Annotated in this window: 41 protein-coding genes (1 of these 41 running past the window's edge); 11 read left to right on the forward strand and 30 right to left on the reverse strand. The window is 52.6% G+C overall.

Features of this window, described 5'->3' with window-relative positions:
* Positions 1-126: 126 nt before the first annotated feature.
* The 12 genes from DQG23_RS19005 to DQG23_RS19060 all read right to left on the reverse strand — a co-directional run bounded on the left by DQG23_RS19005 (position 127) and on the right by DQG23_RS19060 (position 19,805).
* Positions 127-2,556, reverse strand: a complete 2,430-nt coding sequence (locus DQG23_RS19005; RefSeq protein WP_113032461.1) for a LamG domain-containing protein — start codon at positions 2,554-2,556, stop codon at positions 127-129.
* A gap of 183 nt (positions 2,557-2,739) precedes the next feature.
* On the reverse strand, positions 2,740-3,438 hold the full coding sequence (locus DQG23_RS19010; protein WP_113032462.1) for a TlpA disulfide reductase family protein: 699 nt from the start codon (positions 3,436-3,438) through the stop codon (positions 2,740-2,742).
* Positions 3,439-3,454: 16 nt separating this feature from the next.
* Positions 3,455-4,153: a cytochrome c biogenesis CcdA family protein gene (locus DQG23_RS19015; RefSeq protein WP_113032463.1), complete on the reverse strand. Its 699-nt coding sequence runs from the start codon at positions 4,151-4,153 to the stop codon at positions 3,455-3,457.
* Positions 4,154-4,917: 764 nt separating this feature from the next.
* On the reverse strand, positions 4,918-5,793 hold the full coding sequence (locus tag DQG23_RS19020) for a hypothetical protein (protein WP_146762335.1): 876 nt from the start codon (positions 5,791-5,793) through the stop codon (positions 4,918-4,920).
* A gap of 144 nt (positions 5,794-5,937) precedes the next feature.
* Positions 5,938-9,795, reverse strand: a complete 3,858-nt coding sequence (locus DQG23_RS19025) for an S-layer homology domain-containing protein (RefSeq protein ID WP_113032465.1) — start codon at positions 9,793-9,795, stop codon at positions 5,938-5,940.
* A gap of 430 nt (positions 9,796-10,225) precedes the next feature.
* Positions 10,226-11,008 (reverse strand): hypothetical protein, encoded by a 783-nt coding sequence (locus DQG23_RS19030; protein WP_113032466.1) that lies wholly within the window; start codon positions 11,006-11,008, stop codon positions 10,226-10,228.
* Positions 11,009-11,268: 260 nt separating this feature from the next.
* Positions 11,269-11,574, reverse strand: coding sequence for a hypothetical protein (locus DQG23_RS19035; RefSeq protein WP_146762336.1), 306 nt, complete (start codon positions 11,572-11,574; stop codon positions 11,269-11,271).
* Positions 11,489-15,544 carry a DUF2341 domain-containing protein gene (locus tag DQG23_RS19040; RefSeq protein ID WP_158560585.1) on the reverse strand — a complete coding sequence of 1,352 codons (4,056 nt, stop codon included), beginning with the start codon at positions 15,542-15,544 and terminating at the stop codon, positions 11,489-11,491. The genes DQG23_RS19035 and DQG23_RS19040 overlap by 86 nt, the downstream gene beginning before the upstream one ends.
* Before the next feature lie 154 nt (positions 15,545-15,698).
* The gene (locus DQG23_RS19045) at positions 15,699-17,045 is read right to left on the reverse strand and encodes an ABC transporter substrate-binding protein (RefSeq protein ID WP_113032469.1); all 1,347 of its coding nucleotides are present in this window, start codon (positions 17,043-17,045) and stop codon (positions 15,699-15,701) included.
* A gap of 78 nt (positions 17,046-17,123) precedes the next feature.
* Positions 17,124-18,041 carry a dihydrodipicolinate synthase family protein gene (locus DQG23_RS19050; RefSeq protein WP_113032470.1) on the reverse strand — a complete coding sequence of 306 codons (918 nt, stop codon included), beginning with the start codon at positions 18,039-18,041 and terminating at the stop codon, positions 17,124-17,126.
* 21 nt (positions 18,042-18,062) lie between these two features.
* Positions 18,063-18,893, reverse strand: coding sequence for a carbohydrate ABC transporter permease (locus DQG23_RS19055; protein WP_113032471.1), 831 nt, complete (start codon positions 18,891-18,893; stop codon positions 18,063-18,065).
* A 21-nt stretch (positions 18,894-18,914) separates the two neighbouring features.
* On the reverse strand, positions 18,915-19,805 hold the full coding sequence (locus DQG23_RS19060) for a carbohydrate ABC transporter permease (RefSeq protein ID WP_158560586.1): 891 nt from the start codon (positions 19,803-19,805) through the stop codon (positions 18,915-18,917).
* Between the two features lie 259 nt (positions 19,806-20,064).
* On the opposite strand from DQG23_RS19060, the gene DQG23_RS42190 reads away from it, so the two are divergent.
* Entirely contained in the window at positions 20,065-20,241 is a 177-nt protein-coding gene (locus DQG23_RS42190) for a hypothetical protein (RefSeq protein ID WP_158560587.1), read from the forward strand.
* A gap of 108 nt (positions 20,242-20,349) precedes the next feature.
* Entirely contained in the window at positions 20,350-21,585 is a 1,236-nt protein-coding gene (locus tag DQG23_RS19065) for an MFS transporter (protein ID WP_113032473.1), read from the forward strand.
* 1,061 nt (positions 21,586-22,646) lie between these two features.
* On the opposite strand, the gene DQG23_RS19070 is transcribed toward DQG23_RS19065, so the two are convergent.
* The 8 genes from DQG23_RS19070 to DQG23_RS19105 form a co-directional block, all read right to left on the reverse strand.
* The gene (locus DQG23_RS19070; RefSeq protein ID WP_113032474.1) at positions 22,647-24,257 is read right to left on the reverse strand and encodes a response regulator; all 1,611 of its coding nucleotides are present in this window, start codon (positions 24,255-24,257) and stop codon (positions 22,647-22,649) included.
* Positions 24,232-26,034, reverse strand: a complete 1,803-nt coding sequence (locus DQG23_RS19075) for a sensor histidine kinase (protein WP_113032640.1) — start codon at positions 26,032-26,034, stop codon at positions 24,232-24,234. The genes DQG23_RS19070 and DQG23_RS19075 overlap by 26 nt, the downstream gene beginning before the upstream one ends.
* Before the next feature lie 195 nt (positions 26,035-26,229).
* Positions 26,230-27,090: a carbohydrate ABC transporter permease gene (locus tag DQG23_RS19080; protein WP_113032475.1), complete on the reverse strand. Its 861-nt coding sequence runs from the start codon at positions 27,088-27,090 to the stop codon at positions 26,230-26,232.
* Positions 27,091-27,130: 40 nt separating this feature from the next.
* Positions 27,131-28,027, reverse strand: a complete 897-nt coding sequence (locus DQG23_RS19085; RefSeq protein WP_113032476.1) for an ABC transporter permease — start codon at positions 28,025-28,027, stop codon at positions 27,131-27,133.
* A gap of 124 nt (positions 28,028-28,151) precedes the next feature.
* Positions 28,152-29,840, reverse strand: a complete 1,689-nt coding sequence (locus tag DQG23_RS19090; protein ID WP_113032477.1) for an extracellular solute-binding protein — start codon at positions 29,838-29,840, stop codon at positions 28,152-28,154.
* Between the two features lie 59 nt (positions 29,841-29,899).
* The gene (locus DQG23_RS19095; protein ID WP_158560588.1) at positions 29,900-31,396 is read right to left on the reverse strand and encodes a glycoside hydrolase family 28 protein; all 1,497 of its coding nucleotides are present in this window, start codon (positions 31,394-31,396) and stop codon (positions 29,900-29,902) included.
* Between the two features lie 181 nt (positions 31,397-31,577).
* Complete coding sequence (locus DQG23_RS19100) at positions 31,578-33,266, reverse strand: response regulator (RefSeq protein WP_113032479.1); 1,689 nt, start codon at positions 33,264-33,266, stop codon at positions 31,578-31,580.
* A 153-nt stretch (positions 33,267-33,419) separates the two neighbouring features.
* Positions 33,420-35,168 carry a sensor histidine kinase gene (locus DQG23_RS19105; RefSeq protein WP_113032480.1) on the reverse strand — a complete coding sequence of 583 codons (1,749 nt, stop codon included), beginning with the start codon at positions 35,166-35,168 and terminating at the stop codon, positions 33,420-33,422.
* 168 nt (positions 35,169-35,336) lie between these two features.
* Between DQG23_RS19105 and DQG23_RS19110 the strand changes: the two genes are divergently transcribed.
* The 7 genes from DQG23_RS19110 to DQG23_RS19140 all read left to right on the forward strand — a co-directional run bounded on the left by DQG23_RS19110 (position 35,337) and on the right by DQG23_RS19140 (position 42,515).
* Positions 35,337-36,530 carry a hypothetical protein gene (locus tag DQG23_RS19110; RefSeq protein WP_113032481.1) on the forward strand — a complete coding sequence of 398 codons (1,194 nt, stop codon included), beginning with the start codon at positions 35,337-35,339 and terminating at the stop codon, positions 36,528-36,530.
* A gap of 340 nt (positions 36,531-36,870) precedes the next feature.
* A complete protein-coding gene (locus tag DQG23_RS19115; protein ID WP_113032482.1) occupies positions 36,871-37,287 on the forward strand; it encodes a transposase in 417 nt (138 codons plus the stop codon).
* 259 nt (positions 37,288-37,546) lie between these two features.
* Entirely contained in the window at positions 37,547-38,992 is a 1,446-nt protein-coding gene (locus DQG23_RS19120) for a DHA2 family efflux MFS transporter permease subunit (protein ID WP_420330245.1), read from the forward strand.
* A 202-nt stretch (positions 38,993-39,194) separates the two neighbouring features.
* A complete protein-coding gene (locus DQG23_RS19125) occupies positions 39,195-39,833 on the forward strand; it encodes a pentapeptide repeat-containing protein (RefSeq protein ID WP_113032484.1) in 639 nt (212 codons plus the stop codon).
* Between the two features lie 27 nt (positions 39,834-39,860).
* Positions 39,861-40,466: a pentapeptide repeat-containing protein gene (locus DQG23_RS19130; protein WP_113032485.1), complete on the forward strand. Its 606-nt coding sequence runs from the start codon at positions 39,861-39,863 to the stop codon at positions 40,464-40,466.
* Between the two features lie 287 nt (positions 40,467-40,753).
* On the forward strand, positions 40,754-41,443 hold the full coding sequence (locus tag DQG23_RS19135; protein ID WP_113032486.1) for a response regulator transcription factor: 690 nt from the start codon (positions 40,754-40,756) through the stop codon (positions 41,441-41,443).
* Positions 41,349-42,515 carry a sensor histidine kinase gene (locus tag DQG23_RS19140; RefSeq protein ID WP_113032487.1) on the forward strand — a complete coding sequence of 389 codons (1,167 nt, stop codon included), beginning with the start codon at positions 41,349-41,351 and terminating at the stop codon, positions 42,513-42,515. Before DQG23_RS19135 ends, DQG23_RS19140 begins: the two co-directional genes overlap by 95 nt.
* Positions 42,516-42,641: 126 nt before the next feature.
* Here the strand turns inward: DQG23_RS19140 and DQG23_RS19145 are convergent, their stop codons facing one another.
* Complete coding sequence (locus tag DQG23_RS19145) at positions 42,642-44,087, reverse strand: alpha/beta hydrolase family protein (protein ID WP_113032488.1); 1,446 nt, start codon at positions 44,085-44,087, stop codon at positions 42,642-42,644.
* Between the two features lie 299 nt (positions 44,088-44,386).
* Complete coding sequence (locus DQG23_RS19150; RefSeq protein ID WP_113032489.1) at positions 44,387-44,629, reverse strand: hypothetical protein; 243 nt, start codon at positions 44,627-44,629, stop codon at positions 44,387-44,389.
* A gap of 247 nt (positions 44,630-44,876) precedes the next feature.
* Between DQG23_RS19150 and DQG23_RS42585 the strand changes: the two genes are divergently transcribed.
* Positions 44,877-45,041 (forward strand): hypothetical protein, encoded by a 165-nt coding sequence (locus DQG23_RS42585; RefSeq protein WP_192894609.1) that lies wholly within the window; start codon positions 44,877-44,879, stop codon positions 45,039-45,041.
* A 24-nt stretch (positions 45,042-45,065) separates the two neighbouring features.
* On the forward strand, positions 45,066-45,221 hold the full coding sequence (locus tag DQG23_RS42590; protein ID WP_192894610.1) for a hypothetical protein: 156 nt from the start codon (positions 45,066-45,068) through the stop codon (positions 45,219-45,221).
* Positions 45,222-45,455: 234 nt separating this feature from the next.
* On the opposite strand, the gene DQG23_RS19155 is transcribed toward DQG23_RS42590, so the two are convergent.
* The 8 genes from DQG23_RS19155 to DQG23_RS19190 all read right to left on the reverse strand — a co-directional run.
* Positions 45,456-46,013: an NUDIX hydrolase gene (locus DQG23_RS19155; RefSeq protein WP_113032490.1), complete on the reverse strand. Its 558-nt coding sequence runs from the start codon at positions 46,011-46,013 to the stop codon at positions 45,456-45,458.
* A 681-nt stretch (positions 46,014-46,694) separates the two neighbouring features.
* Positions 46,695-48,293 carry a glycoside hydrolase family protein gene (locus tag DQG23_RS19160; protein ID WP_113032491.1) on the reverse strand — a complete coding sequence of 533 codons (1,599 nt, stop codon included), beginning with the start codon at positions 48,291-48,293 and terminating at the stop codon, positions 46,695-46,697.
* A gap of 737 nt (positions 48,294-49,030) precedes the next feature.
* Entirely contained in the window at positions 49,031-50,665 is a 1,635-nt protein-coding gene (locus tag DQG23_RS19165; protein ID WP_113032492.1) for a type 2 periplasmic-binding domain-containing protein, read from the reverse strand.
* Positions 50,666-50,728: 63 nt separating this feature from the next.
* Positions 50,729-51,610 carry a carbohydrate ABC transporter permease gene (locus DQG23_RS19170; RefSeq protein ID WP_113032493.1) on the reverse strand — a complete coding sequence of 294 codons (882 nt, stop codon included), beginning with the start codon at positions 51,608-51,610 and terminating at the stop codon, positions 50,729-50,731.
* Positions 51,611-51,619: 9 nt separating this feature from the next.
* Entirely contained in the window at positions 51,620-52,534 is a 915-nt protein-coding gene (locus DQG23_RS19175; RefSeq protein ID WP_113032494.1) for an ABC transporter permease, read from the reverse strand.
* 104 nt (positions 52,535-52,638) lie between these two features.
* Positions 52,639-54,069 (reverse strand): ABC transporter substrate-binding protein, encoded by a 1,431-nt coding sequence (locus tag DQG23_RS19180; protein ID WP_113032495.1) that lies wholly within the window; start codon positions 54,067-54,069, stop codon positions 52,639-52,641.
* A 28-nt stretch (positions 54,070-54,097) separates the two neighbouring features.
* Positions 54,098-56,827 (reverse strand): sensor histidine kinase, encoded by a 2,730-nt coding sequence (locus DQG23_RS19185; protein ID WP_113032496.1) that lies wholly within the window; start codon positions 56,825-56,827, stop codon positions 54,098-54,100.
* A protein-coding gene (locus DQG23_RS19190; protein WP_113032497.1) for a response regulator crosses the window boundary here: on the reverse strand, positions 56,824-57,671 show its 3' portion. 724 nt of this gene lie beyond the right edge of the window; the window shows 848 of its 1,572 coding nt (coding positions 725-1,572); its start codon lies beyond the right edge, outside the window; the stop codon is at positions 56,824-56,826. Before DQG23_RS19190 ends, DQG23_RS19185 begins: the two co-directional genes overlap by 4 nt.

The raw sequence follows: 57,671 nt of genomic DNA on the forward strand, positions 1-57,671 counted from the left end.
TGCTCCCTCAATAGAATTGAGCTACAGTACCTCTTTAGATAACGGGACTTTTTCAGTGGCCTCCTTTCGCAGTGGTTTTGGAAGCTTTGTTTATATTTTGGAACCGTCCTGCTTACAGTCGCGCGTTTACTGTAAAGCCGAAATATCGGCGGGACTTAACGCATATCGGTATATCCGTACATCGTCGATTAGCCCGTTCATCGTATTCGCTCCGTTTACCCCGATCGTCAGCGGCAGCGAGCTGGTTATGCTTCCTTGAAGAAGGCTCATATCTTGGCCGGCTAGCGCGCCGTCAACGTACAACCGAAGACCCGCGCTTCTGTCGACCACCGCGGCCACATGATGCCACGCCCCATCCGTAAAAGCAGCCGTCGATTGAACGGAGTCGTATGTGCTGCCGTAATCCAGCAGGAATTTGAGCGTGTTATCGCTCTCGAACCGCAGCCAAAACCCGGCGTTCGTATCCCCTTTTTGCATTAAGAACTTGGTCGTGCCGGTCACCGCCGTTTTGACCCACATGGAAATCGTGAAGTTTTCCTTCGTTCCGAATGCGGCATCATGATAAAAAGGATTCGGCAGGGCGACGTAATCGCCGTTCCCATCGAAGCTGAGCGCATTCCCGTCCTTTCCTCCCCCGCTCCAAGCCGCATTTTCCACCGTTCCGTTGTGCGCGTATGCCGTGGCATCGGTAACCGCGGTCCCGGCACCTTCGTTTAACTTCCAATGTCCGTACAGGCCGAACATCCGTGCAACTTCTTTATCATCGAGCGGATAATTGTAGAGGCTTACCTGATCGATCAGGCCGTTCATCGTAAGGCTGGAAGCGTGGCCGATCGTGAGAGGCAGCGCGCTCGAAATCGTACCGCCGATCAGCGAATTATCCTGGCCGACCAAAACCCCGTCGACATACAGCCGAAGACCCACATCACGATCGGCTACGCCCACGACATGATGCCATTTGCCATCGGCGTATGCGGCCGTCGACTGGGCGGCGTCGTAGGTGCTGCCGTAGTCTAGCAGAAACCGGATCGTATTGTCCGCCTCGAAGCGAAGCCAATAAGCGGCATTCGTATCACCCTTACCGGCGATATACTGGATCTTCCCGGTCTGGCCGGTTTTCACCCACGCGGATAAGGAAAAATCCTGCGTCGCATCGAAATCGAATGCCCCGTCGGCCGGATCGCCCAAATCGACATAATCGCCGTTCCCGTCGAAATGCAAGGCGCCGCCGAATTTGCCGCCCGTTTCTCTCATTGCGCCGACTATGCTGCCAGGATAATCGCCGGAAGCCGAATCGGCGGCGACGCTGCCGGAGGTTTCGTCTAATTTCCAACTGCCGACCGTTAAACGATCCCACCAAATACGGGAGACGATCGCCCGATTCGGAAAGAGCGAATTCCATTCGTTGCTGGACACGATGCTAAGTCCGGGCAATACATTGTACGTGCCGAAATTGCCAAGCTGAGCCCGGTTGTCCGTGATCCCCATCGCGATGCGTTCCGTGCTTTTGATCAGGCGCAGCGTGACCGGATCCACTTGCGCCATCCAAAGCGGCGCCCGGTAGCGGTAGATGCTCTGGTTCGAGGCATCCTCTCTCGTGTAAACGACATACAGCGCATCCGGTTGAACGATCCAGTGCATCTGCGTATTCATGCTTCCCGTTATCGCCGTGCCGTCATCCCATGTCAGAACAACCGCCGGCTGCCAGTCGATTCCGTCGCTGCTCTTAGCCAGCCGGTTTTGCGCATCGTCGCGGATCGTCATGAAATATTCGCTGCCGAATTTAGCCAAAGAAGTTTCGATTCCGGAACGATTTCCATTGTTTCCCGGATTGGGGACCGCGTTGCCCTGGCTGATATATGAAAGCGATGTGCCGTCAAACGACGCTTTGACGACCTGAACGCTTCCTTTTCCGTCAACGGAATTGATCGGCCACAAAATATCCCCGCTGCCATCGTCCAGCATATGAGGGTAAGCGCTTCCAGAATGCCCGACTCCATTCGGCCATGCAAACACGTACCAGTCGCTGCTCCATGTCGCCGTCGATGGATCGTACACGGCATAAGCCGGATACGTATGTTTTTTGGAATGGGTCGGTGTATACGACTGGGCCATGCCGAACAAAATCACCTTTCCCGTCTTCTCGTGATACATCGGCACCGTATCGATCAGCATGCCCTGATAGCCGTCGGGCAGCGTTTTCCATTGAAATTGCGGAATGACGGACGGAGCGGTCCACGTTTCGCCCAAGTCGTCGCTTGTGATGGACGATATTTCGTAAAAGACGTCGCTCAAATTGGTCGGGCTTTCTTTTATGTCCTTCAGCAGTGTACATAAGATACGCGCCGTTGCGCCGTTCGGCATCGATGCGCACCTCATGTGCGTCCACCAAAAGTTCTCCTGGTTGTCATTCTGATAAGCCACCCTCTCCTCGATCGGATACGTCGGGGCGGATGCATGAGCAATCAGGCTGTTTAACCCGATCGAACAGCCGAGTATAACGGTCACAAACATCGTGTACAGGAACAACCCTTTTTTCAACGAACCGGACTTCATGTAACAATCTCCTTCCGCGTTCAATTGTTGCTTGCGGCCGCACAAGCAGCTTCATCGTAACATACCGCCGGCGAACAGATAACCGGACACGCTTTAGATTTAGTGGACTTTTTCAAGCCTTGCAGGATCGAATAACGCAAAAACCCCCGTTTCCGCCTTTCAGCGAATTCGGAGGTTTTGACTTCATTGCAGGAGCTGTTCGACTTTGAGTCTCATCTGATCTTCCGTCATCGTACCGAGCTTTTTGTAAACGATGCGGCCCTGCCTGTCAATGAAAAGCGAGACCGGGATCGGCTTGATTTGATATTGCTGTGCAACGGTTTTATCGGGGTCAAGCAGCACGTCGAACGTGTAGCCGTTATCTTCTATATATTTCGCGACCGTTTCCCGGTCTTCGCCGACGCTTACCGCCAAAATAACGAGATCCTTATCCTTGTATTCCGCGTAAATCTTCTCCATGTCGGGCATTTCTTTCTTGCACCATTTGCACCAGGTCGCCCAAAAGTTCAAGTATACCCCTTTGCCCCTCAAGTCCGACAAAGCGACCGTGCCGCCCTTCAAATCCGTCAAAGTAAAATCGCCGGCCGGCTCCAAATCCGCATGCTCATTCACTGCCGCAGCTCCGGGCACGGCCTGCTTGCCGGCTTCGTTCTCGTATTGAATGACCGAAGAAGTCGCGGAGCTCTCGTCTTTCCCGACCAAGGAAGCGCTCGCTTCGTTCCCGCTATTCACAACCGGAGACGCCGCCGGTTTCCCTTCTTTATCGGCCGGGGATGCCACGTTCTTCTCCGCTTCGCTGATGCTGTAATTGTTCGTCACGTAAACGGAAATCAGAATCAGCCCTAGTACGACGCCTGCCCAAAGCAGCATTTTTTTCTTCAACGCAATCCCCCCTTGCTTAAAGATTAAACAGACTGCCGTATTGCCCCAATACTTCCAGCCGGTTCGTAAAGATGAGAATGCCCATGGCAATCACGATGACCCCGCTCACAATCGAAATGACGGGAAGATGCCGCGTTATTTTTCTTAAATAGACGGACAGATTGTCGATGAGCAGCGCCGAAAGCAGAAACGGAACCCCCATCCCCAGCGAATAAACGGCAAGCAGCGCAACCCCTTTATCAAGCGTCTCCATACTCCCTGCAAAAATCAGGATGGACGACAAAATCGGACCGATACAAGGTGTCCATCCGATTGCAAAAGCCATTCCCATCAGAAACGAACCGAATGACCTCCCTTTGGCGCTCCCGGGCAGCCTCATCCTTTTCTCCATATAAAGGAACCTGATCTTGAAAATCCCCGTCATATGAATGCCGAAAATAACGACCAAAACGCCGCCGACCCGCTGAATCAGCTCAAGATGGCCGGACAGCAGCCTGCTGACGGAGCTGACCGAAATGCCGAGCAACACAAAAACGATGCTAAATCCCGCAACGAAAAGCGCCGCCTTCAGCAGGGCGTTGATTTTTTGCGGACCGGCACTAATCTCCGTGACGGAGGAGCCCACCATATAGCTGAGATAAGCCGGAATCAGAGGCAGCACGCACGGCGACAAGAAGGAGAGCAGCCCCGCTGCAAACGCCAAAATAAAATCCAAATTGCCCCTCCCCTTCCATGCAAGGATAAACGCCTACCGCGTCTTTGACGCTGGCGTTGACCGAGATCTAGAGCCACTTCCACGATATACTTTCTGATAAGTCAAGGATGAACTGGTTACGAAAGCAAACACGGATATCGTATTGGTTTTGCACGAAACGGGCAATTAGTGGAGAAAACCTTATTGTTCATGAGGCTGTCCTCACTATTTCGCAGGTAAAATGGTAGTTCTCGGCCATCAGTGAGGTAAACGCAACTATTCCTTTCGTTTGTGCAGCTAGACTAGAAAGTGGACACACCATCAATGAGGACCTGTATAATAAAAAACAACAAAAAGGTCGAGGTGTGCCATGAGTAATAAACGTAAATCATACGACGAAGACTTCAAATGTCTCACTATTAGTGTTGTTTGCCTCATTACCTCACCAAAACAAGGGTTTTCGGTTTGAAATAGTGAGGTTTGCCTCACGAATAATAACTTTGCCTGATTACGAGGTTCACTACCCGTTACTCGATGAAATGCCTTACATTCTTGAAATCCATAGTACAAGACTTGAAAGGCTACTAAGACCGACTCATGTACTTGAACAAATAAGGAAAACGGGTTCCCCGGAGGGAGCCCATTTTCCTGTGATGCAGGCTGCAAAGTTAATCGTACCCGTTGGCAGCGATCCGCGGGACACGATGCCACGAGGACTGAAACCAGCGCGGGCGGACTTCGTCACATGAGTCTGCATGGACGCCGCTGCGGCAAGCCGCCCGACATCAGCACTCTTCTTCGCAATATTCTTCCGCTGCCGCCGGCGCAGGTTCGGATACGGACGGCGAAGAATAGGAAGACGACGATGAAGACGATGATGTGCCGGAGGATACCGAAGCGCTTGGCGAAGGTACGGGCGCCGCTTGCGGCTCCACCTTTTCCTTGGAAGTGAAGGTGACGGACTTCGTCTTCTTCTCCTCAACAGGCGCTTGTGCCGTTGGCTGAGCTTTCGTTTCGGCGGACGGAAGCCGAGCGGTCTGAGTCTGGCTGGATTGCGACGCCGGCTTTTCTTGCGATGCAGGGGCTGCCTGCTGCTCACTGGCAGGAGCAGGCGCCGCCGCTTGCTGAGTTTTCGCCGGTACCGGCGCGCCTGCATCCTTCGTTAGCGCTGAATCGCCTGCTTGTTGCCCACTCGACGACGCCGAAGCGGCTTGCTGCTCCTTCGATCCTGCCGGAACCGGTACCTCGGCAGCCGGCTTCGTTTGATTGCCCAGCGCAGCCGAAGCTGCAGGCGAAGACGACGATGCCGCTTTCGGCTGGCTATCGGAAGATGAGGCCGGCGCGGCTGTGTCCTGCGAAGCCTTATCGGCGCTGTCGGAAGAAGCAGGCTCCTCAGCAACTTCGATTCGGCCAGACTCGGACTTCAGCGAAGCCGATTCCGTACCTGCCGCTGAACCTGACGAGGCCGGTTTAATGCTTGAAGCCGGCTCCCCAGCCGCTGAAACGGCCGCAAGCTTGACGGCTGCACTTCCCTGAGCCGGAGACGGCGCCGCCTCAGTAGTCTGCCTGTTTGCGGACACGACGGCATAAGTAAGCCCTGTAAAAACGACGGAAGCAGTAATTAACGACAAAGATAGCTTCGAAACGATACGTTTTTTCACGATGGCTGTCATTCCTTTCTTGATATACTTGTCGGCGTCTTACGAGAGACTAAAAAAGAGATTCAACGGGGAGCGCCGTTCGACCGCTCGCTCCCCTTGAATCTCTGGCCGTCCAGTAGATTGGGCTTTGCTCTGCAAAAAACCTTAGTCCTTCAGCAAGTTGTACAGCACTTGCGCGACTTCCGCTCTGCTGGCGGCATCCTTCGGCAGAAGCTTGCCATTGTTGCCCGAAATGACGCCCGCTTCGACGAGCGCTTTGAAGGCTTCGTTCGCGTAACCCGCGATATCCGCCGCATCGGCAAAGCCGGCTACGGAAGCGGCCCCCGCTTGCGCCGCAGGAAGCTCTCCGAGTACGCTCAGCGCACGGTACAGCAGCGTGAACAGATCCTGGCGGGATATCGATTGATCCGGAGCGAATTTGTTTTCTTCCAAGCCGTTTGCGATACCCAGACGTTTCGCCGCAGCAAGGTGACCGGTGTAATAAGTATTACCGGCATCCGCGAAGTTGACGGCCCCTGCCGCATCGGGTTGAATGCCGTACGCATTCAGCAGCAGAACGATGAATTGTCCGCGGGTAACGTTCGCATTCGGGCTGAAATGATTCTCGTCCGTTCCGCTAGTAATTTCCCTTGCCGCCAAGTAAGTAACCGCCGGGGCGAACCAAGCTGCCGGAACGACATCGGTAAAGCTGATTTTGTTATACCCGATAATGTATTGCGAGAAATGCTCCGTTTGGAATTCGACCGCACCTGCAGCCGCATTATACCGGCCCTTTATAAGGTGCAGCTCGCCTTCCTCGGTCACGTGGTAGACGATTACGGCATTGGCGTCTTCGCCGGGCTGCAGCGTATACGGCAGCGATACGGCTATTTTCGAGCCGCCGAATGCGGTGATGCCCGTTTGGCCGGCATATACAAGCAGATCGTATACCGGACGGTCTCCGAGCACATCCTTGCCTTCCTTCGTAAGCTCCGATTTGGTCAAAATAAAGCTGATGTCGCCTGCGTCTCCGCTCGCTCCGATGGTTTTCAAAGCATTCGCATCGAAGGTAATCGTGCCGAAGCCGGCGTTGATCTTCACTTCGGCCTTCGTGCCGGCAACCAGTTCATTGAAGGCTGCTCTAGGGACGGTAACTTGAATTTTTCCCGACTGCTCCGTGCTTTCCACCTTAAGCTCCAGGACAGCTTTCTCGCCCTTGGCTTCCGCTTGCTTGGCTTTGTCAAGCAGGCCGGATGCAAGCGCCGGGGTAATGACTGCGATAGCCCTGCCCGTTTCCGCATCCAGTTTGGCGGGGACCGTCGCTACCGTGCTGCCGCCCGACTGGGAGATGCCGTCCGTTTGGCCTGTTCCCGCGCCGTTCCCTTCGCCGGTTCCGGTACCGCTTCCTCCGCCGTTACCGCTGCCGTCACCGCCGCCATTGTTACCGCCTGTCGAAGGGGCCGTGTAAGCCGGTACGGTAACTTTCGTATCCGCGCTTGGCAGCGTTGTCGCCGTTTCTTTGAATCTTACAAAATAATCGCCTGTCAGCAATCCGGCAATTTCCTGTCCGGCCGCCGGTTGATAAACGGTTTGGCCGTTGGCGCGATACTCCAATGCCGTGCTCGTGCCGGTAATTTTTCCGTTATTTTGCGTGCTGCCGGTCGGCGCAACGCCTGCAAGTCCTTGCGGTGCCGCCACATTCGCTTTAATGACTAGGGAAACGGCACGGCTTGGGCTGTTATCCTCATACACGGCGTAACGAACGCTGTAAACATCGGGAGAGAGCCCGGTCAGTTTGCCTGCTGCAATGGCCTCGTCAGGAACAATGGCGTACTGTACGGCCTCGTCTGCACCTTTCTTATATTCCAGCCGGTACTCAACCTTATACTCCGCACCCGCAGTAAGACCTGTAATTTGTCCGTCATCGTTCGCCAGGGAAGACGGATGAACGGCTTCCAGCGCCGACGGAGGAGCAAGCTGCTTATAGCCGGGGACGTAAACCGTCTGAGCTGCGCTTGGCCCGTAATATATGCCTTCCGCCGTTTTGGCGGCATATCTGATTTCATAAAAACGATCCGGCTCCAAGCTCAGCGCATCGCCTTGTACAGGCGCGTATGCCGACTCGTTCGCTTCCTCCAGCTTATACTCCAAGCCTGACGGAAGCGGTTTTAACTCGTCATTTTCAACCAAAACGATTTTACCGTTGCCATTCGCTTCTTCCGGGGCAAGACCGAGCAATCCGGAAGGTGCCGCTTGATATTCAGGCACGACGACTTCGACCGCCGGACCCGGGGCATATGCCGACTGCCGCAGCGTGGCCGCCGTGTCGACTCCGTTTTTGGCGGCGTACCGCACCTCGTACACACCTGGCGTCAGACCGGTAATTTCATTGCCGGCTCCCGGCACTGCCGTATATGTCGCTTCGTTCTTCGCTCTATACTCCAAGGCTTTCTTCGCTATGCCTAAGATTTTGCCGTCCGAACCGCCGGCTGTCGTCGGAGCCGCGCCGCTCAGCCCGGCCGGTTTCCATTCGATTCTGGAGTAGAGCGTCCTCAGACCGTTGATATAAGTAAGGGTGTTGGCGTGCTCCGGATTTTTCGTGTTGCTCCAGCTGTACATCAATTCCACGTGCCCGAGAATCGGCGCGGACTCGCTGCGTTTGTCATACACGAAAACATAAGGCGCCTGCAGTCTGGACGCTCTGCCTACGGCAAGCGCTCCCTCGGCGTTTTTGTAGCCATAAACGATATCGTTATTGTGTTTCCCGGATGCGTCCGGAAAATATTGCACATGCTCCGAGAGATTCGGTAAGTACTGTTTGACCAAATTGACGTATACGGGCGATATTTGCTTGTTCGAGACCCGCGTATGCAAAAAGTCTCCGTAGCCGGAAACAACCGCCTTATAAGTCCTTCCCGGCGTCGAGTCCAAACCTCCGTCCAGCTTCGCATCCCAGTTATAGACGGTTGTCACGCCGTATTCCTTGGCGATTCGGTTGACGTATTTGATCCCAGCCTGGGTATTGCCGCACCAAGCGCAGCCGATAATGACCGGAATGGTGTTATCCGTTTCGAGCAAATATTTAAGTTCGTCCGTCGTCACCGAATTAATGACAATCGGCAAGTCTTCATTCCCGAAAATAGGAGAATCCGTGCCGGCTGTGCCGGAAAATTCGTTATACGAGCCCGAAATATAGCTTTGATTCGTGAATACGTCGTATTGCGCGTTTTTCGTGCCGGCAGGGGAGATCGCATCGAAAACGCCGCGGAGCGCATTTTTGTAGGCTTCTCCTCCATCCGCGTCGGTCAGCGCGGCGATTCCATCCAACGAAGAGATGATTGGCGCAGCGCTGCCGCCATTTTTATGGTCCTTGTTGTAAATAAACAAGAACGGGCTGCCGACGACCGGTACGGTTTCGGTTTTTGAAGTCTGTCCGTTATTCCCGGTTATTTCGGGATAAGTAACGCTGATTTTAGGCGCATTGCCCGGCAGTTGATCGGCCAGATTGGTCAAATACCGCCATGCCAGATCCGCATACCGGACGGAAAAATCCGTTCTGGCTCCTTCGCCGGTAAGGTCGCTCCCGGTGGAGGCGTTAACGGCCGTGACGGCAGGCTTCGAATCTTGCTTCGTGATGTCGATCCAACCGTCCGGACCGTCCAATTTGGGGTCGAAGTTACGGATGGACGTCACGCCGTATTCCTTGGCCACATCGTTAATGTAGCCGATGGCCTTTTGCGTTTCGGGCTGCCACGAGCCGCCGAACAAAATGATATGAGTGCCCGCTTCTTTACGCAGCAGATAATCCAATTCATGATAGGTCAACGTATCGAAAACATGCTCCTTGCCGGCAAGCGCTGGGTACCTGGCGCTAAAATAGTCCGGCTTGCTATAACTTGCGCCGGCTGCCGGCGCCGGATCGGCTGAGGCAGCGCTCGCCCCGGTTGCCCCAAAGACGGGCAGCGCAAGAGCGGCGGCCAGCAGCAAGGTGCCCAACCGGCGGGCTTTACTCGTTTTCCGCATTTATATTCCACCTTTACCGATTATATTAGTTGGTTTTAAAAGGAAGGACAGCACCGCATCCGACTTGCAGCAGGATGCGGTGCGCTCGGTTATTCTTTACACCACACAAAATCCTAGTTCGGTGTCACACCACGCGGCGTTTTGCCGCATGACGGCAGCAGTCGGTTCGAACGCTTATTTCCGGCATAGACGAGAAAATCGCTTGGCCGAAACGGATGTAAAATATCGCCTTCCTCCACTCAAACATCTTGTTTTGGATTCCTTCTGATTTTAGAGCCCTACGGGCGTGGTTGGAATCCAAAGCCAAAACTCGCCGTCAGACCACATTTTACCTCCTTTTTCTACAAGTCGAGTTTCTCCTTAGAGTAAAGGGCAGATGAATTCTGCCCCCTCATCGCTACAAGTCGTCGGTTGCCCGGCTGCATGCCGCTTAGCAAATTTCTTCTTCGGACGAGGAAGAGGAATCACCGGACGAAGAACTTCCCGAAGAGGAACTGCCCGACGAACCGCCGGATGAAGAATTGCCGGACGATGATGTATTGCCGGCTGCAGGGCTTGGCGCGGCAGGTTGTTCAACGGCTTTCGGCGCATTGGATTGCTTGTTCGTGAACGACCCCGTCGCTTTTTTCTTTTCCTCCTGAACCGGAGCGGCCGACGGAGCTGCTGCAGCGGGAGCTTCCGACGGAGCCGGTTGGACCGCTGCAGGAGCGGAAGCGGCGTTCGTTGTCGTTTGGGACGGCTCGGATTTCGCCGTTGATTCCTGTTTCACTGACTCCGATTTCTCAGCTTTCGGCTGCTCAGCTGCAGCAGGCGCCGCAGCTTGCGCTGCCTGTGTATCGGATTTCTTCTCAGACACGGCTGCCGCTTGCTTCGCTGCGGGCGCATTGTCATTCGCTGCCTCTGCCGGAGCGGCAGCGGCCTTATTCGCATCCGCAGACGGAGATGCCTGCGAAGCTGCGTCCGCTTTGGCCGGCTCTTCCGCCGCCTTCGCTTCCGGGGCGGAAGAAGCCGTGTCCTTCGGCACCGCTGCAGGTGCAGGCGATCCTGCTGCCGGCGACGAAGACGCTGCCGGATTGGCGCCGGAATCTGCCGCCAGCGAAGCGTTTTTGCCGCTAGCGGACACAACCGCATAAGTCAATACCGAGAACGCAACGACCGAAGCTGATACCCATAGGGTAAATTTCGAAAAAGTTCTTTTGTTTGTTGTAGCCATGGTTCATATATCCCCTCTCAATGTATATTGGAACAATTGCCGACGATGCTTACCCTCCTTGTCAAGATTGGTGCGGATAAAAAAAGAGATTCGTCAGCACGCGCATCAGCGCTTGCTTCGAATCTCTGGTTGACCAGTGGATGAGTGCTCTTTTGTTATCCGATAAAGTGACTCGGAATTATTTTCCGTAACCCTATAATAATTCGTGCCTCAACCGCTGTCAATAACCTTTCTGATATTTCACACTAGAATCGTCGGAATTAATTTTCATCCAGCATTGATCGCTCTATTAAAGATCCTATCATCTCCAGACGTGTCGCCGCTTCTCCCGGGGCAAAGCGATTTCCGTCGCGGCCGTTCGCCGTCGATTCTACACCCGTCAAGCCGGCTTGGCCTTCCGTATCGTTTACCGCAGCAGAGTTTCGGGATGGCTGGACGGAGCCGCCGCCGGTTTCTCGGACAGATACCATATTGCTTCCCTTACCATTGACCATTACCGTTGCCATTTCCGTGTCCGTTACCGTTACCGTTACCATTGCCATTACCATTGCCGTTACCATTTCCATTGCCGTTACCGCCCGGTTCTTCAACGTAAATCAAAATCGTCCGGACTGCCGCCGATCCCGGCACGAAAGCGGTAATTGCGACCGCTCCGCCGTTTGCCGGCGCAGTGAAGTTCGCGCTAAACGTTCCGTTCGCTTGACTGACGGCAATCGAATCGATCGAGCCGCCGGTTGCCGACATATTTACAGCGGCGGCAGCTACGGGCTTGTTATCGGAATCGGCAACGATACCCGTCAAAACGATCGACTGGCCCGTCATGACCGTATGCGGGGCCGTCAATGCGATAGTCGCGGCGGCAGGCGCCTGCGGTACAACCGAATCCGACGCGATACATAGGCCTGCGCTAGCCAGCACCTCCGTACCCGGTACTTTGGCGACTATCGCTACCGCTCCAGGCGCGGCCGGCGCCGTAAAGCTTACGCTGAATCGGCCTTCGCCGTCCGTAATCATGCTGCCGGAGCTCAGGCTGCCGCCGCTAGCATACAGGCTCACCCCGATCCCTTCCAGCGGCTGTCCGCCTGCATCGTAAACCGTGCCGCTTACCGTCGCGCTTTCCCCTGCCTTCACCGCTGCCGGTTCGACGGCAAGCGCGATGCCGGCCGCCAGCTGGTTGGATACGGTCTCTCTCGTTATGCTGACCGTATACGTTCTGTCGACCGGCAAGCCGGTTGACGTATCAATCACGGATACCTTGATTTCGAGTCGATTCTCGCCCACGCTTAGCGGTATAATGCCGCTAGTCTGCCCCGGCGAAACCGGTTCCGGATCGCCGCCGTATGTGCCGACCGTCACGGTCGCGCCCGCAGCCGCTGCAAGCGGAGCCGCCTTGACGCTTCGCACATTGTACGGCACCTTTAACGCATACGTATTTCTGTCGGATTCAAACGTTTCGTCCCATATCCCGCCGGGCAAGCTTTGCCCGTTTCCGTCGGTCAAGGCAAGTCCGCTCAGCTCATCGTTTACGATCCCCGCCGTCGGGAATGAAAGAGAAGCGTCGCGTACGATAAAGTCGTCGATAAATAAATCCGCTGTTGCTCCCGTCTGAGATTCCAGCAGGAAATGGGTGACCGTTTTGGCTTCGCTCGCACCCAGCATAGATCCGATTTGCCCTTTATATTCGCCGTTAATATACATATCCATCGATTTGGCATTCACGTCGAACCGGAGCCGGATATCGTTCCAGCTATTCAGATTCAGCTTGGCCGGCACCGGAAGCTCTGCAAATTTATCCGGAAACTCCTGCGTAGAAACGAACATGGATTCCTGCTGATTGGTGTTTGTGAACGTAAAACTTGCATTCGGAAATAAAGCGCGGACCTTTACATAACGCGCCTTGACGTTCAAGCCTCCTATGTTGATCTGAACATTCGTTTTGCTGAAGGTCCAGCCGTTTACTTTCGTCCAATTTTCGTTGTCGCCGCTGACGTACACTTCCAGGGTATTCGCTTCGATCCGGTTCGTATTGTTGGTCGTACCGTAGAACGTAATGCCCGTTACGGTCTCTTCGGCCCCCAAATCGGCTCCGGTGCTTCTATTCGGATAATCGATCGCTATGCCCAGCATGCTCTCGAAAGTGCCCAGCTTTCCGGTGAGCGGATTCGTATCGTTATTCAAATAACCGATCCGCTGCCTCGAAGTGAAAACGGATTGCTTCTTCACCGTTCCGTCCGGCTCCACCAGCAACGTGAATGCGCTCCCTAACGCGCCATGGCTGTGGGAGAACGCTTCCTGGAGGCTGATAAACTGTCTGCCGCTCAGCGTTTGCGGGTAGATCGAGAACGAAACCTCCCCTTTCTGCATCGACGGAAACAACCGTGATGCGGATAATGCGTTCTGGACATTGTGCAATTGAAGCGAGCCGCCGCCGCTCTTTTTGACATCCCGGTTTATGCCGGCAAAGCGGCTCTCGGTCGGGCTGACGTTTAGTACCCAGTAGCTGCTCGCCAGATCCGGATTTTCAAAATTATCGAAAACACCGTGACTCCGGTATAAGTAACGCTCGAAGTCTTCGATCAAAAGCGTGTAGACCCCGTTAAGGCTCAGTCCCCACCAATCAAGCATGTACTCGTCGCGGCCGTCGATTCTTACGATATCGGGCTGGGTGACCAAACCTACTTTTTGCCCCGTTGACAAGCGCGTACGTTCAAGCAAATTCCTGTAACCTTTCCAGCTCTCCGTTTCGTTCGGGGAATACGCCAAAATGAAAGGATTCCGTGCATAAGCGGTCGTTCCGAACGTATTATGACCCGACCACGCCAGCAAAATATCGTTATTCGTATGCCGAGTGCTTACGGGAAGCGTATTGGTAGAGTATATTTCGCTCGTCTCGACCGGACTCCATGTGATCCCGTTATCGTTCGACGTGCTGACCCCTAACCGGTACACTCCCGCCTTCTGATAGCGGAAATACATTTTGAGCGTGCCGTCGTCAAGCTGGATAATCGTTTGCTCCGTGATGCCCCCTTCGACCGTCCCTCCGTCATCGCGTAATTCGGCCGGGCTTCTCGTCCAGGTGACCCCGTTATCGCTCGACAGCATCAGACTTGTGGCGAAGCTCCCTCCGTTGCCGATCGCGAAGTGAAACGGCAGCGCTAAGGTGCCGTTATGCAGTTTAAGCGGAACGGTGTAGGTCAACATGTAGTTGATCGGATATCCGTCACTGTCATTTCCCGGATTCAGCTTTACAGGAGAACCGAAGATCGGGCGTCCGCCGGCGTCGAAGCCGGTCGAGCTCATGACGTACAAGTCGAGGCGCGTTTTGGTAATGTCATGAATGGCGCCGGGCGTAAACCCGAAATTCTCGTAGAAAAACATCATCACCTTTCCCGTGTCGGGATCGACGTAGAAGGAGGAAGGCTCTTCCCAGCCGTCTTTTTCCGGTGCAGGATGAGTCACTTTAACCAACTGCTCGGGAGCGCTCCAGGTACGCCCGTTATCGTGCGAATAGCTCACGTTAATCCCGCTCGCCGTAAGCATTAACACGCCGTTCGGCAGCCTCGCCATTCGCGGATTATGCTGGAAGCTTCCTGCGACGGTATGCTCGATCAGCGTCCGGTTGCCGTATTCCACCCGGAACGTTTCCGGACTCGCGCCCCTGAACCGGGCGTCCGGGTTGCCGAAATACATATGAATAATAACGCTTGAAGAAGGAGCGAGCTCCGGAACGCGTACATAAAACCCGTTTTCGTCCATATAAAAATGAAGCTCCTTGCCGTCCCCGTCCGCAAAACGGACATCGCGGTAATCGCTCTGCAGCTTGCCTTCGGCGATCAGGCCGTCCGCGTTCACTTCAGCCTTCGTCAGATAAAAAGCCCTGTCGTACAACATCGCATCGTTAGGGCTGGATGCCATGACGGTTTTGCTGTACAGCCAATCGCGATCCCCGCTCGCCGTCCAGCGGCCCGCCGGCTGGTTATACACCTTGATCATGTTCTGCAAATCGGCATAAACGAAGGAAGACGGAGCGCCGTTATCGTCGTAATGGTTATGAATTTTGATATACCGGGCCGTTACCGAAAAATTATACAAGATGAGCTTATCCTCAAATTTGAGCAGATCCCAGTCTTTGATTTTCGTGTACGTCAAGTTGTTATCGCTTACATAAATCGAAATATCCGATTTCTCGATTCTCGTCGGGCCTGTCTGCTTGAAAAGTTCTATGTAATTTATGAGCTTCGGAGCAGCCAAATCGACGCCGATGCTGCGCCTTTTCTGATCGAACGAGACTTGCCCGGATGCCCCCCAATTTCCGATCGCCGAGGCGGCGGGGTTAAGATCGGGACCGGCTGCATAGCCTGCGACGGCAGAGAGCAAGCCTTGCTCCGCCGTATTTTCCGCAGCCGCCGGCGGCGTTTCATCCGCCGCGCGGACGATGCCGGCTCCCGCCAAACCGGAGACCGCATAAAACAGCAAAGAGACGATAATGAGAACCGACATTCGTTTGCTTCTTGCCAAAAACTTCGAAATCATCATACAACCTTCCTCTCCTCTACCATGAAATTCGGCGTCTTTGACGCCGGTATTTGCCGCAGGTTTAGAGCACATCCCCACAGCAATAAAAAACCCCCGAAAACGGCTCTATCGTCATGATGTCGCCGTCTCGGGGGAAAATGGATTCGGTATTCGGTTATTTAGACGAGCTCGCGATAATCTCGTTCGCTTTTTTCGCCCAATCGTCCAGCGCTTGCTGGGACGTTTTCTTCTTCGTCAGCGCCGCTTGAATTTCCGGGAAGAACGCGTTGCGCGTTTCCGGATATCCTGGAACCGCCAAGCCGATATCGCCGGCATACTGGAACAGTTGGATCGTCTTCGCTTGCAGCGTGCCTTCCGTGTAGTTTTTCGCCAGCGATTTACGCGTTGCAATGACGGAGGACGCCTGCGCCATTTTTTCCATATTTTCTTTGCTGTTCATGAATTTGACGAACTCTTTGGACCATTTCATCTTCGTTTCGTTCTTCGTATTCCATACCCATGTGCCGTAGCCGAACAAAACGGTATTCGACGATTTGCCGTCCTTCGACGGGAACGGAACGAGATCGATGTCAAACTTCTTGGCCGTCCCTTCGGTAAACGCCTTGTTGAGCGCAGCCACGTTGCCGATATTGCCGAACGCCATGCCCAATTTGCCTTGCGTGAACATATCGTTCATTACCGCGCTTGCCTTGAGTCCTGCGGCTCCCGGAGGAACGACGCCTTCGTCGACCATCTTCACAAGGAAATCGAGCCCTTCCGCGCCTTGCGGCGAGTTGATGACCGCTTTGCTGTTATCTTCACTCCACGTTTTGGCGCCGTAGCCCCACAGCATGGCATGATGGCCTTGGTCGCCGCCCGTATCGGCCGCATATAGTCCGTAGCCGTAAATTTGCTTAGCCGGGTCCGTTACCGCTTTGGCCGCTTTCATAAATTGCTCGGTTGTCCATGGCTCCATATTTTTCGGAAGCAGATCGAGCGCGTTTTTCTCCTTGAAAATGTCCTTATTGATCAGTACCCCGACCGATACGATGCTGTTCGGATAAATGTATTGCTTGTTATCGACGGATACGTTCTTAAGCGTTTTCTCTTCGAAGTCCGCTTTGTCCACGATGTCGTCCAGCGAAACGAGCAGGTTTTTGCGCGCATAGGATAACGGCCAGAAAATCGAGCCTTGTTGGATATCAGGCAAAGCAGCCGTATTGGCAGCGATACTGATACGTTCGTTAATTTTGTCGTCAGGGGTTTTGACCATGTTGATTTTGACATTCGGGTTAGCTTTCTCGAAATCGGCTTTGATTTCTTCGTACGTTTTTTGGACGTCTTCGCGGGTATCCACCCACCACGTCAATTCGACGTTCTCTTTGCTCGGACTGCTGCTGGCGCCTGCGTTCTTGCCGGTATCCGGCGATGGGCTCGTGCCGCTTTTGCTGCCGCTGGAGCAGCCGACTATCGAGGTGAACAGAAGTGCGGATGCTACGGTCGTAATGATCTGCTTTTTCATGCTAATGACCTCCCCAGAATGAATGATCTGTCAAAATATATAAAAAACCTGTGTGGTCGAACCACCTGCGCTTGCAGCTTACTTACGACTTTCCACGATATGGCCGAGAATCGCATCGTTCAAGGCTTTCACCGCCGCCATTCCGTCTTCCGGTATCGGAAGGATCGGCATGCGCGGCTCCCCGATATCCAATCCGCGAAGCCTCATGATCGCTTTGCAGCCTCCGTAGAGCGACGGGAGCCGCAGCAGCGCGGCGATGATCGTATTCACTTTGTACTGCCATTCGCGCGCTTCGTCAAGCTTGCCTTCCTTAAAGCAGCTGTCGATCTTCATGAAAAGCTCAGGCATGACGCCGTAAGTTCCGCCGATTCCGCCGTCCGCTCCCATGCTGCGCCCCGCCAAAAACTGCTCGTCCGGCCCGTTCAACACAAGGAAATCCTGCCCGCCCGCCGCTTTGAATTGCTGCAGCTCGAAGGTGCTTTCCGACGAAATTTTGACGCCGATCACCTTGTCCTGCTTCGCCATCTTGGCCAACAGCTCGGTGGACAGCTGGAAACCCGTCGTTTGCGGAATATGATAAATGATGAACGGCAGCGACGTGCTGTCGATCATTGCCTGCCAATGACGCTCCACGCTTGCCGGTGACAGCCTGTAATAGATCGCGGGCACCGCCGAGATCGCATCCGCGCCGACCGCTTCCGCATGCTTCGACAGCTCGACGCTGTCGCGGGTCGATGGCGCACCGACATGAACGATGATCGTCATTTCTCCGCCAACCTCCGCCATAACGGCTTCCAGCGTCTTTTTGCGCTCATCGACGGACTGCAGCATCCCTTCGCCCGTGCTTCCGCCGACGTACAAGCCTTTCACGCCGATATTCGCATAATGACGGGCCAGCTTGCGCGCGGCTTCCGCGCTGACTTCGCCGCTAGCGTCGTAGCAGCTGTACATCGCGACGATTACGCCTTTAAATTTTTCCAAATCAACCGTTTTCATTCAACAATCCGCCTTTCTGCATTATCCCTTTACGCTGCCAAGCGTAATCCCTTTGACGAAATATTTTTGAAATACGATGAACACGACGAACACCGGAACGAAACCGATCGTCGCAGCGGCCATTTGCAGACCGTAATTCGCCACGTATTCCGTAACCAGCGTCGAAATGCCGACGTTGATCGTCATTTTGCTGTTGTCGCTAAGCATGATCAACTGCCACAGGTAATCGTTCCAGCTTTGCGTGAAAGCGAATATGGCGAGTGCGCCGAGCGCCGGCTTTACGATCGGAAGAAAAATCCGGAAAAACAGCCCGATCTCCGAGCAGCCGTCGATTTTTCCGGCCTCCAGCAGCTCCGTCGGCACCGAGTGGCTGAACTGCTTCATTAGAAACACGGCGAATGGAATCGAGATGACCGGGAGAATAACGCTTGCAAGATTGTTGACCAGCTTCATCTCGACCATCATCGTAAAAAGCGGAACCAGCGTGATTTGCCGCGGTATGAACATTGCGATGACAATGGCGGTGAACATCAGCTTCGAGCCGGCAAAACGTTTTTTGGTAAGCGCATACCCCGCCATCGAAGCGACAAGGCACACGCCCGCGGTGGCCAGCACTGATATGATCACACTGTTGCCGAGCCACTTGAAAATCATCCCGCCTTCGATCAGCTTATCGAAATTGGCTGTCGTAGGCATGGACGGAAACAGCTCGGGCGGAAACTTCACGGCGGAGGACTGGTCCTTGAACGCCCCGGACAGCATCCAGTAGAGGGGGAACAGAAACAGCGCGGCCAGCGCATAAAGCACGACATTGGCGGTGAATTTTATCGAATGGACTGCAGCCTTTGGCATGATGACTTTTCTCCTCCCCTCTTAAAATTCGACATCCGACTTCATCAGCTTGAACTGCGCGAACGCCACGACCGAAATGAGCGCCGTAATCAGAATGCCCATCGCGGAAGCCATCCCCAGCTTGCCGTAAACGAAAGCGGTATTGTAAAGCAAATACATGATCGTTGAGGTTGCGTAATTCGGCCCGCCGCCCGTCATCAGCTGCACGACGACGAATGTCTGGAACGCCCAGATCGTCGACATGACGAGAATGTACAGGGACGTCGGCTTCAACAAAGGCATCGTAATATGCCAGAACTTATGCAAGCCGTTCGCGCCGTCGAGGTCGGCCGCTTCGTAGTAATCCGTCGAGATGTTGCCCATCGCGGCGAGAAACAAAATAATCGGCTGACCGACATTAAACGTCACGACGATAATAATGAGAGCGGGAAGCGCTACTCTGGAGTCGGACGTCCACATGACGGGTTCGATGCCGAAGCCCGAAAGCATGTAGTTGGCCATCCCGTTGACCGGGTTGTAGATCCAGGCCCAGACGAGCGACAGGATAACCTGCGACGTGACGACCGGAAGGTAAAAGGCGCCGCGGAAAAAAGACGAGATGTACTTGTTCTTCTTGTAAATCATGCTTGCGACGAATAAAGCGAAAATAAAGGTAAGCGGCACCGTGCCGGCCACGAAACCGAACGTATTGACGACCGAACGTATAAACACGTCGTCTTTCAGCAAGTAGGTATAGTTGTCGAGGCCGATCCAGGATTGGTTTCCGAGTCCGTAGTCGAAGAGACTGATATAAAACGCTCTGATCATCGGATATACTTCGAATACCAGAAAAAACAAGGCGAAAGGAGCAATAAAAAAGTACCCCCAATAATCGCCGCGAAAACGCAAACGTCTGAACGCTTTAGTCGGCATCTGCATCACTCCAATCTTTTGTAAGCATTTAAAGCGTTTACATTTGTAGATTATACGCTTACATAAAGCGCTGTCACAGGAACGATCTTTGTGCGTTTGTTCACTTCCGTTCGAATTTTTGAGCCTTGTTCACTATTTTTGGGACGGTATTCACTTTTTCGTGCAAAAATATTTCCTGCCGGTTCGTCCGATCCGGAGTATAATCGTTGTCAGAAACGTTTGTCTTCGATAATGCCTTTCTCAAACGGGGGTGGGTTCGGTGAAATTGACGGCAAAGCTCATCATAACCAGAGCGATATTGTTCGGCCTGCTGGCGTTTTCTTTAAGATTCGTTCTTGACCGGATCGTCGATGCCCGCGACCTGCTCGCTGTTGTCATTATTATTGGAATTGCTGTAAATGAGTTTTTCTTGAGACGCGTTAAAGGTAACCATTGACTTTAAAGCTAACTTAAGAGCTGCCTGCACCGCTTTCCGCGCTGTAAGCGTGTTCGAACGCAAACGGCGTGAAACTCCAGTTGTCGCGATGAAAGGTTGTGAATTCCCGTGAAGTCCGCAGCAAGCCTTGCCGGCAATAGAGTTCATCCGTCCGGCTACCGCATTCCGCTATTTTGCGCGGTTACTCTGCTGTTCTGGTTTTCGATGTATACATGCGTTCCGATTCTGACCGCATATGTAGAGAGCTTGGGCGCCTCCAATAAAATGGCCGGCCTCATCGTCGGCATGTACGGCTTAAGCCAAATGCTGCTGCGCATTCCAGTAGGCGTCGTATCCGACAGGCTGCACAAACGCAAAATGTTCATTATTTCCGGCATGTTCGCATCGATAATTGCCGGTTCCGGCATATTGCTGAGCGATGACGTGACATGGATTTTGGTGCTGCGAATCATCGCCGGGGTTGCGGCTGCCACATGGGTCGACTTCACGATATTGTTCGCGAGCTACTACGCTAAGCACGAGACAACTCGCGCGATGGGGACGATTACCGTCTACAATTCGCTCGGACAAATGATGGGGATACTGACGGGCGGATGGTTCGCGGATATGTACGGTTGGGAGTCGGCGTTTCTGATCGGGAGCGCGGTCGGCTTGGTCGGCATGCTCGGGGCGTTTTTTATCGTAGAAAAATTTGAAGAAAACGAACAGAAAATTACGATGCAGGGCATTATACAGGTAGCGAGCGACCGTATTTTGCTAGTCGTTTCGGGGCTGTCCATCTTGTTTCAGCTGCTGATGTTCGCCACGGTGTTCGGCTTCACGCCGCTTTACGCCCAGTCGCTCGGTGCCGGTAAGCTGGACATGGGGCTGCTGACGTTCTGCTCGACGCTCCCGACGGCGATCGCCGCATGGATCGGAGGCAGTTATTTAGCTCAAAAGTTTGGGGAGCGGAACGTTATTATTCTTGGACTAATTTTGACGGGCGCGTTCACCATTTTGATCCCGTTCACCGGCTCATTGTGGCTCTTGATCGTCACGCAAGCATTGGCAGGCTTCGGCCGGGGCTTTACGTCGCCGGTTCTGATGGCGCTTAGCATCAAGCATATCGGAACGGACAAGCGCGCGACGGCAATGGGCTTTTATCAAGCGATATACGGTCTCGGCATGTTCGCAGGCCCGCTGTTCATGGGCATAGCCGGCGATTGGCTGACGCTGCGCGACGGCTTCGTCATCGTCGGCGCGCTCGGCTGCGTCACCGCGCTGCTCGGCCACCTGCTGCTGAAAAAGGTGCTGGCGCAGCGGCAAGCTCAGGCTGCAAGTGGCGGCATGAACGCAGGCGCGTAACGGCCGCCTGCCTGCTTTGGGCGTTTGAAAGACATTGTCAAACGCCGGTTGGCCTCTGCCTGGCCAAATTGTTGTACGCAGTACAACAGTTTGACGCCGGTTGGCCTTTGCCTGGCCGAAGTATTGTACGCAGTACAACACTTTAACGCCGGATGGCCTCTGCCTGGCCGGATTGTTGTATGCGGTACAACAGTTTGACGCCGGTTGGCCTCTACCAGGCCGAATTGTTGTACGCGGTACAACAGTTTGACGCCGGTCTGTCTCTGCCTGGCCGAATTGTTGTATGCGGTACAACAGTTTGACGCCGGCTTGCCTCTACCCGGCCGGATTGTTGTACGCGGTACAACAGTTTGACGCCGGTTGGCCTCTGCCCGGCAGAATTGTTGTACGCAGTACAACAGTTTGACGCCGGTTGGCTTCTACCCGGCCGAATTGTTGTACGCAGTACAACAATTTGACGCCGAATGGCCTCTGCCCGGCCGAATTGTTGTACGCAGTACAACAGCTTGACGCCGGTTGGCCTCTACCAGGCCGAATTGTTGTACGCGGTACAACAGTTTAACGCCGGTTGGCCTCTACCAGGCCGAATTGTTGTACACAGTACAACAGCTTGACGCCGGTTGACCTCTACCCGGCCGAATTGTTGTACACAGTACAACAGCTTGACGCCGGTTGGCCTCTGCCCGGCAGAATTGTTGTACACAGTACAACAGTTCGACGCCGGTTGGCCTCTACCAGGCCGAATTGTTGTACGCGGTACAGCAGTTTAACGCCGGTTGGCCTCTACCCGGCCGAATTGTTGTACACAGTACAACAATTTGACGCCGAGTGGCCTCTGCCTGGCCGGATTGTTGTATGCGGTACAACAGTTTGACGCCGAGTGGCCTCTACCCGGCCGGATTGTTGTACGCGGTACAACAGTTTGACGCCGGTTGGCCTCTAACCAGCCGAATTGTTGTACGCGGTACAACAGTTTGACGCCGGTTGGCCTCTAACCAGCCGAATTGTTGTACGCGGTACAACAGTTTGACGCCAGGTACGCGCAAACGGCCAAGCATAACTCAAGGCGTCCGCGGCTGAAACTGGGCCCGGTACTGCTGCGGGCTGACGCCCTTGATTTTCTTGAATATGCGGCCAAAATAGTTGATGTTGTCGTATCCGACCTGCTCGGCAATCGCGTAGCTCGGCAAATTCGTCGACTGCAGAAGCTCCGCCGCTTTCTCCGTCCGGACCTGGTTCACGTATTCGATGTACCCGGTTTGCGTTTCTTTCTTAAACAAATAGCTCAAGTAGCTTTCGTTCATATTTACGACCTCCGCCGCCCGGCTCAAGGACAAATCCCCGGCGATATTTTCCTTGATGTAGGCGAGCAACCGTCCGATCTCCTCGCGATAGCTGCCCTGGGTCAAAACCTTGACCCGATTGTCCCAAACCTTGATCAGCCATTCGAACCAGCTTTTCACTTCGGTCAACTCTTCGATACCGAGCAGCTGCTTATATAAGGGAAGCTCCTGCTCCAAGCCTTCGAGCAGAAGGTCCTCATGCTTCCGCCATTCCGTCTGCAGGACATGGAACAGCTCCAGACAGACGCGGTGCGCGCTTTCAATCGGCCCCTTCTTCTCCTGAAGCCGATCGATCACATCACCGACGGCTTCGCGTATCGCATGCTCGTCCTTGCGGCCGACGGCAAGCCTTAGCCGCTGCTCGTCTTCTTTGGAGAAAGCCGCCGAGCCTGCACCAACGGGAGGAAGCTCGCCGAATCCGCGTACCGAGCCTTTGCCTTCGTAGTAGTACATCTGCAAGGCTCTTTTGGCCTGACTGTACGCGTTCCGGATATCGCCCCGCTGCCCGAAGCTTTCGCTTATCCCGATGCTGACCTCACGATCAAGAAAACGTTTGGCCGCAGTCACAAGGTCTTTGCCGATACCCTTCAGCTCCTCGCGGACGTTCGCCGGCTCTTCCCCGAATGAAGTGAGCAGGACGATTTCATTTTCCCTATACGGCAGCACGAAACCGGACGTCCACTTTCTCAGCTCCAGCTCCAGCAGATTGACAAGCGTCTGCAAAGGCGGCGCGCCTTTCTGAGCCGTCGTTTGGTCCCCGTGGACCTGCAGCGCCATCACCGCATTGCATGCCGTCATCGCAAGCCCGGCAGCCGCTTCCGTTTCCGCGCCCGGCTGCTCGTCCAAACAGCGGCGCAGCAGCTCCGCCTTTCCCGGTTCGCCGCCTTCGCCTTCCGCAGCATGCTGCGGGGCCTCCAGCGCAATCTGCCGTTCGATTTCGCGGCGTCCGGCCGTTATTTTATCCGCCGTCTCAATAAGCAGGGCGAGCAGCTCGTCGGGCTTCATCGAAGTTTTCAGGATGTAGTCGTCGACCCCCATTTTCATCGCGGTACGGACATAATCGTATTCATTGTGGCTGCTGAGCACGATGATCCGGGTATACGGATACCGTTTGCGAACCGCCTCGATCAGCTCCAGCCCGTTCATATTCGGCATGACGATATCCGTCAGCAAAATATCCGGCGCCGTCCGCTCCATCGCTTCAAGCGCCTGACGGCCGTCCGGAGCGTCGCCGATATAACGAAAGCCATGCTCCTCCCAATCGATCAGCGATTTGATCCCCAAACGGACAAGAATTTCGTCATCAACGAGCATGACCTTTAAGCTCATCGTCTTCCCCTCCTTTTACCGGCTTGAACGGAATGACGAGCGTTACGATCGTCCCCGCGTTCTTCACGCTCTCTACCCGCAGACCGTATGCTTCCCCGTACTGTAGGCGAATCCGGTCATGAACATTGCGAACGCCGATGCTCTGCATAGAATGATCCTCGAACGGCTCGTTGAGCGATCGTTGTAATTCTTCAAGCTTTTCCGCGGTCATGCCGACCCCGTTATCCTCAACCGTCAGCACAGCCGTTTCTTCATTGCGCCAAGCACTGATCATAATTTCGCCTCTGCCGTTCATCTGATCGATGCCGTGAACGATGCTGTTCTCGACGATCGGCTGGAGCATAAATTTAATCGCTTCGCTGTCCAGCAGCTCGGGCGGTATATCATAGCTTACCGTTAGCTTCTCGTTATATTTCAGCTTCATCAGCGCGATATAGTTCTCGATATAGGCGATCTCTTGGCGTACCGTCGTCAGGCTTCCGCCCCGCCCGATGCTCGCCTCCATCATGCTGCCCAAACTCGAAAGCATTTCGCCGACGTCGTGGTTATTGCGGATGTAAGCCATCCACTTGATGTTATTTAACGTATTTAATATAAAATGCGGATTGATTTGCGCCTGCAGCGCCCGGAACCGCATGTCCTCCTTCTGCTGGAACTGCTCCTTCTGGCGATGGATCAGCTCGCGGATTTGCCTGACCATTTTGTTATACGTGCCGATCAGCGTGACGATTTCCTGCGGCCCCGATACGGATAGGGTGCTGTTGAACTGCTTGTCCTCCAGCTCCTGCATCCGCTTGTTGAGCAGCTTGACCGGGCGTGAAATACTGTATGAAATGGAGAACGTGATAATGAGAAACACGATGAAAATAAGCGCAAAAATAGCGATATTGGCCCGTCTGATATCGAAAATCTCTTTGAAAACCGTATCGTATTTAATCACCTGGACAAGCTTCCAGCCGGTTTGGGTCACGGTATCGTAATTGGCGATCCACTTCGTGTCGTCCTTCTCCATGATAAGCTGGCCTTTGATTCCGCTGCCTATCCGGGCAAGATACGATTCATCCGCAAAATGGCTGCCCACCATAGCCGGATTCGAGCCGGAGATGACCGTGCCATCGCGGTCAAGCAGGTAAAGGTCGCCCTCCAGATTCGTAAAATATTTGCGTATATCTTTCTCCGGCACGCTGAACAGAAGCACGCCTATATTTTGACTCGTTTGAAAATCGGTTGCGGCTTTGACAAGCGTAATAATCGGCTCTTTATCGGCGTAGGTGTAGCTTTTGCTGTTGAACATCCACATGTGCTGGAAAGGACTTTTCAATACGTCGGCATACCAAGGGGCGTTGATATATTCTTTGTATTTGGCGTTGTCGACATAGCGGGAGCTGTACCAATTTCCGTGCAAATCCATCAAGGTTACGTAAGTGTCGGTAAAATACGAGCTGTAAAGCTTGTTGGTGATCGAATCCTTCAGCCGCAGCTTATCGTATTCGCTGAATTGCTCCGGCGTTTTGAGCATGGCGATCAGGCTGTCGTTCATGGAAATGCCCGCGACCGATTTCAGCATGTCATCGAGAAATAACCCGACGTTGAAATTGACCTGGTACAGCGCTTCCCTGGCGGAGTCTCCGATTTTGCGTTCGATGGCGCTTTCGAGCGGCTTGTCTATGAAATAAAAGGCGATGGCGAACGGAACGATCAGGAACAGCATGATGGAAAAAAAGATTCTGTTGCGGACGGTGTTTAATGACTGAAACGAAGCTCTGAGCCCCTTCATCTTTTTCCCCTTTCCTACATCCGTCATTGTGAAAGCGCTGCCGGTTATTTTATCATTATAGCCGGAATGATTCGATTCACAAAACGAAGGGCGTGCTTGTCCGAGCTGCGGCATGCAACGCGGAAAAACGACAAGGCCGCCGATCTTTTATCGGCAGCCTTGTTTGCGGTATCAAGTTCTTATTCCCTTCGTCCTCTATTCTTTCACGCTGCCCAAGACAATCCCTTGGACAAAAAACCTTTGCAGGAACGGATAGACCAGCAAAATCGGCAAGGTTCCGACAAAAATTTGCGCGGCTTTAGCCGTTCGATCGGAAACCTCAGCCATCGTAAGCGCATCCTGGCCGGTCATTTTGGTCAAGTCGATCCCCTTGATGATCGTTTGCAAATAGCTTGCAAGCGGGTACTGATCCGGCGTACTCATGTAGATTAATCCGTCGAACCAGGCATTCCAGTGTCCAACCATTGTAAACAGTCCGACTGTCGCCATAGCCGGCAAAGAAATCGGGACATAAATTCGCCACAAGACCGTCCAGTAACCGGCGCCGTCCATAAAAGCGGATTCTTCCAATTCTTTCGGTAATCCCCGAAAAAAATTAAGCAATAAAATGATATTAAACACCGGAACGGCGCTTGGCAGCACCAAAGCCCAAATGCTGTTTAATAACCCCACATACTTGATCGTCATATACGCAGGAATCAAGCCGCCGCCGAATAAAATGGTAAAAATAAAAAACCAGGCATACACCGTTCTGAATTTCAAATCCTTGCTTTCCTTGGACAGCGGGTAGGCGATAATGATCGTCAGGAGCATATTAATAACCGAGCCTATTACCAGTCTCTGAAGGGTAACAGCCATAGAGCGCAGAAATTCCGGTTTCGCCAAAATAAACTCATACGACTTCGTCGTAAATTGAACCGGCCAAAACGTAACGAGCCCGGCGGCCGCAGCGCTGCTTGAGCTGAAAGAAACGGCTAAAATATGCCACAGCGGAAACAAACACAATAAGGCTACAAACAATAACAGCGTGTAATTAAAAACGGAAAACACTCTCAACGCTGAGCACTCCTTCCTGCCAAGGATAAACCCGTCTATCCTAAAAAATACGGTAATTTGCGAATCGGTAAGCCAGCCAATAGGAAGTTGAGATCAACACAAGCGAAACGACCGACTTAAACAATCCGATGGCAGTAGCCAGGCCGTATTGGAAATCGACAAGCCCCATCCGATATACCATCGTATCGATAATATCGCCGCTTTCGTAAACAGCCGGGCTATAGAGATTAAATATTTGGTCGAACCCCGCATTCAACACGTTTCCTAAACTGAGCGTTGCAAGCAATATGATAATCGGCCGCATACCGGGCAGCGTAATATGCCAGGTCTGCTTCCAGCGGTTGGCGCCGTCTATTCGCGCCGCCTCGTATAACGTCGGGTTGATGCTGGTTATGGCCGCCAAATATACAATCGTATTGAAACCGAATTCCTTCCAAATATCAGAAAAAACAACCACATAAGGAAACCAGGCGTTCTTCCCCAGAAAGAAGACCGGTTCGATTCCAAACGCGGACAAAACCTGAGCGACAATGCCTGTCGAGGGGGATAAAATATCGATCAGAATCCCGCCAAGAATAACCCACGATAAAAAATGCGGCAAATAAATGACGGTTTGCACACCTCTTTTAAACCACAATTTGCCGATTTCGTTCAACAGCAGCGCCGTAACGAGCGAAGCAAGCAAGCCGGCGATGATTTTCATGAAGGATATAAACACGGTATTTCGCAGGACGATCCGGAAATCCGGCAACTCAAACGCGTATTTGAAGTTGTCTAACCCGACCCACTCCGAGCCGAATAATCCCCGGGCCGGCACGAATTCTTGAAATGCGATGACAATGCCGATCATCGGTACATAGCTAAAAATGAGCACCAATATGATCCCCGGCAGCAGCATGAAGTGAAGCGGGAGTTGTCTGATCATTTTTTTATTCATTAGGAATCAATCTCCTGATCATTTTTTCCTGAAAGGACAAACGGCTGCGTCATTCGAATGAAGACGACAGCCGTTTGCAGGGTAACGAACTTCTCCTCGCAGAGATCCTGTACGCTCGCGCTCCTTACTGCTGCGCAGCCCATTCATTCACTTCTTTGGTGATCTCGTCGCCGCCAAGCTTATGCCAGTTGCTCACAAACACGTCAAACTCGTCGACGCTTTTCTCGCCCATAATGATTTTGGTGAAGGTTTCCATCGTCATCTTGCTCAAGTTTGCATTTTTTTGACTCATCGATTTGGTTGGAGCGCCAAAAAACTCGGCTTTCTTGACAAGTCCGGCGTCAAGCTTCTCCTTCACAGAAGGCCAGGCGCTATCAAGGCCATACATGCCTTCGTTCGTCCAGCTTTTCGGATCGCCGCCGCGATAAGCCATAATTTTATCGTAATAGCCTTTCTCTTCTCCGTTCAGCTTCGAAGGATCCTTCTTCTCCAGCGCTTCTTTCAAATGCTGATGAATCAATATATTTCCGTCTACAGGAGAGGCATATAAAAGCGGATAATTATTATATAAGAACCCGTCTTTCGCTATAAAGAATTTTTCGATATCGGCCGTTTCCGAGTATCCGCGATCAACCAAAATGTTCAATAATTTAACGATCGCTTCGGGATGCGCAGCGCCTTTCTTTACGACATAATAGTCAGCTGCAGGGAATGCCAGTTGCAGGCTGCTCGGTGTGGAATCGACGGATGGAATGCCGTAAGCTCTCCATTCAGCTGACGGATCCTGATCCTTAACTGATTGCAAAGGCCATGCCGGATTCCACCATGCGCCATACGACATGCCGATCTTTCCCGAACCAAGCGACTCCATGACTTTGCCGCCGTCTTTAACGGCAAACTCCTTGTCGATTTGCCCGGCCCGATACATCTCCTGCAGCTTTGCAAGCGCCGCTTTGACTTCAGGCTGCACGCTGCCGAACGCCAGCTTGCCGTCCTTGTCTTTAATCCACTGGTCGACATAAGCGTGATAACCGTTAAAGAAAGGCTGCAGATTAGCGAATCCGCCCCCATGAAGGTCCTTTGTCAAGGCTAACCCGTAAGAATCCTTCTGGTTATTGCCATCCGGATCCTGGTTGGTGAAAGCTTCGGCGATACGGAATACATCTTCCATCGTTTTCGGTTCCGGCAATCCGAGCTTCTTCAGCCAATCTGCACGAACCCACAGTACTTGAGAGGAATCGTACGGAGAGCCTACGCGAGGCAAAGCCATCAATTTCCCGCCGAATGTAGCCGATTTCATTTGGCTTGGATCGCCGTTCATGATTTTTTTCGTTAACGGCGAAGCATACTTTTCGAACACCTGACCTAGATCTTCCACTTGTCCGGCTTGAACCAGTTGTTTCAATTGAATCGAATCCACAGAGAAAATGTCCGGCAGCTCGCCGGAAGCTATCGAAACGTTCAGCCTTTGATTGTAGTCGGAATTGCTTGTCCACAGGTACTTAATCTTAATGCCCAGCTTCTCTTCATATTCCCGGCTCCAAACATTGTTTGTGATGGATTCGCCTTCTCTGAACTGGATGCTGGTCGGCAAATTTCTGACAGCCGTCACTTCAATGGGTGGATCGTATTTGCCTAACGGATCGAGCGACTGCTTGGTCTCGCTCCCCGCTTCAGGCGACTGCTTACTCGGCGAATTTCCGTTTGGCGACGGCGATTCGCCTTTAGTCGAGTTCTGCGAGCAAGCGGCAGTCAAAAGCAGCAGACTGGCACCAATCATTCCCAGAAGCTTCCGTTTCTTCGTATGCAACATAGTAACACTCCTTTAAAAATAGATTAACAGCATCTGACCAAGCTCTCTGCATCAAATCATCATTCTATCCCTATCTCCTGACCGACTTCCTCGCCGACTGCCAGACGATTGCCGGCTTGACTCAGGTCATTGCCCGCCAAACGGATGTTGCCTGACTTGGAGCCCGAAACTTCCAAGAAAACGCTCGTTCCGGGCAAAGCCCGGCAATTGGCCAAGTAGCCTGACTGCACCTGCAGGAACCGAATTGCCGGTACGGAAGGATCCCCGCCTGCCTGCTTGCCGCTGAAGCCTATAATCTGCAAGTCCTCAATCTCCTTGCAATCGATTGCGCTCCAGCTTTCCTCCAGGCTGCCGCCGATCCATGTCACCTCGACATGGTTCAGCCTGATTTTTCGGGCGTACCGGAAATATAAGGCATACGGTGCAAAATGATGATGCGCGTAGGATGGAATCGGCTCCGGAACCTCCAGCCCATAAAGTTTCCTCTTGGCGGCCACTTCAAACTGGATCCCGGAAAGGACGATGTCTTCTATGCAATCATCCGGCATGCCGATCACGGTACACGCGCCGTTGGAGCGAACCGTCCATTGCTGCAGCTGAATCCGCCGCACGGTTCCCTTGCCGGTCATGATGAATATGGCGGTTCCTTCCTGCTCCATTCGGGCCGTTATGTTGGACACGTTAATTCTCTCGATCAGACCGTTCTCTGCCGTTACATTTACAACGCCCGCCGCATTGGCTACCGAGCAGTTGTTTATCGCAATGTCGCTGATCTCGCTGTAGATCTCCTTATGCATCCAGGGATCGAGTCCGGTATAAATGCGAAACGCGTTAACCGAAGTCTCGAAGGTACAATCGGTAATCGTGAAGTGCTGCGAATTTTTTTGTCCGTTGCTGTCAATCGCTATGGAATCGTCGCCCGTGAGAAAATGGCAGGAAGCGATGTGTACGAAGCGGCAGGAACTGAAATGAAAACCGTCGCTGTTCGGTCCATAAAAATCGTTGATAATTTGCAAGCCATGCAGGTTAACTCGCTCGCAGTCGATGATCCATCCCGAATAAACAGGGGAGGAACGGATCTGGATATCCTTGATTTGGATATCGGAGCAATCCTCCAACAGAATCATCATGGGACGCCATTCTTTCGGCACATACCGCGCAGGCGTCGAATTCCATCCTTCGCCAATGGCTTCTTTGGCTTCCCAGAACGCCTGATCTTGTCCGTCCATACAGCCTCTGCCCGCGATCGTAATATTCGAAACGTTTTTTCCGTACAGCAGTCCGGGGTACATCGTCGAATTGGCGCAATTCGAATAAATCTCGGCAAAGTAAAAATCCTCTTTGTCTGTACTGGATAACAATACCGCCCCCGCTTCCAGCCATAACGTCATATGATCTTTTAACAATAACGTCCCAACCAAAAATCTGCCCGGCGGAATGTAAACCGTGCCGCCGCCCGCTTCCGCACATGCGTTGATGGCAGCTTGTACGGCGGCCGTGTCCTTGGATATACCGTCGCCTGCGGCACCATAAGCTTTAATGTTAAAAACGTTCAATTTGATTAGTCTCCCCCTCTAACACATAACTGACGGCACCCTGTTCCGTGCGGCTTTCTCCGAACAAGTTAATCCGCTTGTGTGTAAGTATAGGGGATCCGGCAAACAGCCAGATACGGGAAACTTGTTACTTTCTTTGTCTTCTGTTTACAACTTGCACGTTCATCGGAATCGGAAGCGATTAGTGATCCAATTCGCGAAACTCCGTTGGCGTCAAATTTGTCGCCCTTTTGAAAAAACGGGTAAAATAGGCGGACGATTCGAATCCGAGGACATCGGAAATTTCGTGAACCTTCAGCTGATGCTGCCGAAGCAGCTCCTTCGCCTTTAGCAGCCTTACCTCCAGGATATATTCGGAAAGCCCCTTGCCAGTCATCTGCTTGTAAAGCCTGGATAAATACGAGCGATTGAATCCCGCTACTTCCGCAATACGCGTAAGCGACAAATCCCCGGCCAGATTTTGTTCTACGTATCGCTTGATTTTACGGATTACCTCCCGGTCGCGTTCAGCCAGATCCGCGGTTTTATGGGAAAAGATCCGTTCGGCCGTTTGCTGCAAAAATCGCGTCGCTTCATCCCAGCCTTCGTGCTCCTCCATTCGGGTCAGCTTGTGAATATCCAGCCGGCTGTCCAAGTCATGCATAGTTCCCGACTGATGCAAATAAGCAAGGTAGATCGAAACCAGCGCATAATACAGATGCAATTTCAAGCCGTTTGACACATAATCCGGTTCCTGAGCCAGCTTCATCAGCTCAAAGAACAGCCCGAAGAAATGCTCGCGCTGTCCGGTTTCCAGATAGGTTTCCAGCATCGATATTTTTCCTAGCTGCAGTTGCACCGAAGCGTCGGGCTTCGATTCAGCCTGCTCCTCATCTTCCAAATTGCTTTCCGATAAGGCGATTTCCTGACGCATGGCGCAATCGATTAGCAGCAATCGTCTCAAGCGCTTGAACTTTTGCCGGCAAGCCTGCCAAGGCACTGCTTCCTTGGCAGCCAGCATGGAAATCGTCAAATCCAAATATTGCTTGCAAGCAGCCAATACGGATTCCAAAATATTGTTCACAAACAAAGCGATTCGCTTCGGCGGCGGAAGGGTACTTTGGACGGCGCCGCTTGCCCCTCGTTCTCCCGGATCCTTCGCCTGGATCAGCAATACCAGCTTGGATTGTTCATAGGTTAGCGGATACAATTCCGCTATCGGACTCAAATATTCTTGAACGATATTTGTCATTGCATATAACATGAGCGTTTGATCGGAAGCATGTATTTTATTCCCCCAATCGTCGACCCGAACCAAAACCAAGAGTACCGGACGATCAGGGCTCAAAGGAATTTCGAGTTCCTCCATTTGTCGCAAAAATTGTTGATCGTCGCTGCTCCCCTCTCCTTGCAGGAGCTCCCACATAAACTCTTTTTGCAAAACGGGCAGCGCCTGTTTCAGTCTATTGCCGGCCTGCGCCATAAAAGCGTTGATTTCAAACTGCCGTTCCAGACGCCCGATGACTTTATGAACGGCTTGAATGATTGTCGCATCCTCTTCCGTTTTCAGAATATAATCGGCGCCCTCATTTCGCATGGCTTCTTGGGCATAATGAAAGTCATTATAGCCGGTTAGAAAAATAAACTGACAACCCGGCCACAGCTCCTTCACCTGTCGTTGAAGCTCAAGGCCCGACATCCCGGGCATTCGAATATCGGACATCACGATATCCACCGGGTGGCGCTGAAGAAATTCATAGGCTTCCAGCCCGGAATACGCTCGAAATATTTCCAGCTGCAGATCGGGCTCATCCTCAAATAAACTGACCAAACCGTTGACGATGGCCCTCTCGTCATCCACAATCAGCATTTTATATACGGACGATGACATGGGAACGACTCTCCTTTACAAACTTCCTTATACGAATTGCGAATCGATCGGAGCGGAAGGATGACAATAATTGTACGTCACCTAAAAAAGCTTAACTACGTGAAATCCGTTACTTCTTTTGTCTTCCGTTTACAACTTGACCGGCCAGCATGATCAAGAGCCAGGTTCCGGCTCCAAACGGATTTTCATTTCTACGCGCAAACCGCCGATGGACGCTCTGGAAACGGATAGGCCGTAAGCCTCGCCGAATTTCAATTGCAGCCTGCGGTGAACATTCAAGATACCGGTTGTTTCAATCAAATCATTCTTCTGGTGAAGCAAACGATCCAATTCGCCGATCTGCTCATTCGTCATTTCCCGCCCGTTATCCTCGACAGCAATGATCAAATCCTGATCCTGTTGAATGAATTCAACACAGACAAGCCCGTCCGCTATCGTTTCCTTCAAGCCGTGCTCATATGCGTTCTCCATAATCGGCTGCAGGATCAGCCTGGGAACACGAACCGGCTTGCATGCCTCCGGAACATCCGCGAAGCGAGTCTCAATGCGTTGATCGAAACGAAACATTTGGATTTGAACATAGGCCAACGTATGCTTAACTTCCTCATCCAACGCCACCTCATCCGAGCCGCTGCGCGTGATGTAGCGGAAATATTCCCCGAGATGACGGGCCAGCCGGATAACGTTGTCGATATCGGGAATTTTGGCCATTCGATAGAGAACGAAATAACTGTTATACAAGAAATGCGGATTGACTTGCGATTGCAATTGCTTCAATTCCGCTCTCTGCGAACGAATCTTCTGCTCGTAAACTTCCTTAATCAGAACATTCAGCTCGCTGACCATGGCATTGAAGCGAGTGTATAAATAGCTGAACTCATCCTCTTGCCGGCGATGAATGGCCACGCTTAAATCTCCGTTTTCCACTTTGCGGAAAGCCTGAACCATCCTGCGTATCGGTTGATGAATCAGCCGGTACGTCCAGAAGGAAAACGCAAGCACTACGCCTGCGGATGCCAGGGATACCCACCAAAACCAATGCCGATTCGTTTTTAGAGGCCCTAATACTTCATCTTCCGGGAAATATACCAGTGTAGTAGATTGCAAGGCGGCCGAACGTTCATAAATAACCAAGTAATTTTGCCCGTTCATCTTCCGATGGATCGTCCCGCTCTGCGCCTCTTCCGGAACGCTTTTCATTTGTTCGAGCAGCATTCGTTCCTCATCGGACGGAGCTTCATTGCCGTATACGGCCCATGTTCCATTGTTATCGAACAAAATGGCTCCGCCCAGCCCCGTATTATCGATTTGCTGCAGCGATAAACGAATCTTTTCCTCGGAAAGCTGAAGCTTGAATGTCAAAAGCGGTTCCGCATCATTTAAATTCCATTCCGGGGAAATGCCGCCGATCAATATGCGGCCATCCCAGGATACGATTGGATGAACGAAGTTGGATTGCTTGAGAATTTTCAATTCGTCGGGCGGAGGTGAATCGACATAGCCTGTAGAAGAAATCGTTCTATCGATAAGCGGAATATGCACATGCACGTCATCGATGTATAGACTGGAGGTTTTCAGCAGGTTAAGCCGGGTCTTGATTCGCAGGATGGCCTCAGCGAATTGATAATCGCTCATCTGCTCGGGAACGAAGCTTAGCTCCATAAGATCGCTATCGTACAAGTATTCATGCTTCAGCTTAATAATTCGCTTCAGATCCGTTTCGAACGTGCTGTGATAGAAATGAACGCGCGACTTCAACGACTCCTCGATTTCCGTTTTGATCGTTCGGACGCCTGAGTTGTTCATTGCCAAATTAAGCATGTAGAGAGAACCGATTATGGCCAGAAAAGATAGAAACAGTTTTGGAAAAATCGTCATTTTGTAATTTCTGACTCGATACAAAGGACATCACCCTTAGCTAAGTTTTTAAAGGTTTTCCCTATATTACACTACGTGAACTATTTATATCATTTATTGCAGGCGAAGGACGGAGTTTTATTTTCCAGGTTGAATCGCGCCCGGATGCGTGATGTAGTATAATGGGGCTATTAACGAATGGAGGTATAGCCTTTGAACACGACTGCCGGTAACGAACTGATGCGAAATGGTACCGAAATGATCAATAAAGGAGCGTTCGGAGCGGCCGCTTTTTATTTTTTCGGAGCTGCCAAAACGAACCCCGCCCAGCTCGAAGCATGGATGAACTTGTTTGTATCGCTGCAGCAATTGGATCGGCAAGTCGATTTGCAAATATTGCTCGCGCGTTATGCGCAGCTTGGTCTTCCGTTCGCTCCGCCGTTCGCGGCCGCAGCGGCAACCGTTTACAGGAACAACCCGTTAGCGCTGCGCGACTGGATCGAAGCGACCAGAGCGAACGGCGTGGCGGACAAGGACAGCAAGGAAATGTTCGACGCGTTGAAGGCCGACGTCGATCAGGCATGCGCTCAGTTGACGGAGCAGCTTACCGCCGAGCAGCTCGAGGAGAAAGGCATCATGCCGCTGCTGCGGATCGCCGCCTACAAAACACCGCTTGAGCTCTGGGCCGAACAGCCGGACGACCAAGTACTGAGCCGTATCGAAGAAGCGATCACTACGATGGAATATGCGAATGCGCTGGAAGCGCTGCAAACACTGGCGCTTTTCCCGCTGCCGCGCACCGAAACGATTCTGCGCAAATGCTGCCGCGACGAGCAGTTTTCGACCAAGCTGCAAACTCACGCCCTTATTACGCTGCGCAAAGCCGGCATCTCGGGCAATATCCGCGTAGCCAAAAACGGCAAAACATGGACCGTCGATCTCGAAAATCCGGAAACGCCGCTGGAGGACAAGCTTCCCGACGCGTTCGAGCCGATTATGAACTGGGTTTCCGCGTGGCTGGCCAAGGAAAACGGCGTCATCGACGGCCCTTCCTTCGCCAAGCTTACGGCTGAGCCTACGCAAATCAACGCTGCGGCCATCATGGAGAAGATCGGCGAGAAGGCGTTGCCGCAAATCGTCATGATGTCGGCGGGTTTTATGCTCAAGGAAGCATATTTGCACTATTATCCGGACATCCCGTACACGGGTTACCAAGTCGGCGAGTGGGGCTACGCGCTGCTTGACCTCATTCAAGCCTATACGAAGCATGCCGAAATCGAGTGGGAGTACGGCAAGCTGCCGGCGCTCAGCGGTACGGCCATTCGCCGCAGAGAGTGGCTGGTCGATGCGATTCCGGAGCTGAAGGACGTCGTCAATAAAACTGCCGCCGGCGAAGAAGAAGAATAAAGCAAGGATAAACGGCTTCGCCGTCCTAAACGCTTTCGAAGAAAGCGACTTCGTAAGCATACGCTTAAGGACAGGCGCGTTTACCGGTGAAATATCAGGCTTAATTAATTGTGAAACATATAAATTCTGATATTTGAACAAAGCTCCTCTGACGGGTTGAACACCGTCGGAGGAGTTTTTTTGCAAGTGGCACGAGCTTTGACAGCCGGTATGTGACCGAGCACCGTGCCCGGAGTCGCGCGAGGTGCAAAAAAAGCTGTCCAGCAATCTGCCGCGCTGGAAATGAAACGTACGTTCGGCTATAATTAATGCCAACAAACGTTCGGCGGGAGGAATAATTTTGGAGGATCAACCGGTTATTAGCTTCAAACAATATCAAAAACACTTCCTTACGGAACAATCTTGCAATGAATATCTTTTCAGGATGAAGTGGCCCGAAGGCTTCCAGTGCTCCAAATGCCGGCACGACGATTACTACGTCATTACGACACGCAAGCACCCGCTTTACGAGTGCAAGCTATGCGGCAACCAGACGACCCTTATCGTCGGTACCATTTTCGAAAAAACCCGCACCGATATTACGATCTGGTTCGCGGCAATCTATTTAGCGGTTCAAGAAAAGAGCCTATCGACGGCCATGATCGCCAACGAGCTGGAGATCAGCTATCAAACGGCATGGGCGATGATGCGCAAAATCCGTCAAGCGCTGGCCAGCCCGAAATGCATCGCAAACGCCCCCAAACTCTGCGAAGAATGACAAATCGTATCCCGGAATATTCCCGCCTGCAAAAACAAGTGCCCTTCCTGAGCTAATCCGATATACACTTTTTGCCGCATAATTATAATGATGGATGTACGGTTATTGAAACGAAGAGGAGATGAAAAACAAGAGGAAAAGTACGATCTGTGGACAAACATGGAAAAACGTTTTTTGGGAAACGAATTCGAACTGCGGGCTTGGGGAGGAGAACGAGTTGAGCACTGGAGTTGCCGGGAGAGAAGCTTCTTCCGCGGATTTGAGCGGGATACGCAGAGGGCCTATTGTGGCGGCATTGATTATCGGAGCGTTTGTCTCCATTTTGAACGAAACGTTGTTAAACATCGCTTTTCCGGAGCTTATGAAAGAATTCGGCGTAACGGCCGTTACCATTCAATGGCTGTCTACCAGCTATATGCTCGTCATAGGTATTCTTGTTCCGGTAACCGCGCTGCTTCAGCAATGGTTTACAACAAGACAGATGTTCTTGTCCGCGATGTCGATATTTCTGACAGGATCGGTTATTTGTGCGGCGGCCCCCTGGTTCGGTATGCTTCTAATCGGAAGGATCGTTCAAGCGCTGGGTACAGGGCTTATGCTCCCCGTATTAATGACTACGATTCTCGTTATATTCCCTCCGGAAAAACGGGGCGGGGCCATGGGCCTGATCGGACTTGTCATCATGTCCGCGCCTGCGGTCGGTCCGACATTATCGGGTGTGATCGTCGATTCGTTGTCATGGCGCTGGCTGTTTTACCTTGTCATTCCGCTGGCCGCCTTTTCCATTGTTTTTGCAGGCATTTATTTGAGAAATGTATCCGTATTGACAAAACCGAAAGTCGATGTACTGTCCATCCTGCTCTCCACGATCGGATTTGGGGGCATCGTTTACGGATTCAGCAAAGCGGGAGAAGGCTCGTGGTCGGAGCCTGAAGCGTACTGGACGATCGCCGCAGGAGGCGTGTCGCTTCTATTGTTCATTTGGCGTCAGCTGGCCGTCAAGGAGCCTCTGCTTGAGCTTCTGACGTTCAAATACCCCTTGTTCTCGCTGGCTATGGCGCTCATTCTTATTTTGATGATGATGATTTTTGCCGTTATGATCATCCTTCCGTTATATCTTCAAACCGTGCTGCTTTTGACGGCGTTCCATGCAGGGCTGGCTATGATGCCGGGCGGCATCGTCAATGGCATCATGGCGCCGGTATCGGGCCATTTATTCGATAAATTCGGTCCGCGCGCCCTGGTCATACCGGGCCTAGCCTTGGCTGCCCTTGCCGCCGGGTTGTTCATTGGAGTCGATAGCTCTACCGGCACAGGTTACGTGATTCTGCTTCATGTCGTTTTGCTGGCCGGGTTCTCCATGGTGATGATGCCGGTACAGACGACAGGATTGAATCAGCTGCCCCGCCATCTATATCCGCACGGAACGGCGATCATCAGCACGCTGCAGCAAGTGGCCGGCGCGATCGGGACCGCTTTGTTCATCAGCATTTTGGCATCCGGATCCAAGGCTTATTTGGAAGCTTCCGACGACCCGGCTTCGCGGGGCGAAGCGGTGAACGGTTTTGTCGCAGGCATGCAGGACGCTTTTATAACCGGCTTTGTTCTCGCTTTGCTGGCGCTGGCCATCGGTTTTTTCGTCAAGCGGAAGAAGACGGAGCAACGTTCGACGACGAATCCGGATAACAATATTGAAATAACATAATATTACCGAGTTTAAAAAGGCCCCTTTTCAGAACCGAGAAGGTTGGATGAATCCGAGTAACGAGGACACGGAGCGTAGGCAAAACTACGTGAGTACCGCAGTTGCCGGATGAATTCAAGATTCGATGTCGAATAACCCTCCGTTCTGCTTCGTTATCAAAAGGGGACTTTTTAAACAACCTCTATAAAATGGAGCCGATGTTATGAATTTTAAGATGGACCAACCCAATATCCCCGATCAGCTGGATATTTTGACTCATGAAGTACATTCGCTACGGACGAAGGACGAATTCCGTCTCAAATCCGTAAGCGACGTCTTCATTGACGGGCAGGATGCCCAGAAGGTCTCGTTCGACAAATGCGTGTTTAAAAACGTAACCGTTACGGAGTCCGCTTTGGTCGGCATCGAACTGACGGACGTCGTTTTTGAGAGATGCGATTTATCGAACGTCTGTCTTACCGATTCGTTCCTGCACCGCACGGAGTTCAGAAATTGCAAGCTCATCGGGACGGACTTTACGCGGAGCAGGTTTCAAAACGTCCGATTTCTCGGCTGCGTCAGCGATTACGCATCGTTTCGGTTTACGAATTTCAAGCAAGCGGCATTCGAAAGCAACTCTCTGATCAGAGCCGATTTTTTCCACTCCGAACTGCAAAAAACGATATTTACCGCCTGCCATATCGATCAAGCCGTTCTATCGGGCACTAAACTGGAAGGGATCGATCTCAGCGACTGCGAGTTCGACGGATTGGTTGTAGAAATCGAAGATTTGAAAGGCTGTATCATTTCACAGCGGCATGCTTATACGCTCGTCGGTCTTTTGGACGTAATTATGAAATAGGTGAACGGTGCTACGGAGGTACATAGGATGGTACAGTATATTGATCAATATTTCGAAGCCGCCGGTTTTAGCGGACGGGATTTAAGGGAAGGCGAATTTCTGCGCTGTACGTTCGAACGATGCGATTTTTCCCATGCTTCCATGGAGGAAGTCCGCATAGATAGCTGCCGTTTCGTACAGTGCAATTTTCATGGCGCTACGATGAATGCTTCCGTTCACAAAAATTCGGCATACGAAAACTGCAGCTTTAAAGAGTCCAACCTTTTTATAGCCGCATTTACCGATTGCAAAATGATGGGCTCCGACTTTTCAAAAGCGAAAATGGACGGCGTAACGCTGACTGAAGGCGATTGGTCCTATACGAACCTTCGGCAAACGAGACTCGTCAAACAAGATTTGCGGAACATCCGCTTTTTCGAGGCCGATTTGTACGAGGCCAATTTGGAGAATGCCGATCTAAGGAACTGCGATTTAACCAGAGCCAACTTAGCCAAAGCAAAGCTGCGAGGGGCGGACTTGCGCGGCGCGGTTATGGAGGGCGTCGATTTTAAATCGTTTGAAGTGAAAGGCGCTCGGATGGACGCTTTTCAAGCGGTTAGCTTCTTGCGCTCATACGGCGCGAAGGTTGATTGAGCGGTTGGGTTCGTCATAAACGACTCGTCCTATCATCGAGTTTACAAGATGGCTGGTGCTATAAGCATTTCTGATCGTATACCAAACAGAGCTCCGTCGACGGGTTGAACGCCGTACGAAGGAGCTTTTGTTGCTAGCGGGCCGGCGCTGAACGCACTCCGCTTTTATTTCTGCTTCTTTAGATATTCTTTAGATTTTCCCCCGCAATATCCTAATTTTATTGACTTATACTGAGAAAAGGCAGCTGTCTGTCTCATAATCATAAGAAATAAATTAGGAGGCTGAAAATGAATAAGAACACTGTCTTGGTTGTGGATGACGATTCCGAAATCAGGGACGTTCTTCACATCTACTTGCGTAATGAAGGATTTCATGTGCTCGAGGCGGAAAACGGTTTGCAGGCACTGGAGATCATCAAGACATTACCTGTTCATTTAATCATTTTGGATGTCATGATGCCCCATATGGACGGAATCAAAGCATGCATGAAAATCAGGGAAACCTCTAAGATTCCCATTATCATGCTGTCCGCCAAGGAAGAAGACATCGATAAAATAACCGGGCTTTCTACCGGGGCGGACGACTATGTTACTAAACCGTTCAGTCTCCTCGAATTGATGGCCCGTGTCAAGGCGCAGCTGCGTCGGCAAAGCTATACCGCTGAGGACAAGCAGGAAGCCGTTATTTCTGTCGGCGACTTAATCATTGACAAATCCCGGCATCAGGTAACCGTAAAGGGAAGGGAAGTATCCCTGACACCTATCGAATTTTCAATACTTGAACTGATGGCAAGCCATCGGGGACAAGTGTTCAGCGCGGATAAAATTTATGTTCGGGTTTGGAAAGAACCTGCCGGATTTTCGGATAATACGGTTGTGGTTCATGTCCGAAACCTCCGGGAGAAAATCGAGGAAAACCACCGGGAACCTCGGTACATCAAAACGGTCTGGGGAGTGGGATACAAAATTGAAAAGTAATTTCCTTGCCCTGATATCCGGAAAAAACAGCATTCGTATGCGCATGTTTTGGTCTTTTATCCTTAGCCTGATCATAGCGATGAACGCATCTTCGATCGTCAATAACTCTATATTAAGCAGTCTCAGCGATACTAGCCAATCTTTCTACTTGTCTATTATTTTATCTTTAGTTACGTTTGTCGTCCCGTTTATATTGATCTTTTCACTCCTGACCCGGCGCATCGTTCAATATTTACTAAAGCTGGCGGACGGGCTTGCTTATATCGCAAACGGAAATATGCACTACCGCGTTCCGCTCTCAAGGAAAGACGAGTTAGGCAAGGTAGCGGAAAATATTAATGCGATGGCCGAAAAACTGGAACACCAAATCGAAAAGGAACGGCAAATCGAAAAGTCCAAAATGGACTTGATTACGGGAGTATCCCACGATCTTCGAACCCCCCTCACGAGCGTCATCGGATATCTGGAATTGTTGCAGAACAAAGGTTATCAAAATGAGCAGGAACACGAACGCTTCATTGACAATACCTACAAAAAAGCCATTCAACTAAAAAATCTCATTGATGACTTATTCGAGTACACGCGTCTAACAACCAGTGAAACCAAGCTTGAAGCCAGTCCGGTCGATGTACGGGAGCTGCTCGCGCAAATTTTGGAGGAATTTCAACCTCTTGCTCAAGAATACGGGATCGCCGTGGAGAAAAATTTGCCGTTCGAGGCTTTGCCGGTCCCAATGGATCCGAAAAAATTAAGGAGAGCCATCGACAACCTTTTGATGAATGCTTTAAAGTTCACAGTGAAGCCGGGCATTGTCCGCGTGTCGCTGGATGCACGCCCCTCTTTTGTTGCCATCACGATCGAGAATGAAGGAATTCCGATAGCGAAGGAACAGGAAGAGCTGCTATTTGAACGGTTCTATAAAGCCGATCATTCGCGAGCGGCCCAAACCATCCAGACCGGCTCGGGATTAGGGTTATCCATTGCAAAAAATATCGTTGAACGGCACGGCGGGACATTAAGCCTGGTTCATTCATCGGGACATTATTCGTTTATCATGAAACTGCCCGCTTGAAATCCCGCATACACGCCGGTGTACCGGACGAGGCAGGCAGAGCTGCCTCCCGGATGTCACGCGGTCATCCCAACGCCCGGTTTACGATCCATCGAGGCACTCGACCGGTTTCATGCGGATTCACGCTTATTTATTCACCTTGAAATTCACTTCCGGGTATTTGGCAGCCAATTCTTGAAGCGCAGCGTCGTTCTTCCCTTTTAAATACCGATCGAAAAAGGCAATGCTGAATTCGTTCACGATACGGTGATCCCGCCGCGGGTCAACGCCGCCCAACCCAAGCCATGGAGAGAATAACGCTAGATCGGTGTAGCTTGCATGTTTCGAACCCGGAATGAGTATGGATAAACCGCCGCCCGCCAAAGCATTGCCCGACCTTTGTATATATGTTTTCCTTGGCGCTTCAAATTCTTCGCGGCTTACATTCCCCACCTTTGTGGCAACCTCATCGAAAGAGACCATAACCTTATTGTAAGTTTCAGCTGAATACATTAGAAAATATGGTTTTCCGGGTCCTTGCGGGGGAAGCGGAGAACCATTAAACCCGCCGTCCATACTAAGCGCAGCCTTCACACGCGAATCAGTCGCCAGAACCTGCGTCGTAACGGTTCCTCCAAACGAATGTCCTAGCATGCCTATTCGTTCGACATCCAATTTGCCGGTAAAGCGGCCCGTCGAATCGTTCCGGTTGAGATTCTCGACTTGATTGAGCACAAATTCAGCATCGCCAACCCAAAGGGGGATATGCTCGTCGTATTGGGCCATAGAAGTCAAGCCGGGGTCGGTTTTGCTTAAGGCTGCGCGGCCGTCGGGATATACGGTGACAGCAGCTTCATAGGCATAATCGATGCCCAGCACGATATAACCGTGGCTTGCCAGTTCTTCTACTTGGAACATATTTTGATTGCGGTACCCGTTCATGCCGTGGGAAAAAATCAATACGGGATATCGGCTTTCCGAATCCGAAAGATCAGCTTCCAGCATAGAATGGGTTTTGACCAGTCCCAGATGGCTTAGCGCGAACGCCGGAAGGTTCATCATTTTTGATGCGATAGCTCCAGTTGCTTTTGATGAGTTCTGGACATACGGACTCTGCTTTTTCCCCCCGCCATTAGCTGCAGGGTACCAAATCTGCACCATCAGCTCTCGCCGGTCGTCCGGATCACCGGTATAGGTTTCTTCCCGCTGTTCATCGACCCAGTGATAAACTGTCGTTCCGACCGAATAAGGCCCTGTCGGCTTCTCAAACGAGAAAACGGGCATGACTGTAGGGAGTGCGATCGAGACCAATAAATATACCGTCAATATCGCCGCTTGAAACGTAACCTTAACCCGGCTCCTGCCGCCCTCTTTACGCTTGCCTAAGAAGAAATAAGCCGTCAGAACCACTGGCGTCATGTAAGCCGGAATCATCTGCCAGCGTCCGCCTTCTATGGCAAACTGTACAATAACCAAACCTAAGGCAACCGTCAATGGCATGACAATACCTTGTCCGGACTTCCTATTTGCGATAAACGCCCAATACAACAGGCCAAAATTGATCGCAATCAAGCCTATTTCCAAAATCCTCATGTCAATCTCCCCTTCGGTAAAATTTAGCACTTTCATCGTATTGAAAAATTATTAAGACAAAGTGGGGGAGCGAATAAAAATATTCTAAAGAATCCCGGGTCATGCGGTGTTACCGTCCCCCTCAACAAGAAGAGCGGTGCCGCTCGCGTTTTCGGAACGAATACCGCGTGCTCCGAAAGGATTCATTCCGGAAATCACGATAAGCGCCTACATCGCAAAAAGCTCTTCCGCCAGTTGAAGGGGAAGAGCTTTTTGCGATGTAGGCTATTATTACACTTCTTTTTCGAATCGTTACACGACTACTCCCTTAGCGCATCCTTTAGACGGCTGTTCATGGAACCTGCAGCTTTGGCATGCAGCTGACCGCGCAGCTTTTTGACTTCCTGCTTCAGCCGCTCGTTCTCTGCCTCCAGACCGGCGATACTCCCCAACGCCTCGTCGACTCCGCGCAGCAGATCCGCCTTCTCGGCGTCCGCATCCTGCAGAAGCAGCCGCAGCGCGGCGCGCAGCTGTTCCGGATCGGCTGTATGCCGTTCGTTCATCGTTTTTCTCCTCCGCTTTCCTGCACAAGCTTTGTGCCTATCGTAACACACCTTAGCGCTTAGGGCGAATCTCTCCCATACGGATGATCCCTTCACCCTCACCTGTTGTGAATGCTCCTCACAAGACGGACAGGTACAAGCTCCTGCCTGCACGGGCCGGCAGCGGCTCCGTTTCGTAGCCCCGCCGCGACAACGCGCCGGCTTCGCACATATCGTATGATGACAATGATAACAGGAGGAGCGAAGTATGATTCGAACACATGTAAAAACGTACAAGCATCGCGTCGGCAAGCATACGTATGTTGTCGTCAACATCTATCAGACAGCTACCGCGAAGGCCGCACAAGGAAACGTTCTGGCGAGCAATGCCGTCAACGTTCGGATCTACCGGAAGCGCAAGCGGAAAGCCTGATTATAACGGGGTGGGGGTGAGCTCATGAAACGCAAGACCAAAAAACGCTCTGTTTTCAAAAACGGACGCGATACCGTCATCACCGAGCAATCGGCGAACGCTACCGTCGGCCAAGGCGGAAACGCCATTGCCATCAACGCCTCGGAAGGCGGTATTATCCGCATCCAGCCGCCCAGGTAACGGCAGCCTTTCTTGCCAAGCGCAGCAGACAAGGGCCTTCGGGACCGATGAATCCGATCCCGAAGGCCCTTGTTTTGGCTTCACGACATGCAAAGCGGAACGGCAAATTACACCACCGGCGATTTTTGCCGCAAGACGGCAGGAGCAGCTCCATGGTAAGGCTCCATTTCTTGCTCAGCCTTTAACGTGGTTTGCGGTGCCGACCGGGAACGGCAGCCCTGCAGCTGCTTTTCGTTACACCCTGAACAAACCCATGCCCTCCATCGGCACGATCGGATTCTCGTCGGCGTTTAATCCCCGCGTTTCTCCTTTTTGCGCAACGTCGATCAGCCATCTCGTGAAGCCGGCCACCTTCATATCGGCCATTTCCTCCAAGCTGTAAAAACCGGCCGCATCGACTTCCTCGCCGTCAGGCACCGGTTCTCCCGAGACGTAATCCATCGCAAAAGCGATGTATACGTTGTGTATGCTTCGCGGCTGGTCGCGAACCGCCACGATGCGCGTAACCTCCGCATGAATTCCGCTTTCCTCCAGCACCTCGCGGCGAATCGTATCGTGCATAAGCTCCGTTTGCTCAATGTAGCCGCCCGGATTCGTCCAGTTGCCCTTGCCCGGCTCCTGCGCCCTTCTTACCAGCAAATACTTCCCGTCTCTTTCGATCAAAGCGCCTACGCCGACGCTGTAATTTCCCCAATGAACGAAGCTGCACGCCGTACATGCCTTTCTCATCACCCCGTCGATTTCCCGAACCTCCAGAACGGTCCCGCAAGACAAACAATAATTTATTTCCATACCCTAAATCCACCTTTATCCGAAGTGTATGACAGCTAGCGGTCACTGTAGTCAAGCATACCGAAATTCAGCCGACATGGAAAGAACGGCTATTTGAAAATTTCAAAACAATCCGTGCGTCCCTTCTCATGAAAGGAGAAGTTGTTCGTAAGGAGCAGCCCCAAAGCTAAATGGAAAAAATACAGTAAATTTTCGGAAATATCGGTTTTTTATCAACTTAGATGGAAAACCTGCCGTTAATTTTTTTAAAATTGCCCAATTACGCGAAATCGTCCAATTTTACCTGCAGTTTTTACAGTTAAATGCCGTTTTCTCGACTTGCGGCCGAAAATACCTGCAGTTTTTACAGTTAGTACAGCCTTGCTTGTCGAGGAGAGCTAACGGAAGCGATGCAGCCGTTAGAGACGAACGCTCGCTTCCCGCTAACCTGCCTGCCTTTATGTAGACGAACGCTGTCAGTACTTAATCGAGCAAGTAACATCGTTTATGAAGGAAAGCTATTCGCACGCAGTCAAGTTTAGCTCTGCTCGTCTGTAAGGAGTATGAGTTTGTTCCCGTATCTTCGTGCTCATACAGCTGCTTCTCAACTTGCACCACCCCATCGAGAGTTGTTTCGCAATGCCTTAGCATTGCAAAAAAGAGCGCCTTGAGGCGCCCTTTTCCTTTTACATGACCCGCAGGTCAACGAAACTCCACGGCTAGTTCCACCCAAATGATCGTTTGCGGAGCGTCCGGCCTCGCCTCGATGAGGTTGAAGCCTGCATGCGCCGCTCCCGCCGGCACCCGGAACCGGTGCACCGGCCCTTCCGGACGCGGCTTCGCTATATCCGCAACGCCTTCATAAACGCAGGCGTGTCCGTTCAAAAGCACGTCGCCGAAGCCGGCACTGCCTTTGTCCCCGGCTCCGGGAGCGAACCCCGTCGCATCCGCCCCTGCATTCTCCCGGTCCGCAGTGCCCCTCGTCGCATTCTCACGACCGGCACCCGCCGTCCCTTCGGACGCAGGAGCGGCTCCAAGAAGCACGAACACGTCTCCGCCATCCGGCTTCGGCCCCGCATGAAGGCGGAACGACCGGTAACGGCCAGGCCCGCATGCAGCCGGCAGCAAGGCTCCGGAGGCTTCACCCGGCGCCCACGTGTCCGAATAGGTGACGATATGACGGCGCGTTTTGCCCGACATCGTTTCGAGACTCCCTGCTTCGCGGAGCAAGGCGGGATAATTCTCGAGATCGGCCATCGCCGTATCGGAGTCCATGTAATTAAACAAATATATCCGGTCCGCTCCGCGCGACAGGAGACTGCTCGCCGCCCCGCGCACCGTTTCCAGCGTGTTCATCTGCCGCAGCGCGGACTCCGGATATGCGCGCACCAATACTTCCAGCCCTGCGGCCAGCTCGACGTCCGTTCCATGAAGCAGCTGCTTCCACAGCTCGACCGGCATGTCCGTTTCGATGGTCGCCCAGAACGGGGTGATGACGAGCATGTCGATCAGCCCCCGGCGCGCCCACTCGACGGCATCCATGCCGAGGCCGCGCGCCGTTTGCGGACGCGAAGGCACGCGCGCTGACAGCTTGATCCGATGTCCGCGTTTCGCTTCCCAGCTGTCGAGCAGCTTCCGGACGTCGGCGGTGAATTCCGTGAGAATAGCGATTCCTTCCTCTTCGAACCCCGGGCGGAAGTGGAAGCCGAAGCGCATCCAATCCAGCTCGAGGCCGTCGAAGTCGTACCGCTCCGCCGCTTCCTCGATCAGCCTAAAATGATAATCCCGCACTTCCTTGCGCCCGTAATCGAACGCCTTGTCCACCCAATCGTCGAATTTATAAGGCGCCCTGCGGAATTGCGGATTTTGCTGCCAAAATGTGCTGTGCATCGGATCGCCCTCGTTGTCGACGGAATGCACGTCGTTCATTCGCATCGTCACCCACGGCGATATGCCGCGCTCCCGGCACCGGTCTATCCAGATCGCGTACCGGTCGAGGCCGTCGCGATGAAGCTGCCACCCCCGGTGCACCCATTGCCGCTGCCGCTCGCGGGCCTCCGGCGCAACGGCGGCGAAAAACGGCTGATCGCTGCCGCCCTCCGGATCGTAGCCTTCCCAGAAGCTCTCCCAAACGCCGCTGTCATAACCAGCCCGCATGGCATTCACGTTGAGTATAAGCTCGTTGACTTGCGTATCGGCATATTGGTCGACCCATTCCATCAACTCTTCGGCCGTCAAATCGTTATGCCGCCTCGACATCAGGTAATGATTCGGATCTTCGTTCAAGCTGATTCCCGCCATGAAATCTCCTCCTGAATATATGGCTCTCAAGCAGCGCCTGCTTTCCCGCAGCCGGCTCGTTTAAGCAAAACAACCGAGCTTCTCTCGACTCTCGTCCGCCGATAGTACGTTGACCGCATGAAATGCAAGGTTTGGGTGCTCGTAGCCTTATACGAACCCGCCCTTTCCACTGCGGATTCTCTCATGAAAAGCGCGGGCAGAAAACCTTAGATCAAATGCGGTCAAGTATTAGTACGCCATCAAGTCTAAAACCAGGGATTGATGACCTGGTTACGAAACAAACACGGATATCGTAATGGTTATGCAACGAATCGTGCGCTTCGTGTAGAAAACCTCATTGTTTATGAGGCTGTCCTCACTATTCCAACGGTAAAATGCTCGTTCTCGCCCGTCAGTGAGGCAAACGAAACTATTCATTTCGTTTGCCTCACTAATAATTGCGTTTGCCTCATTGCCTCAAGAAACACGGGTTTTCTATTTGAAATAGTGAAGTTTGTCTCACGAATAGTAAGCTTTTCCTCATTATGAGGATCACTAGCTCTTGCACGATCAAATGCCTTGCACCCTTAAAATCTATAGGATAAGCGTTGAAATGATACTAGATATTTCGCGGAAAATTCAAGCAATCCTTTCATGTACGGACAAGTGTGTAGAATCCCCCACAACTCCATATCGACACTCAAGACCGGCTGTCCCGACGATCGCGGAGGACCGTCAGGCAGCCGGCTATTTGCCTGTTATTTCAGTTTTTTGTTCTCATGAATGATCGGCAATTTGTTTACTTCCTCCGTCAGCTGCTTGCCGCCGGCTTTGTTCCAGCGCTCCACGTATTCGTCCCACGACTTGTCGATGTCGATTGCGCCGGAGATCGCTTTGACCTGGAACTCTTGGGCGATCTTCTTCATCTCCGCCTGCTGAATTGCCTTGTTCTGGGTTGCGATGAAATCGACCTGCTTCGCATCGACTACATGATTGATCCGCGGAACCTTCTTGCGGTTTTCTTCAATCGCCTTGTCTACCGCCGTACCGTTGACCAGCTCGGAGAAAGCGCCGAAGTACAGCGGATAAATGAAGATGCCCGCTCCTTGCTCGGCAGCGTCAACGCCTTGCTTGATAACGGCAGCTCCGTCCTTCTTCTCGTACGTCTGTCCTTCGATGCCGAATTTCGCCATTACGGCAAGCGATCTCGCTTCATCCGCATACATCGCGTCCGTCATTTGCATAGCGCGGATCACTTGCTCGTCTGTCGCTTTCGCGCCGAACATCATGCCCCAGCCGACCCATTCGCCGAAGCCGGTACCGCCTCCGAAGCCTTCCGGCCCGATAATGTTAGGCAGCTGAACGGGAACGGCAGCCGGATTTTTTTGCGACAGCAGGAACATCGGATCCTTGCTTATTTCGTTCATATAGTTCGCATTCGAGAAAATCGCGCCGACTTTATTGTCCAAAATTTTGGCCTGACGCTCCGGCTTTTTGTCGCTGACCGACGCCGGGTCGATGATGCCTTCCTTGAACCAGGCGTTCAGCAGCTTAAGCGCTTGCTTGTAGCGGTCGGAAACGGCCCCGTATACAATTTTATTATCCGCCGCTTTGCCCCACTGTTCCGGGTTGACGCCATATGCGGCATAGATGTTGTTGAACCCGTAGGAGAAGAAGTTCGTATCCTGGAATATCTCGCTGACTCCGTACGTGTCGTTTTTCCCGTTGCCGTCCGGATCGTCGAAGGTGAACTTCTTAAACATATCGTGCAGCTCGTCGAGCGTTTCCGGCAGCTTCGTGATGCCGACCTTGTCAAGCCAATCCTTCCGGGCAAAAACGGACGTATTGGACAGCCCGCTGGCCCCGCCTACCGGCACTTGGATCAAATCGCCGGTTTTGTAGTCCTTCGAAATCGCCCAAGCCGTCTTGTCATCGTATTGCTCGATAATTTTCATGACGTTCGGCATGTGCTCCTTAACCATGTCCATCGAAATCTTCCGGATAATGCCGTCCCGGTACTTGCCCTGCGCATCCCATGTAATGAGAACGTCCGGAATCGTACCGCCGGCCAGCGTAACCTTCAGCTTCTCGGCATCCCACGGATTGATCGGCAGCGCCTTCAAATCAACGTTGAATTTCTCCTCGAACACTTTCTCTACCGGCGTCCCGTCTTTCCATTTGGACATATCGATCATGTTCAAGTAAGTCAGCGTTACTTTCTTCTCGAATTTGTTCGCTGCCGCTTTCGGCGAAGCGCTTGCCGCCGGCGCCGGAGAACCGCTCGAATCCGGGCTTTTCGTCTCTCCTCCGTCTTTGCTGCAAGCCGAAAGCGCCACCGCAGCAACCATTGCAGCCGCCATGCCCGCTGCGCCGTACTTTCTACCTCTTCCCATGAACGTCTCCCCCAGTAAACGAAATGTATATAGTAACTTGAAAGGCCGGCCGTATGCTCGCGGCTATCCCTTCAAAGCGCCTATCATGATGCCTTTGACAAAATAACGCTGCAAAAACGGATAAACGAGAATGATCGGCCCGATCGTCACGAAAATAAACGCCGCCTTCAGCGTATTCGGATTGGAATTTTCGACATTGATCCCGAGCGCCGCCTTGGCCACACCGACAACCGCATCGTCGTAGCTGAAAATGATTTTGCGCAGCAGCATCTGCAATACCTGCTTATCCGGATCGTTAATATAGATCATCGCATCGAACCAGGCGTTCCAATGGCCGACCATTGTCCAAAGCGCAATGGTTGCCAGCACCGGCTTACACAATGGCGCGACGATCTGGACCATAATACGCGCGGGACCGGCTCCGTCCATCGCTGCGGATTCCTCCAGGCTTTTATCGATGGAGCCCTGAATGTAGTTCCGCATCACGACGAGGTTGAACACGTTCAGCACCCCGGGGAGAATAAGCACCAGCCGAGAATCGATCAGTCCAAGATCTCTTATCCATAAATACGACGGGATTAAACCGCCGCTGAAAAACATCGTGAACAGAAAATATACCGTGATCGTGCCGCGAAGGGGAAGCCCCCGCTGGCTTAGCGCATAGGCCGCACAAAACGTGACGACAATCGATAAAACGGTGCCGCATACCGTACGGATGATCGTATTCGCATACCCGATAAAAACATCGTTGTTCTCGAAGACGATCCGATAGGAATCAAGGGTAAAATGTTTCGGAAAAAGCTGTATCTTCTGCGTCAGCACGTCGTTCGGAAGAGAAAAGGACATCACAAGCAGGTTCCAGAACGGAAGGATGATCGACAGCAGAAGCAGCACCATAAGCGTATAATTGAACCACTCGAACGGCTTTATTTTATTTTTGCGCATCTTTTTCTCCTACCAAATGCCGTTTTCATTGTTGAATTTTTTGACGATCCAGTTGGCGCCGAAGATCAGGACGAAGCCGATGACGTTCTGGAACATGCCTACTGCCGTTGCGAAGCTGAAGTCGCTGTTAATCAATCCCCGCCGGTAGACGTATGTATCGATGACATCCGCCACCTCGTATACGCTGACCGAATACAGATTGAATATTTGATCGAAGCCGGCATGCAGAATGCCGCCAATATTCAGAATGAACATGATCGTCGCCACCGGAATAAGCGATGGAATCGTTACATACAGCGCCTTATGCAGCCGGTTCGCTCCGTCCAAATCGGCGGCTTCGTACAAGTCCGGATTGATGCCGACAATAACGGCCAAGTAGATGATGCTGCCCCAGCCGATATTTTGCCAAATCCCGCTTGTCACGAGAATCGTACGAAAGTACTCGGGCATAACGATAAAATTGACGGGCTGCATGCCGAACCATTTCAGAATATGATTGACGATCCCGACATCAACCGACAGGACGGACGTCACAATGCCGGCCAGCACGATCCAGGATAAAAAATGCGGCAGGTAAGACACCGTCTGCACGATTTTTTTAAATAAGCCGTTGCGAAGCTCGTTCAGCAGCAGCGCGAGAATAATCGGGGCGGGAAAACCGAATATAAGCCGATATAAGCTGATGATAAGCGTATTGGCTAACACCTCGTAAAAGCTCTTGATCTCGAAGAGGCTTTGAAAATGGGCGAAGCCGACCCATTCGCTGCCCCCGATTCCTTTCATGATTTTGTAATCCTTAAAAGCGATCACAATGCCGTACATCGGGACATATGAAAAAATAAATACCGCGACGACGGCCGGAAGCAAAAGTAAATAATACGTTTTGTATTGCCGGAATGCCCGGCTGAGCGTTCTTGAAGCCATCGTTCTCCCCCTTCTGCCGGTCTTTACAGACTACATTGTAGCAACGGTGAAAACGCTTAAACAGTAGGGGACTTTAAACAAAAGAGGGCAGTTTTCAACTGCCCTCAGCCGCCCTCCGTGATATTCGCTTTTAACAGCTCCGCCTCGGCCTCCTCTTGAAGCAGCCGGATGAAATCGTCTGCGCTCAGCTTACCGTTAAAGTACAACCCTTTATTGCGGGCATAGATGTCTCTCATTGCCCGCTCCATGTTCTGATATACGGCGGAGCTGCCCTCAGCGCCGCGAGGCTCGTCAACCGCAGCCGTTTCGTCGCGGATCCGTTTCAACGAATCGAGCACTTCCGCCGGATAAATCCCGGTAACCGTACGGTTCCGCTTGTCGATATACGAATCGAACATCCCGCGGAAGTCACCCTCGTTTGCCTGCAGATTGGTAGACACCGCTCCCGGCAGCTCGATCGCCTCCGTCGTCAAAAATTTGGCAAACCGGTAGGCCTCGGCAGGGTGCTTCGTCGCCGCATTCGCCGCATACCCCCATTCTGCGGAAAGGCGGAACGCCTTCGGCTTCCCCTCCTCGTTCAGCCGCGGGTAAAACGTCACGCCATAGCGAAAGTCCATCCCCTTGTCCCCGCCGAGCAGCCCGTCGTCAAAACGGCGCATGTTCCATAGCAGAGGCGTTTCCCAATCGCCCTCGATCATCGCCGCCTGGCGTTCGGCGAAGAGGAAGCGCGCGTCCCATTTCGCCAGCTCAATCTGCTCGAATGACGGCGCTGCGCCCGCATCCTGCAGCCCCTTATACCACTCAAGCGCCTGCTTGAACCTGCCGTCCGTAAATTGCGGCTGCCCGGATTCATCAAGAAACAGCCACCCGCTGTTTAATAACGGCATAAAGATCGCGTCCTGCCAAACGGTCGGCACAAAACCGTATACGCGCCCGGATTCCCGCACGACTGACAGCCTTCCGGCCAATCCGGCGAGCTCCTGCAGCGTCGTGTTCTCGTCGGGATAGGCCAATCCGGCGGCATCGAACATATCCTTGTTATAGAAAAGCATGGAATATTGAATGCTTGAAGGCATGAAATAGTAGCTGTTCTTCACCTGAAGCTCCTCCATATAGGAGCCGAACCGTTCGGCCGCATCGAAGCCGTCCGCCTTCATAAACGGACCGAAATCGAGCAGCACGCCCTCCTTCGCCCGAAAAATATGCTCGCGCCCGTTCATCATCATGACGTCCATCGGCTCGTTGACGGCCAACGCCACATCGAGCGACTTCATATATTCCGCCGGGTTATTCGGAAATTCCCTGTATTCGATCTCGATATCCGGATGCTGACGATACCATTTGTCGATGATCCGTTTGGCTTTTCCCCCGTTGCTATTGCCGTATCCGACCCAAATCAGCTTGATCCTGCCGTCGGCCGCCGGGGGCTCGCCCTCCCCGAGCCTGCTTTCGGGAATACGCGCCCACCAATAAGCGGCGGCCAACAGCAGGATAATTGCCGCGGCGGCGGCCAGCGTTTTTTTGGCATTGGTCATGATGCCCTCCCATGTTCCGGCATGTTCTTCATTCGTTCTCCTGCTGCACCTGCAGCGGCAGGACGATCGACACCTTGGTCCAGCTCCCGCAGCGGCTGTCCAGCGTGAAGCTTGCCTCCCCGTTGTACATCAGCTGCAGCCGCTGCTCGATATTGCGCAGTCCGACGCCGACTCCGCCTTCGCCCGACGCAAGCGCCCGGTTCAGCTCCCGCAATCTGTCCGGCGGAATGCCCTGACCGTTATCGCTTACCTCCAGCAGCAGCTTGCCTCTGTCGAGGCGAGCCGTAATGGCGATGCAGCCTCTGCTCAGCTTGTCTTCAATCCCATGCAGCAGCGCGTTTTCAACGATCGGCTGAAGAATGAACCGGACCAGCCTGAGCTTCTCGATGTTCGGCGCAATGTTCCAGACGACGCGCAGACGGCTCCCGTAGCGGATCTGCTGCAAAAACAAATAAGAACGTATATGCGCCAGCTCGTCGCCGAGCGTCGTCATTTTCAGACCGGTATGCGTTCCCGACCGCAAGAAAACGGACAATTCGTTGATCATCTCCACGGCGATATTGTCGCCCTCCGCCAAATCCATGGCCGCCCACTTAATCGTTTCCAGCGTATTGTATAAAAAATGCGGATTGATTTGCTTCATCAGGCTCGCCAGCTCCGCCTTTTTGAACTCCAGTTGAATTTCGCGGTTGGTCACCTCTACCTTGTAGATGTCGCCCATCAGCTGCTGGATTTTATCCACCATCCCGCTTACATGAAGCGACAGCTCGTCAAGCTCGTCGAGCTCGACGGCCAGCGGAGCCATTTGGTATTGAAAATTGCCGTCCACCGATTTGCGGAGATGAGCGACGAATTGGGTGATCGGCTTCGAAATGCTTTTCGACAGGAAGAAAATGGCGACAAAGATGAGCATCAAAATAATAAACAGCAAATAACCGTTCAGCAGCGCAATTTCCCGGGTGCCCTGGAAGATGATGAAATCGTCGAGCGTGCTGATCACATACCAGTCCGGATTTTCGATCCGCTCGATAAGCGCGAGCTGGCTTTTCCCGCCCAGCTTAACCTGCCGAATGCCGGTGCCTCCGGCAAGCAGTTCGCCGACACCCGTTTCATTGCCGCCGAGCGAGGCGTTATTTTTGTTATAGACGACCTGGCCTCCGCTATCGGTGATGATCACGTTGGCGGACCGGATCGCCAGATTGGCTCCGAGCGCCTGCAGCTCCGCTTCGTTGATGGCGAACAAGTAATACCCGAGCAGCCGGCGCGGGTATTCGGTGCTCCATATTTTTTTGCCCACCGTAATGACATGATCGCCGAAGGCGTCCCTCTGCTCGTTAAAATAGACGGTTTCGCCGCCCGACCGCTCCAAGCTGCCGTATATGTCGCGGTAATGGATGTTTTTCTCGTTCAGACGCGAATTGATCGTCGAAAAGACGAGCAGGCCTTTGCTGTTGTAAATGTTCAGGTAGTTTAAGTTTTTATTGACGATCTGCTGATAGGAGAAAAAGCTTTTGAACTGCTCCGCCATCACTTCCTGATTATCGGGAAAACGCATCATTTCCTGAATATTGTCGTTGCGGAGTATCGCGTTCAGAAAACGGTCGGTATTGTTCAGCTTCAGCTCCAGCGAATCGCCGGTTTGATTGACGAACTCTTTATAATATTTGATCATGTGATCGCGGGTCATTTTGGCGGAATACGCATAGCTGACGGTAAAAATGACCGCCACCCCAACAACCGACGCAGCCAGCCAATAACCGAACAAGCTCGCGCGAAAGCTGAACCGGTGCTTCCGCAGCGTCCGGTAATTCAGCAGCTCGTTCACGGTTCCGATCCGCTTGATGTCGGCAAGCTGCCGTTTGATCCGGTCGATCGGCAGCAGCAGCTTCGCGGAAAACCACCTTTCGTAATAGTACATGCCGGCGAAAAGCGCCAGCACGGCAACGATCAGATGGCGCAAGTACGTTTGTTTAAGGATGCCGTATTCCGGGTCCGACATGACAACCTGCAGATCGTAGCCGTATCCGGCGGGGGAGGACAAGCCGGAGGACGCATTGGCCGGTGCCTCGGCCGGCCCGGCGGCGGCGCCGGGCAAGACGGCGTACGAATAAACCGAGCGCGGATGGGCGAGCGATTGCAGCATTTCGCGGCTGACCGTAACCGTGACGGCCGCATCCTCGTTGATCCGCTTCTCGAAGACGAAGCGATCGTCGAACAGCATCGCGTACAGCAGCTGCCGCTCCTCGGTTCCGTCCGGCCCGGCCGCCAATTCCGCAGACCACAAACCCGCATCGTTCCGGCTCGAATCCGCCTGTACGGCGGAGTACCGGTTCAGCATGCGAATTTGCCCGGTGGATAAAGCGGAGGCCGAAGCGGTCGAAACGAGATACGTTTGCCCTTTCCTCCAGGAGATCAGAATCGACTCGACATGCGGGTAAAACCGGTACAAGCTGGACAGATCGGTCTCGATCTGCCTGACGCCCTGCACTTCCTCCGCGTCGTCGGCATAGTCGGCCTGCATCAGCTCCATCATCGCCCGATTTTCCGAAATCAGAATCGGAAGCTTTTCGGCCTGCGCGAACATCACGTCGATATTTTGCATCATCTGCTGTTTGATATAAGCAAGCTCCCGCTCCCGTTCCTCGTTCACCTTCCCTGCCGACATCACATAGGAAACGACCGCGGAGCCCGCAAATACGAACAATGCGAGCAGTACGGTAGCGCCCCGGACTTTGCGCCGTAAACTGTTTCCGTTCATTCGTGCACCTTCTCGAAAAATTCTTTGGGCGTCAATCCCGTGCACTCGCGGAACACTTTGCTGAAATGCTTGGCGTCGGTGTAGCCGACCTGGTAGGCCACCTCGTATATTTTTTGCCGGGGATCGCGCTTCATAATGTCCATCGCCCGGTTCATTCTGGCCTGCTTCAAATACTGAAGAAAATTCACCTTCTCCTCGCGCTTGAACAACGTGGACAAGTATTCATGCGTTACGCCGAACCGGACGGCGATGTCGGTCAACGAAACCGGATCGGCAAGATGCTCGTGAACGTACTGCTGGAGCTCTAGAATGATGCGCCGCTTCGTTTCCTTGACGGGCTCGCCGCTCTGCGCGAACATCGAAGTCAGCCGCAGGACGAGCCTGTCGTGCAGCTCTTGCAGCCGGACCGCCCGGTGCAGTTCTTGAACCGACGTCTCAGCTTCGCTTGCCGCCGAATGGAGCATCGGCGACGTGCCGCTTCGCTCCTCCCTCAGCTCATAAGCGCTTCGCAGCAGCTGCCCGCCCGCTTTCTTGACGCTTTCGATCGTGAAACCCCGCTCCTCCTGCAGCCTGCGGCACCAGCCGGAAAGCAACCGGCGCACATCCTCCGGATTTTGCGACAGCAGTACGGCGCGCCATTCGTCCCGTTCCGCCGCGGACCATTCGAACCGCTGCGGCGCTTGCTCCGGCACGTATGCCGCATGCCGTTCAATCTCGAACGGGTACCTGCTGTAGAAAAGCAGCCTCTTCAGCCTGGCGTGAAAATCGGCCGCAAACGGAACAGCCCCCGCCGATTGACGGAAGCTTGCTCCGAAAACGCCTGCCCGCACTTGGGGGCACGACG

This window comes from Paenibacillus contaminans (assembly GCF_003285015.1).
Classification (GTDB): domain Bacteria; phylum Bacillota; class Bacilli; order Paenibacillales; family NBRC-103111; genus Paenibacillus_V; species Paenibacillus_V contaminans.

What these genes read in the sequence shown, in the direction of transcription:
- DQG23_RS19045 (WP_113032469.1), bottom strand. Translation starts at nt 17,045, where the DNA reads ATGAAAAAGCAGATCATTACGACCGTAGCATCCGCACTTCTGTTCACC.
- DQG23_RS19040 (WP_158560585.1), bottom strand. Translation starts at nt 15,544, where the DNA reads ATGATGATTTCGAAGTTTTTGGCAAGAAGCAAACGAATGTCGGTTCTC.
- DQG23_RS19035 (WP_146762336.1), bottom strand. Translation starts at nt 11,574, where the DNA reads ATGGAAATGGTAACGGCAATGGTAATGGCAATGGTAACGGTAACGGTA.
- DQG23_RS19030 (WP_113032466.1), bottom strand. Translation starts at nt 11,008, where the DNA reads ATGGCTACAACAAACAAAAGAACTTTTTCGAAATTTACCCTATGGGTA.
- DQG23_RS19135 (WP_113032486.1), top strand. Translation starts at nt 40,754, where the DNA reads ATGAATAAGAACACTGTCTTGGTTGTGGATGACGATTCCGAAATCAGG.
- DQG23_RS42590 (WP_192894610.1), top strand. Translation starts at nt 45,066, where the DNA reads ATGAAACGCAAGACCAAAAAACGCTCTGTTTTCAAAAACGGACGCGAT.
- DQG23_RS19070 (WP_113032474.1), bottom strand. Translation starts at nt 24,257, where the DNA reads ATGAGCTTAAAGGTCATGCTCGTTGATGACGAAATTCTTGTCCGTTTG.
- DQG23_RS19085 (WP_113032476.1), bottom strand. Translation starts at nt 28,027, where the DNA reads ATGAATAAAAAAATGATCAGACAACTCCCGCTTCACTTCATGCTGCTG.
- DQG23_RS19165 (WP_113032492.1), bottom strand. Translation starts at nt 50,665, where the DNA reads ATGGGAAGAGGTAGAAAGTACGGCGCAGCGGGCATGGCGGCTGCAATG.
- DQG23_RS19055 (WP_113032471.1), bottom strand. Translation starts at nt 18,893, where the DNA reads ATGCCAAAGGCTGCAGTCCATTCGATAAAATTCACCGCCAATGTCGTG.
- DQG23_RS19145 (WP_113032488.1), bottom strand. Translation starts at nt 44,087, where the DNA reads ATGAGGATTTTGGAAATAGGCTTGATTGCGATCAATTTTGGCCTGTTG.
- DQG23_RS19170 (WP_113032493.1), bottom strand. Translation starts at nt 51,610, where the DNA reads ATGCGCAAAAATAAAATAAAGCCGTTCGAGTGGTTCAATTATACGCTT.
- DQG23_RS42585 (WP_192894609.1), top strand. Translation starts at nt 44,877, where the DNA reads ATGATTCGAACACATGTAAAAACGTACAAGCATCGCGTCGGCAAGCAT.
- DQG23_RS19185 (WP_113032496.1), bottom strand. Translation starts at nt 56,827, where the DNA reads ATGAACGGAAACAGTTTACGGCGCAAAGTCCGGGGCGCTACCGTACTG.
- DQG23_RS19025 (WP_113032465.1), bottom strand. Translation starts at nt 9,795, where the DNA reads ATGCGGAAAACGAGTAAAGCCCGCCGGTTGGGCACCTTGCTGCTGGCC.
- DQG23_RS19130 (WP_113032485.1), top strand. Translation starts at nt 39,861, where the DNA reads ATGGTACAGTATATTGATCAATATTTCGAAGCCGCCGGTTTTAGCGGA.
- DQG23_RS19060 (WP_158560586.1), bottom strand. Translation starts at nt 19,805, where the DNA reads ATGCCGACTAAAGCGTTCAGACGTTTGCGTTTTCGCGGCGATTATTGG.
- DQG23_RS19050 (WP_113032470.1), bottom strand. Translation starts at nt 18,041, where the DNA reads ATGAAAACGGTTGATTTGGAAAAATTTAAAGGCGTAATCGTCGCGATG.
- DQG23_RS19160 (WP_113032491.1), bottom strand. Translation starts at nt 48,293, where the DNA reads ATGGCGGGAATCAGCTTGAACGAAGATCCGAATCATTACCTGATGTCG.
- DQG23_RS19005 (WP_113032461.1), bottom strand. Translation starts at nt 2,556, where the DNA reads ATGAAGTCCGGTTCGTTGAAAAAAGGGTTGTTCCTGTACACGATGTTT.
- DQG23_RS19100 (WP_113032479.1), bottom strand. Translation starts at nt 33,266, where the DNA reads ATGTCATCGTCCGTATATAAAATGCTGATTGTGGATGACGAGAGGGCC.
- DQG23_RS19140 (WP_113032487.1), top strand. Translation starts at nt 41,349, where the DNA reads ATGTCCGAAACCTCCGGGAGAAAATCGAGGAAAACCACCGGGAACCTC.
- DQG23_RS19075 (WP_113032640.1), bottom strand. Translation starts at nt 26,034, where the DNA reads ATGAAGGGGCTCAGAGCTTCGTTTCAGTCATTAAACACCGTCCGCAAC.
- DQG23_RS19125 (WP_113032484.1), top strand. Translation starts at nt 39,195, where the DNA reads ATGAATTTTAAGATGGACCAACCCAATATCCCCGATCAGCTGGATATT.
- DQG23_RS19155 (WP_113032490.1), bottom strand. Translation starts at nt 46,013, where the DNA reads ATGGAAATAAATTATTGTTTGTCTTGCGGGACCGTTCTGGAGGTTCGG.
- DQG23_RS19175 (WP_113032494.1), bottom strand. Translation starts at nt 52,534, where the DNA reads ATGGCTTCAAGAACGCTCAGCCGGGCATTCCGGCAATACAAAACGTAT.
- DQG23_RS19090 (WP_113032477.1), bottom strand. Translation starts at nt 29,840, where the DNA reads ATGTTGCATACGAAGAAACGGAAGCTTCTGGGAATGATTGGTGCCAGT.
- DQG23_RS19180 (WP_113032495.1), bottom strand. Translation starts at nt 54,069, where the DNA reads ATGACCAATGCCAAAAAAACGCTGGCCGCCGCCGCGGCAATTATCCTG.
- DQG23_RS19150 (WP_113032489.1), bottom strand. Translation starts at nt 44,629, where the DNA reads ATGAACGAACGGCATACAGCCGATCCGGAACAGCTGCGCGCCGCGCTG.